The sequence below is a fragment of the Pseudomonas sp. URIL14HWK12:I5 genome (genome assembly GCF_900176445.1).
GTDB classification, from domain to species: Bacteria; Pseudomonadota; Gammaproteobacteria; order Pseudomonadales; family Pseudomonadaceae; genus Aquipseudomonas; species Aquipseudomonas monteilii.
In genome coordinates, this window is record NZ_FWXQ01000004.1 from 1 (window position 1) to 57,671 (window position 57,671).

Annotated in this window: 33 protein-coding genes (1 of these 33 running past the window's edge); 23 read left to right on the forward strand and 10 right to left on the reverse strand. The window is 64.9% G+C overall.

The features are described 5' to 3' along the window. Both B9A31_RS10515 and B9A31_RS10520 read right to left on the reverse strand, forming a co-directional pair. Positions 1-1,778 (reverse strand): condensation domain-containing protein (locus B9A31_RS10515; RefSeq protein ID WP_143512041.1); only part of this gene is annotated, 1,778 nt, incomplete at its 3' end. 1 nt (position 1,779) lies between these two features. Next, complete coding sequence (locus B9A31_RS10520; protein ID WP_084296981.1) at positions 1,780-15,984, reverse strand: non-ribosomal peptide synthetase; 14,205 nt, start codon at positions 15,982-15,984, stop codon at positions 1,780-1,782. Positions 15,985-16,168: 184 nt separating this feature from the next. On the opposite strand from B9A31_RS10520, the gene B9A31_RS10525 reads away from it, so the two are divergent. After that, a complete protein-coding gene (locus B9A31_RS10525) occupies positions 16,169-17,122 on the forward strand; it encodes a siderophore-interacting protein (protein WP_016711679.1) in 954 nt (317 codons plus the stop codon). Between the two features lie 40 nt (positions 17,123-17,162). Here the strand turns inward: B9A31_RS10525 and B9A31_RS10530 are convergent, their stop codons facing one another. The 4 genes from B9A31_RS10530 to B9A31_RS10545 form a co-directional block, all read right to left on the reverse strand. Continuing rightward, positions 17,163-18,551, reverse strand: coding sequence for an aspartate aminotransferase family protein (locus B9A31_RS10530; RefSeq protein WP_016711680.1), 1,389 nt, complete (start codon positions 18,549-18,551; stop codon positions 17,163-17,165). Positions 18,552-18,702: 151 nt separating this feature from the next. Then, positions 18,703-20,025 carry an ATP-binding protein gene (locus tag B9A31_RS10535; protein ID WP_084296982.1) on the reverse strand — a complete coding sequence of 441 codons (1,323 nt, stop codon included), beginning with the start codon at positions 20,023-20,025 and terminating at the stop codon, positions 18,703-18,705. Continuing rightward, the gene (locus B9A31_RS10540; RefSeq protein WP_084296983.1) at positions 20,022-20,705 is read right to left on the reverse strand and encodes a response regulator; all 684 of its coding nucleotides are present in this window, start codon (positions 20,703-20,705) and stop codon (positions 20,022-20,024) included. The genes B9A31_RS10535 and B9A31_RS10540 overlap by 4 nt, the downstream gene beginning before the upstream one ends. Positions 20,706-20,751: 46 nt before the next feature. Next, the gene (locus B9A31_RS10545; protein WP_174244678.1) at positions 20,752-21,333 is read right to left on the reverse strand and encodes a nucleotidyltransferase family protein; all 582 of its coding nucleotides are present in this window, start codon (positions 21,331-21,333) and stop codon (positions 20,752-20,754) included. Positions 21,334-21,552: 219 nt separating this feature from the next. Here B9A31_RS10545 and dsbD point away from each other — a divergent pair, with 219 nt between their 5' ends. From dsbD to dsbG, 3 genes are read left to right on the forward strand one after another with little or no spacing between them, the layout of a single operon-like run. Beyond that, positions 21,553-23,265: a protein-disulfide reductase DsbD gene (gene dsbD / locus B9A31_RS10550; protein WP_016711684.1), complete on the forward strand. Its 1,713-nt coding sequence runs from the start codon at positions 21,553-21,555 to the stop codon at positions 23,263-23,265. Next, entirely contained in the window at positions 23,265-24,101 is an 837-nt protein-coding gene (locus tag B9A31_RS10555; protein WP_016711685.1) for a TlpA disulfide reductase family protein, read from the forward strand. The genes dsbD and B9A31_RS10555 overlap by 1 nt, the downstream gene beginning before the upstream one ends. Position 24,102: 1 nt before the next feature. Next, positions 24,103-24,861, forward strand: a complete 759-nt coding sequence (dsbG, locus tag B9A31_RS10560) for a thiol:disulfide interchange protein DsbG (protein WP_016711686.1) — start codon at positions 24,103-24,105, stop codon at positions 24,859-24,861. Positions 24,862-24,921: 60 nt separating this feature from the next. Here the strand turns inward: dsbG and B9A31_RS10565 are convergent, their stop codons facing one another. Beyond that, the gene (locus B9A31_RS10565; RefSeq protein ID WP_084296985.1) at positions 24,922-37,875 is read right to left on the reverse strand and encodes a non-ribosomal peptide synthetase; all 12,954 of its coding nucleotides are present in this window, start codon (positions 37,873-37,875) and stop codon (positions 24,922-24,924) included. A gap of 271 nt (positions 37,876-38,146) precedes the next feature. On the opposite strand from B9A31_RS10565, the gene B9A31_RS10570 reads away from it, so the two are divergent. Further along, positions 38,147-38,677, forward strand: a complete 531-nt coding sequence (locus B9A31_RS10570; protein WP_016711688.1) for an RNA polymerase factor sigma-70 — start codon at positions 38,147-38,149, stop codon at positions 38,675-38,677. Positions 38,678-38,709: 32 nt separating this feature from the next. Here B9A31_RS10570 and B9A31_RS10575 read toward each other — a convergent pair whose 3' ends face one another. Together B9A31_RS10575 and B9A31_RS10580 are read right to left on the reverse strand one after the other, a co-directional pair. After that, the gene (locus B9A31_RS10575) at positions 38,710-39,723 is read right to left on the reverse strand and encodes a GNAT family N-acetyltransferase (protein WP_027615216.1); all 1,014 of its coding nucleotides are present in this window, start codon (positions 39,721-39,723) and stop codon (positions 38,710-38,712) included. Positions 39,724-39,786: 63 nt separating this feature from the next. Beyond that, positions 39,787-40,587 carry a substrate-binding periplasmic protein gene (locus B9A31_RS10580; protein ID WP_084296986.1) on the reverse strand — a complete coding sequence of 267 codons (801 nt, stop codon included), beginning with the start codon at positions 40,585-40,587 and terminating at the stop codon, positions 39,787-39,789. A 171-nt stretch (positions 40,588-40,758) separates the two neighbouring features. Here B9A31_RS10580 and B9A31_RS10585 point away from each other — a divergent pair, with 171 nt between their 5' ends. Next, on the forward strand, positions 40,759-41,310 hold the full coding sequence (locus B9A31_RS10585) for a 3'-5' exonuclease (RefSeq protein WP_025754791.1): 552 nt from the start codon (positions 40,759-40,761) through the stop codon (positions 41,308-41,310). A gap of 73 nt (positions 41,311-41,383) precedes the next feature. Beyond that, on the forward strand, positions 41,384-41,668 hold the full coding sequence (locus B9A31_RS10590) for a pyrimidine/purine nucleoside phosphorylase (RefSeq protein WP_003259920.1): 285 nt from the start codon (positions 41,384-41,386) through the stop codon (positions 41,666-41,668). Positions 41,669-41,719: 51 nt separating this feature from the next. Here B9A31_RS10590 and B9A31_RS10595 read toward each other — a convergent pair whose 3' ends face one another. After that, positions 41,720-42,415 carry an alpha/beta family hydrolase gene (locus tag B9A31_RS10595; protein WP_084296987.1) on the reverse strand — a complete coding sequence of 232 codons (696 nt, stop codon included), beginning with the start codon at positions 42,413-42,415 and terminating at the stop codon, positions 41,720-41,722. Positions 42,416-42,465: 50 nt separating this feature from the next. On the opposite strand from B9A31_RS10595, the gene ccoN (B9A31_RS10600) reads away from it, so the two are divergent. The 16 genes from ccoN (B9A31_RS10600) to B9A31_RS10680 form a co-directional block, all read left to right on the forward strand. Further along, complete coding sequence (ccoN, locus tag B9A31_RS10600; RefSeq protein ID WP_016488335.1) at positions 42,466-43,890, forward strand: cytochrome-c oxidase, cbb3-type subunit I; 1,425 nt, start codon at positions 42,466-42,468, stop codon at positions 43,888-43,890. A 13-nt stretch (positions 43,891-43,903) separates the two neighbouring features. After that, positions 43,904-44,512, forward strand: coding sequence for a cytochrome-c oxidase, cbb3-type subunit II (ccoO, locus tag B9A31_RS10605; RefSeq protein ID WP_019099854.1), 609 nt, complete (start codon positions 43,904-43,906; stop codon positions 44,510-44,512). Between the two features lie 5 nt (positions 44,513-44,517). Continuing rightward, positions 44,518-44,712 carry a cbb3-type cytochrome oxidase subunit 3 gene (locus B9A31_RS10610; RefSeq protein ID WP_016711696.1) on the forward strand — a complete coding sequence of 65 codons (195 nt, stop codon included), beginning with the start codon at positions 44,518-44,520 and terminating at the stop codon, positions 44,710-44,712. Continuing rightward, complete coding sequence (gene ccoP, locus B9A31_RS10615) at positions 44,709-45,650, forward strand: cytochrome-c oxidase, cbb3-type subunit III (protein ID WP_019099853.1); 942 nt, start codon at positions 44,709-44,711, stop codon at positions 45,648-45,650. Before B9A31_RS10610 ends, ccoP (B9A31_RS10615) begins: the two co-directional genes overlap by 4 nt. Before the next feature lie 367 nt (positions 45,651-46,017). Continuing rightward, a complete protein-coding gene (gene ccoN / locus B9A31_RS10625) occupies positions 46,018-47,460 on the forward strand; it encodes a cytochrome-c oxidase, cbb3-type subunit I (RefSeq protein ID WP_003254284.1) in 1,443 nt (480 codons plus the stop codon). After that, on the forward strand, positions 47,460-48,068 hold the full coding sequence (ccoO, locus tag B9A31_RS10630; RefSeq protein WP_016488340.1) for a cytochrome-c oxidase, cbb3-type subunit II: 609 nt from the start codon (positions 47,460-47,462) through the stop codon (positions 48,066-48,068). Before ccoN (B9A31_RS10625) ends, ccoO (B9A31_RS10630) begins: the two co-directional genes overlap by 1 nt. A 5-nt stretch (positions 48,069-48,073) precedes the next feature. Continuing rightward, the gene (locus tag B9A31_RS10635; RefSeq protein ID WP_003254287.1) at positions 48,074-48,265 is read left to right on the forward strand and encodes a CcoQ/FixQ family Cbb3-type cytochrome c oxidase assembly chaperone; all 192 of its coding nucleotides are present in this window, start codon (positions 48,074-48,076) and stop codon (positions 48,263-48,265) included. Continuing rightward, positions 48,262-49,239, forward strand: coding sequence for a cytochrome-c oxidase, cbb3-type subunit III (gene ccoP, locus B9A31_RS10640; protein WP_016711702.1), 978 nt, complete (start codon positions 48,262-48,264; stop codon positions 49,237-49,239). The genes B9A31_RS10635 and ccoP (B9A31_RS10640) overlap by 4 nt, the downstream gene beginning before the upstream one ends. A gap of 258 nt (positions 49,240-49,497) precedes the next feature. Further along, entirely contained in the window at positions 49,498-50,913 is a 1,416-nt protein-coding gene (ccoG, locus tag B9A31_RS10645; protein WP_084296988.1) for a cytochrome c oxidase accessory protein CcoG, read from the forward strand. Between the two features lie 15 nt (positions 50,914-50,928). After that, complete coding sequence (locus B9A31_RS10650; RefSeq protein ID WP_025754788.1) at positions 50,929-51,456, forward strand: FixH family protein; 528 nt, start codon at positions 50,929-50,931, stop codon at positions 51,454-51,456. A 142-nt stretch (positions 51,457-51,598) separates the two neighbouring features. Then, a complete protein-coding gene (locus B9A31_RS10655; RefSeq protein WP_027609460.1) occupies positions 51,599-54,073 on the forward strand; it encodes a heavy metal translocating P-type ATPase in 2,475 nt (824 codons plus the stop codon). Then, positions 54,052-54,267 carry a cbb3-type cytochrome oxidase assembly protein CcoS gene (gene ccoS / locus B9A31_RS10660; protein ID WP_016711706.1) on the forward strand — a complete coding sequence of 72 codons (216 nt, stop codon included), beginning with the start codon at positions 54,052-54,054 and terminating at the stop codon, positions 54,265-54,267. Before B9A31_RS10655 ends, ccoS begins: the two co-directional genes overlap by 22 nt. Continuing rightward, complete coding sequence (locus B9A31_RS10665; protein ID WP_084296989.1) at positions 54,260-54,943, forward strand: sulfite exporter TauE/SafE family protein; 684 nt, start codon at positions 54,260-54,262, stop codon at positions 54,941-54,943. The genes ccoS and B9A31_RS10665 overlap by 8 nt, the downstream gene beginning before the upstream one ends. 105 nt (positions 54,944-55,048) lie before the next feature. Next, positions 55,049-56,431 (forward strand): oxygen-independent coproporphyrinogen III oxidase, encoded by a 1,383-nt coding sequence (gene hemN / locus B9A31_RS10670; RefSeq protein WP_016711708.1) that lies wholly within the window; start codon positions 55,049-55,051, stop codon positions 56,429-56,431. A gap of 186 nt (positions 56,432-56,617) precedes the next feature. Beyond that, positions 56,618-57,352 carry a Crp/Fnr family transcriptional regulator FnrA gene (fnrA, locus tag B9A31_RS10675; RefSeq protein ID WP_016711709.1) on the forward strand — a complete coding sequence of 245 codons (735 nt, stop codon included), beginning with the start codon at positions 56,618-56,620 and terminating at the stop codon, positions 57,350-57,352. Positions 57,353-57,407: 55 nt separating this feature from the next. Further along, positions 57,408-57,671, forward strand: partial view of an adenine phosphoribosyltransferase gene (locus tag B9A31_RS10680; RefSeq protein WP_016711710.1) — the 5' portion only. Its footprint extends 285 nt past the window's final position; only the first 264 of its 549 coding nucleotides appear in the window; its start codon is at positions 57,408-57,410; its stop codon lies off the right edge, out of view.

Here is a 57,671-nt window from a genome sequence, read left to right on the forward strand (position 1 = left end):
GGGTATTCCGGGTCCAGCGGCACATAGGCGCCACCGGCCTTGAGGATGCCCAGCAGGCCGATGACCATGTCCACGCTGCGCTCGGCGGCAATGCCCACCAGCACGTCCGGCCCCACGCCCTGTTCGCGCAGCTTGTGCGCCAGCTGGTTAGCGCGCCGGTTCAGCTCACGGTAGCTCAGGGCCTGTTCGGCAAACACCAGCGCCGGTGCGTCCGGGGTGGCGGCGACTTGCGCCTCGATCAGTTGCTGCAGGCACTGCTCCAGCGGGTAGTCGGCGTGGGTGCGATTCCAGTCGTAGACCACCTGTTGCTGCTGCGCGGCATTCAACAGCGGCAGCTCGGCGATGCGCTGCTGCGGCTGGGCGACGATGGCGGCCAACAGGGCCTGCCAGTGCCCGGCGAGCTGGGCAATGGTGGCTTCGTCGAACAGCGCGGTTGCGTAGGTCAGCGACACCGCGATCCCTGCCTCGTGCTCCACGGTCTCCAGCGTCAGGTCGAACTGCGCGGTCCCGCGTTCCCAGTTCAGCGTCTCTACAGCCAAGCCAGGCAGCTGCCTCCCCTGCCCGCGCGCTTCGGTCTGGTGGTTGAACATGACCTGGAACAACGGGCTATGGCTGAGGCTGCGCTCTGGCTGCAAGGCTTCGACCAGCTGCTCGAACGGCAGGTCCTGATGGGCCTGGGCACCCGAGACGCGTCGCTGAGTCTGCTCAAGCAGTTCAGTGAAGGTCATCCCCAGGTCGAAGTCCGCCTTGAGTACCTGGGTGTTGACGAAAAAGCCGATCAGGCCTTCGGTCTCCATTCGATTGCGGTTGGCCGTGGGTATGCCGACACGGATATCGTTCTGCCCGCTGTAGCGGTGCAGCAAGGTCTGGTAGCTGGCCAGCAGGAGCATGAACACTGTCACGCCCCGATCACGCGCCAGCTGCTTGAGGCCGGCACACAGTGTGTCGTCCAGGCTGATATCCAGGCTTGCACCTGCCCGGCTCTGCACCGCCGGGCGAGGACGGTCGATCGGCAGTTCCAGCACCGGCTGCTCCCCCCCCAGCTCGGCCTCCCAGTACGCCAGCTGACGCGCCAGCTCGCCCGCTTCCATGCACCGGCGTTGCCAGATGGCATAGTCGGCATACTGGATCGGCAGCTCCGGCAACGACGCCGGCTGGCCAAGGCGATGCCCCTCGTAGCTGCGGATCCACTCGTCCAGCAGTATCGGCATCGACCAGCCATCGGAGACGATATGGTGCATGACCAGGATCAGCACATGGTCGGCCTCGTTCACCTGCAGCAGCCTTACCCGCCACAGGGGCGCCTGCCCCAGGTCGAAAGGCTGGCCGGCCTCTTCTTCGATGCGACGTTCAAGGCGCTCGGCAAAATCAGCGTCTGGTGCCGCTGCAAAGGGCTCCCGTACAATTTCCACCCGCACACTCGGTTCAATGACCTGCACAGGCTGGTCGCCGTCCTGGGCAAAAGCGGTGCGCAGGCTTTCGTGGCGGTGCACCAGGTCTTCAAGGCTACGCTGCAGAAGCGCGGGGTCCAATGCGCCCCTGAAACGCAGGGCCATGCTGATGTTGTAGGCCGCGCTTTCGGGCTCGAACTGCCAAAGGAACCACTGGCGCTGCTGGGCATACGACAACCCGATAGGCCCCCATTCGTCCCGTATCCGCGGGATCGGCAGCCGAGCGAAGCTCATGCCCTTGGACTGCATCTTTTCAAAGAATTGCTTACGCTGCTCCAGTGGCAGATGCAGGAACCGTTTAACCAGCTCGATGTTCTGGGCCGTCATTTCAAACACTCTCCAGTTCTGCCAGGAAATCACTCAACTCATCGACATCCGCTGCGCTGGCAGGCGCCAGCTCAGCCACCGTCGCCACGTAGTCCGCAAGTCGCCCGGCACCGAACAGGGCCGAAAGCGGCACCTCTAGCCCCAGCAGCAACTGCACGCGCTGGGTCGCCTGGACTGCCAGCAGCGAATGCCCGCCCAGCTCGAAGAAGTTGTCGTTCATGCCGACCCTTTCAAGCTTCAGCACATCGGCCCAGATCGCTGCCACCTGCGCTTCAAGTTCGCCGCAAGGCGCCACGAAACCTTGCTGAAGCGTGTTTGCGTCCGGTGCAGGCAGGGCTTTGCGGTCCAACTTGCCATTGGGGGTCAGTGGCAGAGCGTCCAGCGCGACGAAGTGCGCCGGGACCATGTATTCCGGGAGCATGGCCTTCAGGTACTCACGCAGGGTGTCGCGAAGCGCCTGCATGCACGCATCAGCCACAAGGTACGCGACCAGTTGCCGCCCACCCGGGCCTTCGCTATCGATCACCACCGCTTCGCGAATGGCGGGATGCGCAAGCAGCTTGAGTTCGATCTCGCCCAGCTCGATGCGGAAGCCACGGATCTTCACCTGATGATCGATACGCCCGATGTACTCGATCATGCCGTCGTTGCGATAGGACGCCAGATCACCTGTCCGGTACAGACGGCCTCCGCCATGCTCGGAAGTATCGAAAGGATCGGGCAGGAATTTCTCCGCGGTCAGTGCCGGACGCCCCAGGTAGCCCCGGGCAAGACCGGCACCGGTAAGGCAGAGCTCGCCCGCAACCCCGGACGGCATGGATTTGCCATTGATGTCCAGCGTATACGCTGTCGTGTTCGCGATAGGCCGGCCAATATTGGCTCGCCCACCGGACTCACGGCGGGTCCAGGTGGAATAGGTGGTGTCTTCGGACGGGCCGTACAGGTCGTAGACATGCTCCACATGGCCCAGCGCATAGAGCCTGTCCACCACTGGCTGCCGCAAGGGTTCGCCTGCCAGGTTGACAATGCGCACGCTCGCAGGCAACGAACCGGCGTCGAGCAGTGCCTTGATGGCCGAGGGCACGGTGTTGACCAGGCGTACGCGTTCTCGCGCCGCCAGGTAGGGCAGTTCCAGCGCAGTCTGCGCGAGCACCGCGTAGCCACCCGCAGCCAGCGTGACAAACAGCTCCCATACCGACAGGTCGAAACAGATGGACGTCGATGCCAGCACGCCTTGCAGGTCCTGCGTGGTGTAGACCGTGCGCGCCCAGCCGATCAGCGCCGTGACATTGCGGTGCTCGATCAGCACACCTTTGGGCAACCCCGTGGATCCCGAGGTGTAGATGCTCAGTGCCAGGTTGCCCGGCGCGGTGACATTGTCCAGATTCCCATCAGCGTCGTCTCGCAGCTGCAACCGGTCAAGCAGCAAGACTTCGGCCGTCCCGCCCTGCGGCAGGCGATCCGCCAGCGAAGCCTGGGACAGCAACAGACGAGCCTGACTGTCCTGCATCATGTAAGCCAGGCGATCACGGGGGTAGAGAGGGTCCAGCGGCACATACGCACCGCCTGCCTTCAAGATGGCAAGCAGACCGATCACCATCTCCAGGCCGCGCTCGAGTGCGACCCCTACCAGCACATCCGGGCCCACCCCGCGTTCGCGAAGGTGGTGCGCCAACTGGTTGGCACGCCGGTTGAGCTGCTGATAGGTCAGGTGCTGGTCGCCGAAAATCAGCGCGGTGGCGTTCGGCGTGCGAGCGGCCTGCGCTTCGATCAACAGGTGCACACAAGGCGCGTCCGAAAGCGACAAGGCATCACCGTGTCGATGAGCGAGGTCTTGCAGGTCCTCGTCCTCTGTCGTCATTGCCAGGTCACCCAGCCTCTGATCTGCGCCACTGACCAGCGCCTGCAACAGCGTGCCGAAGTGGCGGGCGATCTGCGCGATGCTTTCTTGCGTGAAACACTGGCGGTCGTAGCTGTAGTGCACCGACAGGTGCGTACCTGCGCCAATCGCCAAGGTCAGCGGCACGCTCGACTGTTCATGCCCGCGCACGTTGCCGAACACGAGCCCGGCGGGTGCGCCCTGCTGCAGGGCATCGCCGACCGGGTAGTTCTCGAACACCAGCAAGGTATCGAACAGCCCTTCCCCACCCGATCCGGCCCAGCGCTGGATATCGTACAAGGGGCTGTGCTCGTATTCGCGCAGCGCCAGGTTCTGCACCTGCAGTTGCTGCACCCATTGCGCCACCCGCTGCTGCGGAAGCGGGTTGGCGACCACCGGCAGCGTGTTGATGAACAGCCCCAGCTGTTGCTCGACACCGCGCAGCTCCGCCGGGCGACCGGATACCGTCGCGCCGAAGCTCACGCACGATTGCCCGGTGTAACGCTGCAGAAGCAGCAGCCAAGCCGCTTGCACCAAGGTATTGACGGTCACCCGCTGCTGCCGGGCAAAGGCAGCCAGCGCCTGCGTCTGCTGCTCGCTCAAACGCTGCTGGTGTTCACCGTAGCCGGTACCCAGGCGGGCCTTGTCCTGACGGATGGCCAGTGCCAGGCGCGTAGGCTCGTTCAGGTCATGCAACTGCTGCTGCCAGAAGGCCTGAGCTTGCCCGGCATCCTGGCGCTGCAGCCATTCGATGTAATCGCGATAGCGGCCCGTCACCCCACCGTTCGGCACCCCGGCATAAGCCTGGAGCACCTCAGCGAGCAACTGCGCATTGCTCCAGCCATCCATCAGAATGTGATGACTGGTGAAAACCAGATGGCACGATGCTTCGCTGGTGCGGATAACCGCCAGGCGCAGCAGGGGGTCATGCTGCAGGTCGAAGCCCTTGCGCAGATCGGCTTCGGCCCAGCTGTCCACGGCCGCACCCTGCTCGGCGATGCCGGCCCAGTCCAGGTACGTGAACGGCAATTCGAGCTGCCTGCGAATGACCTGCAGCGGGTGCTGGAAGCAGGTCACGAAGTTGGCCCTGAGCACCTCATGGCGATCGACAGCGGCCTGCCAGGCGAGCCTGAAGCGTGGTACGTCGAGCCCTTTGACGTCAACGCGCATCTGGTTGATGTAATGCCCCCCGCCTTGCTCGAACAGGCTGTGGAACAGCATGCCCTGCTGCATGGGCGCAAGGGGATAGAGGTCTTCGATCAGCGCCGCCGGAACAGGCAGGCTGTCCAGTTGGGCCTGGGTCAGCCCGGCCAGCGGAACATCCGAAGGCGTCAAACCTGCGTGGGCATCCGCCAGGCAATGCTCGACAATCGCCTTGAGCTCGGCAGCGAACTGGTCGGCCAGGCGCTGCACCGTGTGAACGTTGAACATGTCGCGGCTGAAGGTCCACTCAAGGTTCAGCTCACCGGCATAGACCTGACCGTTGATCGACAACCAATTGTCCAGCGGCGCTTCGCTGCTCTGGCTGGCGCCGGCGCTTTCGCCAGCGGGCACCAGGAACGCCGACGCATCGGCGTCCGAACCTGGCGCGAAGCTGCCGTCGAACTGCCCCAGGTAGTTGAAGGTGATGTGTGGGTTCGGCAACTGCGCAAGCGCCGCGCGGGCCTGCTCATCGCCCAGGTAGCGCAGGGCACCGTAGCCCAGGCCTTTGTCGGGGATCGACCGCAGCTGTTCCTTGATCCGCTTGATCGACGCATCAAGCGTCTGCTCCGGGCTCAGCCGCACCGGGAACACGCTGGTGAACCAGCCCACGGTCCGCGTCAGGTCAACGGTATCGAACAATTCTTCGCGGCCATGCCCCTCCAGTTGCACGAGCACGTCGCTGCGCTGGGTCCAGCGTGCGATGACGCGGGCCAGTGCGGTCAGCAGCAGGTCGTTGACCTGCGTACGGTAGGCAGCAGGTGCCTGTTGCAGCAGTTGCCGGGTACTGGCCGAGTCAAGACGGGTGCGGGCGGTGCCGACATGCATGCCATGCAACGAGCCACCCGGGTTGTCGCAAGGCAGGTCTGCATCAGCCAGGCCGAGTTGCGCCTGCCAGTAAGCCAGCTGCGCCTGCAGCGTTTCGCTGCGTGCGTAGCGCTGCAAGTGCGCAGCCCACGCCTGGGTCGAGCTGGTCTTGGCAGGCAGGTCGAGTGGCTTGCCGGCGTGCAACTGGTGGTAGGCGGTTTGCAGGTCTTCCAACAGCACCCGCCAGGACACCCCGTCAACCACCAGGTGATGGATCGCCAGCAACACGCGCTGGCTGCCATCCGCGAGGGTTGCCAGCAATGCCCGCAGCAACGGGCCACGCTGCAGATCAAGGCTACCCTGAACGTCATTGCACAACGCTTCAAGCGCCTCGGCATCCGCCACAGTAGCCTGCCACAGCAGACCTTGCTGTGGCGCTGGCGAACCGTAACGAGCCGTCCATTGACCCTCTGCACAATCGAAGCGCAGGCGCAGCGCGTCATGGTGGATCACCAAAGCCTGAAGCGCTTGCTCCAGTGCCTGGCTGTCGAGCGCCTGACCTGCCTTGAGCAACAGCGCCTGGTTCCAGTGGTGGCGCTGGGCAATGTCCTGCTCGAAGAACGATTGCTGGATCGGCAGCAGCAGGGTCTGGCCAGTGGCAGCCTTCTGCTCGATCAGCAATCCGCCTTCGTCCCCTTGCCTGGCGACCGAGGCCAGCCCTTGGACGGTCTGGTGCTGGAACAGCTCTTTGGGGGTGAAGCGGATACCCGCCTGGCGCGCGCGGCTGACCACCTGGATCGAAATGATGGAGTCGCCACCCAGTTCGAAGAAGTTGTCGGACAGCCCCACCTTGTCGACTTTCAGAACATCCGCCCAGATCCCGGCGATGGTCTGCTCCAGCGCGTTTCGAGGTGCCACGTACACCTGCTGCAGCTGAGTGACGTCAGGCGCTGGCAGGCCCTTGCGGTCCAGCTTGCCATTGGGCGTGAGCGGTAACTTGTCGAGGAACACCAGGTGCGTGGGCACCATGTAGTCCGGCAAGGTCGCCTTGAGGTGATCGCGCAGTTCGCTGCGCAGCAGGCTCTGCCCCGGCAGGTCGTCGAGCTGCACATCCGCACTGACCAGATACGCGGCAAGCTGCTTGCCGCCTGGCCCCTGGATGTCGATGACCACACTTTCGCGCACCGCCGGGTGATCCTGCAACCGCGCCTCGATCTCGCCAAGCTCGATACGGAAACCGCGGATCTTGACCTGGTGGTCGATGCGCCCCAGGTAGTCAACCAGACCGTCGGCGCGGGTGCGAGTCAGGTCACCACTGCGGTAGACGCGCTCGCCGTTCGCGGCGAACGGGTCGGGGACGAAGCGCTCGGCGGTCAGGCTTGGCCGGTCGAGATAGCCACGCGCCAGGCAGAGCCCGCCGAGGAACAGTTCGCCACTGTGCCCCAACGGCACCAGGTTGAGGCTTGCGTCGAGGACATAACTGCGGCGGCGCCCGACCAGGCGGCCGATAGGCGCGTAGGCCGCGCCGCAGGTATCGCCTGGCGATGCGCTCCAGAGCAACGGTGTGACCACGGTTTCGGTCGGCCCGTAGCCGTTGAAGATGTATTGCGGGCGCAGGGCCTGCCAGGCCAGCTCGTATCCGGCTTGCGGTACGGCATCACCACCGAAGCAGTAGATTCGCACCGGTGGTGGGTTGCCCACGCGCAGGGCATGCTCGGCCAGCTGTTGCAGATAGACCGGCGGGAACACGGCAATGGTCACGCCATGCCGGTGCATCTCGGCGTAGGCCTGCTCGGGCAGCCACAGGCTGTCGTCACGCACCAGCACACTGGCGCCGTTGATCAGCAGGTGCATCCAGGCCTCATGGGCGCCATCGAAGGCGAAGGACATGAAGTGCAACTCGCAATCCTGCGGGCCGGTTTCATAGCGTTCACCGTTGGCCAGAATGTGCGAGGCCAGAGGCCCGTGCGCCACTGCGACACCCTTGGGCATGCCGGTCGAGCCCGAGGTGTAGATCACATAGGCAAGGTTGTGCTTTGACAGCGCCACCTCGGGCGCCGTGTCCGGGCCTTGCTGCCAGGCGGCCGGCAGGTCCACCGACAGCGTCGGCAACCCGTGGGGGATCGGCAGCGTGCCCAGCACATCGCTCTGCGTCAGCACCAAGGCCGCAGCACAGTCCTGCATCATGTAGCGCAGGCGGTCCTGCGGATAGGCGATGTCCAGCGGCACATACACGCCACCTGCCTTGAGCACTGCCATGAACGCCACCATGATGTCGGTGGAGCGGCGCATGGCGATGACCACCCTGACCTCCGGGCCGACCCCTTGCTCGATCAAGCGATGCGCCAGGCGATTGGCCTGCGCATCGAGTTGGCGGTAGCTCAGGCGTTGATCGTCGAAGCGGATTGCGATGGCTTCGGGCGTGCGGGCAACCTGGTCTGCGAACAGTTGATGGACGAAACGGTCGTCCGGATGGTCGTCGCCAGTCTGGTCCCACCTTGCCAACAGTTGTTCACGCTCCTGGCTGCCCAGCATCGCCAGCTCGGCGACACGCTGATGGGGCTGACGCACGATGTCGGCCAGCAGGTTGCACCAATGCTGCGCCAGCGCCTCGATGCGCGGGCGGTCGAACAGCGACGTGGCGTAGACCAGCGAGGCGCCCAGCCCCTCGGCATGCTCGAAGGTATCAAGGGTGAGGTCGAACTGTGCGGTATAGCGCTCCCAGGCCATGCCTTGAACTTCCAGCCCGGGCAGGCTGCGCGCCTGCCCCCGCTGTTCGGTCTGGTGATTGTAGAGCGCCTGGAACAGCGGGCTGTGGCTCAGACTGCGCTCAGGGTGCAGCGCCTCGACCAACTGCTCGAACGGCAGATCCTGATGAGCCTGGGCCGCCAGGGCCGTCTGACGCGTTTGCTCAAGCAGCTGGCTGAAGGTGGTGTGCAGGTCGAACTCGGCCTTGAGCACCTGGGTATTGACGAAGAAGCCGATCAGGCGTTCGGTTTCCAGGCGGTTACGGTTAGCGATCGGCACGCCGACGCGAATGTCGTCCTGCCCCGAATAGCGGTGCAACAGGGTCTGGAAGCTGGCCAACAGCAGCATGAACAGGCTGACGCCCTGCTGCTGGGCCAATGCCTTGAGCGCGTGCACGAGGTCGCGGTCCAGGTCGATGGCGAAACTGGCGCCGGCGAAGTCCTGGTTAGCCGGGCGCGGGCGATCGCCGGGCAGTTCGAGTACCGGCTGCCGGTCCCCCAGTTGGGCCTTCCAGTAGGCCAACTGGCGCTCACGCTCACCGGCTTCCATCCACTGCCGCTGCCATACGGCGTAGTCGGCGTACTGGACAGGCAGCGCAGGCAACTGCGCCGCCTGCCCGTTGCGCCGCCCTTGGTACAGCTGCACCAGCTCATCGACCATCACCGGCATCGACCAGCCATCGGAGACGATATGGTGCAAGGTCAGTACCAGGACATGGTCATCCTCGGTCACCCGCAACAGTTTCACGCGCAGCAACGGCCCGTGCTCCAAATCGAAGGGACGTTGCGTCTCTGCCTCGACCAGGCGCTTGAGCAGCGCGGCCTGTTCGTCTCCCTCGCACGGTTCGACCCCTTCGCAGGCCAAGCTGAACGGCTGCGCCGGGTGGATCACCTGCAGGGCTTGGTCACCGGCCTGGCGGAAGGTGGTACGCAGGGTCTCGTGCCGCGCGATCAGCGCTTCGAAACTCAGGCGCAGTGCCTCGACATCCAGCTCGCCGCGCAGTCGCAAGACCGTGGCCATGTTGTAGGCGGTACTTTCAGGGGCCATCTGCCAGAAGAACCACTGCCGCTGCTGGGCATAAGACAAGGCCAACGGCTGGGTGCGGTCGACCGGCTGCAACGCCAGGGCAGCCGCGTGCGTGCCCTGCCCTGTCAAGGCGACGAAATCAGCCAGCACCGGGGCTTCGAAAAGCGTGCGCAGGGGTATTTCCAGGCCCAGGGCCTGGCGAATGCGCGAGGTGACCTGGGTAGCCAGCAACGAATGCCCGCCCAGTTCGAAGAAATGGTCGGTCAGGCCGATGCGTTCAACCTTGAGTACCTGGGCCCAGATGGCTGAAATCTGTTTTTCACGTTCGCTGCGAGCGGGCACATAGGCTGGCTGTTCGAGGCTCAGGTCGGGCCTTGGCAGCGCCTTGCGGTCCAGTTTGCCGTTCGGCGTCAGCGGCAATTGGCCGAGGAACATCAGGTGCGCCGGAACCATGTAGTCCGGCAATGCAGCCTTGAGGTGGCTTGCCAGGTTTTCACGCAGCGCATCCTGCGGTTCAACACCGCCCTCGATCACCAGATAGGCGACCAGTTGCTTGCCGGTGGGCCCGTCGATGTCGATGACCTGTGCTTCACGCACCCTGGCATGCTCTTGCAGTCGCGCTTCGATCTCGCCCAGTTCGATGCGCAGGCCGCGAATCTTGACTTGATGGTCGATGCGACCGACATAGTCGAGAACACCCTCGACACGGGCGCTTGCCAGATCGCCGGTACGGTACAGACGGCCGCCGCCGACCGGGTCGAACGGGTCGGGAATGAAGCGCTCGGCGGTCAGCGCAGGGCGGTTGAAATAGCCACGGGCGAGACAGCCGCGACCACCGATCAGCAGTTCGTTCACCCAACCGGCCGGGGCCAGGACAAGGCCATCGTCACAGACATAGGTCACCCTGCCGCCCACCGCCCGCCCGATCGGCACGATGGCCTTGCCACCGGCACCAGGCTGCAAACCTGCACAGTCCTGCACGGTGGTTACCACCGTCGCTTCGGTAGGCCCATAGGTATTGAGCAGACGTGCCTGCTGCAATCCGCTGGCGTACCAGTCGCCAAGGCTTTCCATCGGCATGGCTTCACCGCCCACGTGCACCTGACGCAGCGACGCGCAGGCACCGGCGGGCAGCTTTTCCGCCGCCAGCATGCGCCAGTAGGCGGTGGTCAGGTCCGCCACGGTGATGCCGTGGGTGACGATGGCCTGCTTGAGGGTTTCGATGTCCCACAGCTGCGAGCCGCGCATGACGACCCGGGCACCGCAACACAAGGCCGGGTAGAGCTGCTCGACAAAGCCGTCGAAGTTGACCGTGGCGAACTGCAGCACCCGATCACTGGCATCGAGCCGCGAATAGTCAGCCGCCACGCTGCAGAACACCGACAGCGCCCGATGAGCGACGGCCACACCTTTGGGCTTGCCGGTGGACCCGGAGGTGTAGATCACATAAGCCAGGTTGTCGGGGACGGTCAGGCTCACCGGGTTGGCCGTACTGTAGTTGCCCAGCCAGTGCTCATCCGCCTGCATTTCAAGGCAGGTCACCGCTGTAAAAACCGGCAGCATCGGTGTCAGGTGGGGCTGGGTCAGGAGCAGGTGAACACCGCTGTCCTGCACCATGAAACGCAGGCGCTCCTGCGGGTATTGCGGGTCGAGCGGCACATAGGCACCACCGGCCTTGAGAATGCCAAGCAGGCCTACCACCATGTCCAGGCTGCGTTCCACGGCGATGCCAACACGCACCTCAGGCCCCACGCCAAGCTCGCGCAGCTTGTGGGCCAGCTGGTTGGCGCGGCGGTTGAGTACCTGATACGTCAACGCCTGATCATCGAGGACCAGCGCCGTAGCCTCCGGTGCGCGCAGCACCTGCGCCTCGAACAGCTGATGCACGCCGAGGCCTTCGGCGAAACGCAAGGGGGCCGGGTCGACGGCTTCAAGTGCCAGCTTGTGCTGGGCAGCCGAAAGCAGAGGCAGCTCGGCCACCGGCAATGCCGCGTTACTGGCCAGGGCGCCCAGCAGGTTGACCCAGACCGATGCCAGGCGTTCGATACGCTCGACGTCGAACAGGTCCGATGCATAGCCGAAGGAGGCGATCACACCCTCGCTGCGTTCGAGGGTGTCCAGCGACAGGTCGAACTGCGTGGTGTGCTCGACCAGGTCGACCTCCTCGACACGCAGCCCTTGCACGCTGTCGCCAAAGACCCGCTCGCCAAGGTCGCTCAGGTGGTTGTACATGACCTGGAACAGCGGGTTGTGGCCCAACCCCCGCTCGGGTTTGAGCGCTTCCACCAGCACATCGAAGGGGATGTCCTTGTTCGCCTGAGCCTGCAGGGTGGTCTCCTTGACCGCCAGCAACAAGTGCCTGAAGGACTGCAACGGATCGACCGCCACGCGAGCGACCAGTGTGTTGACGAAGAAACCGATCAGCCCCTCCAGCTCAAGGCGATTGCGGTTGGTCACCGGCATGCCGATGTTGAGCGTTTCGCGCCCGCTGTAGCGCGACAGCAGCAGTGCGAACGAGGCCAGGAACACATGGAACAGCGTGGCATTGGCGGCAACCGCCAGGCGCTGCAGATCGGCGGTGAGCGCGGCAGGCAGGAGCACATCCACGCGCCCGCCGCGGTAGCTCTGGACCTGAGGGCGAATACGGTCGGCAGGCAGTTCGAGGACTGCGAAATCGTCTTCCAGCGTGGTTTTCCAGAATGCCAACTGGGCCTGCAGCTCGCCCGAGGCCAGGCGTTCGCGCTGCCAGGCGGCGTAATCGGCGTACTGCACCGCCAACGCCTGGCGCTCGAGCGACTGGCCGGTAGTGTGGGCGTTGTAGACGGCAGCCAGCTCGCGGACCATGACGCTCATGGACCAGCCGTCCGAGACGATGTGGTGCAACAGCACGGTCAGCACCTGCTCCTGCGGGCCACCCTGGAACAGCTTGACCCGAATCAGCGGCCCCTGTTCGAGATCGAAGGGCGTAAGCGCCTCGTCCTGTAGGCGCTGCTGCAGCGCCCGGCTGTCGGCAGTGCTGAGGTCATGGTACTCGATGCACGGCGACGCTGCGGGCAGTATGCGCTGCCGGGGGATGCCGTCATGCTCTTCGAAGATCGTGCGCAGGGATTCATGGCGCATCACCAGCGCATCGAACGCGGCCTGCAACGCGTCCCGGTCCACCTGGCCTTGCAAGCGGATGGCCAGGGGGGTGTTGTAGGCAGTGCTTTGCGGGTGCAGCTTCCAGAACATCCACTGGCGGTACTGGGCGTGCGAAACCTGCAGCGGCAACGTCCGGTCCAGCACCTGGATCCCGCCTCCGGCGACCTGCTCCAGCCCCTGCAGCGCCTCGACGAAACCGGACAGGTCGGCAGTGTCGAACAGCACCCGCAAGGCCACGTCCAGGCGCAGTTGCTGCCTGATCCGCGAGACCACCTGAGTGGCCAGCAGCGAATGGCCACCCAAGGCGAAGAAATTGTCGTCGAGGCCGACCTGGGCCTGTTGCAACACGTCGGCCCAAATGGCCGCGACCTGCATCTGCAGTGCGGTCGCGGGAGCCCGGTAAAGGGCTGTGACGGCGACCGGCTCAGGCAATGCCTTGACGTCGACCTTGCCATTGAGGGTTACCGGTAGATGCTCCAGCAGCATCAGGTAATGCGGCACCAGATGCTCGGGCAGGGCGAGCTTCAACGCGGCCCGGATACCGTCGACGACAGCTTGACGGGCTTCGTCCTGCGCAGCCCAGTGCTGCGGGACCAGGTAGGCGGCCAGCTGCCGATCGGCGTCTTCGCCAACCACGCGCACAACGGCGCTTTCGATCCCCGGCAACTGCCGCAGACAGGCATCGATCTCGGCCAGTTCGACGCGGTAGCCGCGAATCTTCACCTGGCCATCGATGCGCCCGGCAAAAATGCATTCGCCGTCAGCGTTCAGGCGTACCCAGTCGCCGGTACGGTACATCCTCGCACCCTCGGTGCCGCAGGGGTCGGGCACGAAGCGCTCGGCAGTCAGCGCCGCCTGGCCCAGGTAGCCACGCGCAAGCCCTGCACCGGCGATATAGAGTTCCCCCCTGGCCTTGCCGGGCACGGGTTGAAGGCAGCTGTCCAGCGCATGGGCGCGCAGGTTGTCCAGCGGCTGGCCGAGCACCGGGCGATCCTGCAGGGCATGGGTAAGGACGCCGACCGTTGTCTCGGTGGGACCATAGTGGTTGATCACGTCGAGGTCGGGCGCCAAGGCCTTGATGCGGCCCAGAAGCGCCGCAGTGCACGCTTCGCCCCCCACCACCAGGCAGCGCCGTGGCAAGGCTTCGGCGCCTGCGGCGAGCATGGCCTGCAAGTGCGAGGGGACGATCTTCAGTGCATCGATGGCATGCGCCTGCAGGTAGGCGGCGAAGACCTGGGCATCGAGCACGGTCTCCTTGGGCAGCATGTGCAGGGTCTTGCCGTAGCACAGTGCACCGAACAGCATGGTGTGGCCAAGGTCGGCCGCCGGCGTGGTGACCATTGCCAGGTTGCCGATCTGGTCCATGGGCAGGCGTTGGCTGACGCCGCGCACGTAGTTGACCAAGGCGCCATGGCTGACCGCGACGCCCTTGGGCTTGCCGGTGGTGCCGGAGGTGTAGATGACATAGGCAAGGTTGTCGGCATGGACCGCCACCTTGGGCGCCGACGCAGACGGGTAGTCGCCCTCCACGTCAATCGCTACGACGCCTTCAGGCAGGCTGATCTGCCCTGCTCGGCCCACTACCCACTTGACCTTGCTGTCGGCAAGCATGAAGTCGATGCGCGACTGAGGCTGGTCAGGGTCCAGCGGCAGGTAGGCGGCACCGGCCTTGAGCACGGCCAGGATGCCGATGAGCATCTCGCAGGACCGGTCGGCCACCACGCCGACCCGCTGATCCAGCTGTACGCCACGCGCCAGCAGTGCGTGGGCCAGGGCATCCGAGCGTGCCTGCAAGGTGGCATAGCTGATTCGACCGGCGTCGCCGCTCGCTGCAAGGCCTTGCAGGTTGAGGTTGGCGGCCGTTTCGATCAGGTGATGGACGCACAGGCCGGGCGTTTGCGCCCCGGCAGCTTGCGGCTCCAGCGGCTGTACCGCCTGGGTCGCCAAGGGCAGTTCGCCGACCGCAGTGGCGGGCGATTGGGTCAGCCCGTCCAGCAGTCGCAGCCAATCCTCGCCGAAACCGATGATCGTGGCTTCTTCGAAGACATCCAGCGCATAGGTGAACACCGCGTGCAGACGCCCGGCACTTTCATAGGTGTCCAGGGAAAGGTCGAAGCGAGCGCTGTGCTTGTCCAGGGCGACTTTTTCCAGCGTCAGCCCACTGCCAAGGCGAACCTGACCGGCGTCGGCGATGGCCGCCTGGTGGTTGAACAGCACCTGGAACAACGGGCTTTGCGCGCTGCTGCGATCCAGTTCGAGCGCCTCGACCAGGCGCTCGAACGGCAGGTCCTGGTGCGCCTGGGCGCCCAGGGCGGTGTCTTTGACCCGGCCAAGTAGCTGGCTCACATCCATGAGCGGGTCGATATCGGTATGCAGCACCTGGGTGTTGATGAAGCAACCGATCAAGCCTTCTACTTCGGTACGGTGGCGGTTGGCGACCGGAACGCCGACGCGGATGGCGCGCTGGCCACTGTAGCGTTGCAGCAGCAGCTTGAACGATGCCAGCAGCACCATGAACAGGGTAACCCCCTGGGCACTGGCCAACGCCCTGAGACGCTCGGCAAGCGCTGGGTCGACCTGCAACTCGCGCCGCGCGCCAAGATGGCTCGGTGCGCCGACACGGGAATGGTCGAGCGGCAGCTCAAGCACGGCATGATCATCGCCCAGCTTCTCGCGCCAGTAGCTCAGCTGTCGCTCCTGCTCACCGGCTTGCAACCAGCTGCGTTGCCACAGCGCATAGTCGCGGTACTGGATGGGCAGCGCCGGCAGGGTCGCTTCGCTGCCCTGACAGGCGGCATCGTACAAACGCACGAACTCGTCGATCAGCACGTTCAGCGACCAGCCATCGGCCACGATGTGGTGCAGGGTAAGCAGCAGCACGTGCTCGTCGGTGGCCAGTTGCAGCAGGTTCACGCGCAACAGCGGCCCTTGCAGCAGGTTGAAAGGTGCCTGCGCTTGGGCTTCGGCCAGTGACGCGACACGGGCTTCGCGTTGCGCCGCTGCCAGGGCGGTGAGGTCGTGCTCGACGATGGCAACGGCCTCGGCAGCGAGGACCTCCTGGTACAGATGCTCACCCTGGGTACGCAGGCGCGTACGCAGGCTCTCGTGGCGCGCAACCAGGCGATCGAACGCTTGCTGCAGGGCCTGGCGGTCGAGCTTGCCCTTCAGGCGCACAGCCATGGGTAGATTGTAGGCAGCGCTCTGAGGGTCCAGCTGCCAGAGAAACGACATACGCCGCTGGGCGTAGGACAACCCATCGCGGTCATCGCAGGCAACATCGGCAGGGATCGGAAACAAGGAAAAATCGACGCCCTCTGCCTTTAGCCCGGCCAGGAACAAACGGCGTTTTTCCGGCGGCAGTTCGATAAAGCGGCGAGCGAGTTTCAACGAGTTTTCGGCATTCATGCAATGCGTCCTTAGCGATAGGAAGCGGGACCACAGGGCCCAGTCATCCCTCAAAGACGAAACAGCCGCGAGCTGATTTAGCCAAAGCCCCGGCCACCGCCGGCAGCCCAGGCTGCGCGATTAAATCACCGGGTGGGCGACTCGTCTGAACGTCATACCCATCCTCCAGAAGGCGGCCCTCGCGATGCTCTCCACCCTGGCCAACAACCTGCGCAAGCGGGTCACTCAAGCGCTCCCCGGCAAACGCCCCAGCTATCGAATCTTCAATATCCAGCTGAAGCGGCGGATCGCGCTCAGCCCTTCGCTCACCCGGCTGGTATTCACCGGACCAGAAGTTGTTGAAATGACCACCCTGGCCCCAGACCAACGGGTCAAGCTGCTGTTTCCCGCCCCCGACGGCTCACCGCCCAGCCTGAACAACGACCTGCACTGGAAGGCCGCGCACAGCGCGCTGCCACCGGCCCAGCGCCCGCCGATGCGCACCTACACCATCCGTGCCTTGCGCCGTGAGGCGCTGGAGGTGGATATCGACTTCGTGCTGCATGGTGTCAACGGCCCCGCCTCAGCCTGGGCCACCCACGCGCAGGTGGGTGACCGTTTGCAGATAGTCGCGCCCAACCTGGCCTATGAGGGCGACCCCGGCGGTTATGAATGGAAGCCACCCCAGGGCGTGCGCAATGTGCTGTTGGTAGGTGACGAAACCGCACTGCCGGCGATTGCCGGCATCCTGGAGCAACTGGCCGACACCCAGCCCGAGCTGGCGGTGCACGCGTTCATCGAGGTGCCGCTGGAGGCGGATTGCCTGAGCCTGCGCCATGGCGATGCCACTGCGCTGCGCTGGCTGCCGCGCGAACGGCTGAGGTGCGCACATGGCCAAGCCATGCAGCACGCCGTGCGCGAGCTGGCCAGCCTGCCGCTTGGGCACGCCACACCACGGGCGAAGCTGGAAGACGTGGATATTGATACACGCATCCTGTGGGAACAGGCCAGTAGCGACAGCAGCGAGTTTCACGCCTGGGTGGCGGGGGAATCGGCGACGGTGATGGAGATACGCCGGTACCTGATCAAGGAACGTGGATTGCAGCGAGAATGCCTGACGTTGATGGGGTATTGGCGGGCCGGTCGCACCTTTGATTGACGTGAGACAGCCGAGGGCGCCGTGCGCCCCCGGCTATCGGTCAGACTGCCGCGATGAACGCCTCGGCAAAACGCTGCGCCACTTCATCGATCTGCTCGCCGCTGATGATCAACGGCGGCAGGAAACGCACCACGGCGCCATGCCGCCCACCCAGCTCCAGAATCAGCCCGCGCTTCAGGCACTCTCGCTGCACCTTGGCCGCCAGATCGCGGTTGGCCAGCGGCTGGCCAAGCGCATCCTTGCCCTGCGGGTCCACCAACTCCACGCCGAGCATCAACCCACGCCCGCGAATGTCGCCCAACTGCGGGTAATCACGCTGCAACTGCTGCAGGTGCCTGCGCAAGCGCAGCCCCATGGCCTCGGCGTGCTCGGCCAGGCGGTGTTCCACCAGGTAGTTGATTACCGCCGAGCCCGCCGCCATGGCCATCTGGTTGCCCCGGAATGTGCCGGCATGCGCGCCCGGCTTCCAGGTGTCCAGCCAGTCGCGGTACACCACCACCGCCAACGGCAGGCTGCCGCCAATGGCCTTGGACAAGGTGACCACGTCCGGCACGATGCCGGCATGCTCGAAGGCGAACATGCGCCCGGTACGGGCAAAACCGCTCTGGATCTCGTCGACGATCAGCGCCACGCCGGCCTGCTCGGTGATGCGGCGCACGCCCTTGAGCCATTCGATATCGGCCGGAATCACCCCGCCCTCACCCTGCACCACCTCGAGGATGACTGCAGCCGGCAACGGCACACCACTTTCCGGGTCGAGCAGCAGGTTTTGCAGGTAATGCAGGTTGGCCTTGACCCCGGCTTCGCCACCCAGGCCGAACGGGCAGCGGTAGTCGTAAGGGTACGGCATGAACTGCGCCCCATTGCCGAGCAAGGCCCCCAGTGGCTGCTTCGGCCCATGGCTGCCCATCAGGCTCAACGCCCCCAGGCTCATGCCGTGGTAAGCGCCCTGGAACGCCAGCACGGTGCTACGACCGGTGGCCGTGCGGACCAGTTTCAGCGCTGCTTCTACCGCATCGGTGCCGGTCGGGCCACAGAACTGCACCTTGGCCTCGCGGCGTAGCGCCTCGGGCAGGATGCCGAACAGGTCCTGGACGAAGCGGTCCTTGACCGGCGTGGTCAGGTCCAGGGTGTGCAGGGGCAACTCATCGGCCAGTACCCGCTGGATCGCCTCGACCACCACCGGGTGGTTATGGCCCAACGCCAACGTGCCTGCGCCGGCCAGGCAATCGATGAACTGGCGGCCTTCGACATCTTCCACATGGATGCCACGGGCGCGCTTGAGTGCCAGCGGAATGCGCCGTGGGTAGCTGCGGGCGTTGGACTCTTGTTGCTGCTGGCGTTGCAGCAAAGGCGAATCAGTGAACGCGTACAAAGGCTGCGGCGCGTTGGCCACAGGGAGCTGGGCAAGGCTGGAAGCGGTGGACATGGGTGAATCCTCGCAAGCAAGCGAATGAGCGGTTATCGCTTGGAAAACGCTTGAGTGCCGGGAGGATTTAGCGGTTGTTACTGGATTTTACTTAAACGGTGTTGGCCCTTTCGCGGGTAAAGCCGCGAAAGGGCCAACACCGGCAGCGAAGTCAACTGGCCGAGCGCGCCGGCACCTGCAACAAGACCCGCAAACCATCGCTACGGCTGTCGAACCTCAGGCTACCCGCACACCGCTGCACGATCGCCTGCACGATCGCCAAGCCCAACCCGCACCCACTACTCTGTCCGTTACGCCAAAAGCGCTCGGTCAGGTGCTCAAGGTCGGCGTCGGCAATCCCCGGCCCATGGTCGCGCACCATGAACCCCACCTGCCCGTCGGCCATCTGCACCTCCAGCTCTACTGCCTCGTCGCCACCATGGCGCAAGGCGTTGTCCAGCAGGTTGCGCAGTGCGGCCACCGCCAAGGGGGCCGGCATGCCCAGGTAGATCTGCGTCGCTTCTTCAGGCAAACGCAGCACGATGCGCCGGTTATCGCCGCCACCTGCGTCCTGCACCGCCTGCCGGGCCACCTGTTCGGCGCTGCACTGCACGCCATCTTCGAACGACAGGCTGCCTTCTACCCGCGCCAGCATCAGCAACTGCTCCAGCGTGCGATGCATGCGGTCGGCCCCTTGTTCGGCATGCTCCAGCGCCTGCTCGCGCACGGCGCCGTCGGTCATGCGCGCCACTTGCAGGTGGGTCTTGATAGCGGTCAGCGGGCTGCGCAGCTCATGGGCGGCATCGTCGGTCAGGCGCCGCTCGCGCTCGATGGTCTGGGAAATGCGCAGGAACAGCTGGTTCTGGGTTTCCAGCAACGGCTGCAATTCGCTGGGCATGCCTGCCACCTGCAGTGGCTCGACGCTATCAGCCCGCCTTCGCCGTAGCGCATCGCGCATGCGGTTGAGCGGCTCCAGGCCTTTGCCCAGGCCAATCCACAACAACCCCAGGCTGCCGAGCAGGGCCATCAGCACCGGTGCCGAAGCGGCCAGCAGAATCGACTGGTTCAGCGCTTCACGCTCCATGTGCCGGTCAGCCGTGGTGATGCGCACATCACCATGGTTGTAGGTGAAGGTACGCCACAGTGCACCGTCGATCGTCTGGTCACGGAAGCCACTGCGCTCGTCGTCCATGGCGCCATCATGCTTGTGGTTGCTGGCAAGGATCTCGCCACGCAGCGAGCTGACCTGGCAGGCCATGCCATCCGGCACGCTGAACTGGTCGGCAGAAATGTGCGCCTCCCCGCCCTTGGCGGTGAGCGGCTGCGGCAACTGGTCGATCAGCCCGGCGACCATACGCGCCGACGCCACCAGGCGCTGGTCAAGGGAAAACATCATCTGCTGGCGCAGGTCGCGCAGCATCCACGCGGCGGCCAGCACCCAGATGATCACGAAGGCACTGCCCAGGATCAGGCTAAGGCGTACCCGCAGGCTCATGATGCGGCCTCTCCCGGCGCCTGCGCCGGGCCCAGGCGGTAACCCAGGCCACGTACGGTCTCGACGATGCCGTTGCCCAGCTTGCGCCGCAGGTGGTGGATATGCACGTTCAGGGCGTTGCTCTCGACTTCGTCGCTAAAGCCATACACGCAGTCTTTCAGTTGTTCGCTGGACAACACCCGCCCGGGGTTCTGCAGCAATGCCTGGAGCAGGGCCTGCTCCCGGCGGGACAAGTCGACCGGCCGCCCGGCCAGGGTCGCCTCGCAGCTGCTGGGGTCGTAACGCAACGGGCCGTGCTCGATCACATTCACCGCCCGCCCCGCCACCCGCCGCAGCAGGGTGTGCAGACGAGCGGCCAGCTCGCGCAGGTCGAAGGGTTTGAGCAGGTAGTCGTCGGCACCGGCCTGCAGGCCATCGACGCGGTCGGTGACGGCATCACGGGCAGTCAGCACCAGTACCGGCAGTGTTTCGCCCTGCTGGCGCAGGCGGCGCAGCAGTTTCAAGCCGTCTTCGTCAGGCAGGCCGAGGTCGAGAATCATCACATCGAACTGCGCGGCCTGCAGCATCGCCCGCGCACCGGCGGCGTTACCCACCCGGTCAACGGTCAGGCCCTGGGCAGTAAGGCCGGCGCAGATGCCGGCGGCGATCAGGTCGTCGTCCTCGCAGAGCAGAACGTGCATGGTGGAGCTCCCGGAGTGGTATGGCTGGCATTGCACCTTGGGCGGATTAAGGTGGGATTATGAACCAAGCGAGGCCCAGCGGCGTGTCGACATCCAGCAATACCCCCGCATCTTCCAGCTCGACCACCACACAGCTACCCCGGTGAGCATGCACCACCGAGCGTGCCCCTTCATCGCCATGCAGTTGCCCCAGCGCCGGCCAGAACTCCCGCCCGAAGATCACCGGGTGCCCCTGCTGCCCTGCATGGCGTGGCAGCACGATACGGGACGCATGGGCGGCCTCGACCAGCCGGCCCAGGGTTGCCGGCTCGATCCATGGCATGTCACCCAGCAAAATCGCTACCGCCTGTGCCTGGCTGTCGTGAAGCGACCGTGCCCCGACAGCCAGGCTATGCCCCATACCGGACGCGGCATCTGGGCTGCCGATTACCCGGCAACCGGCAGGTAACCCGAAATCCTCCCCGCGCTCCCCCTCACGCAAGACCACACGCACCTCGTCGAACACCGCCCTGGCTCGCGCCACACTGTGCGCCAGCAGGCTGCGGCCATCGGCCAGGGTCGCCCGGCGCTTGTCGGAACCGAAGCGCGTGCTGCTGCCAGCCGCCAACACCAGCGCGATCACACTCACAGCGCCACCTTCTGGCGCTTGCCAAACCACTGCAGCGCCCGGCATACCACCTGTCGTTCACAATGCTGCACGTTTGCTCCGCCTTCAGTTCGACGAATCGCAGAGATTCAAGACCGACATACAGGGGGCCACAATTCGTATCCGTTGAAAAGGGGTTAACCTTGAGTTAATCGACTCCAGCCAGCATGGCCCCATTCCTGGATCTGCCAAGGCGAAGACATGCGCGTTTTCCTGCTCTTCCTGACACTGTTGCTGGCCGGCCCCTTGCAGGCCAACCCGTTCGACGTCAAACCTGACTTTCTACCGGTCAACCAAGCCTTCGTGCTCACCCACGACCGCCAGGCCGACGGCCAGATGCGCCTGTACTTCCAGATCAAGCCGGGCTACTACCTGTACCAGAAGCGCCTGAAGTTCGACGGCCTGCCCGCCGACCAGCACCCGCAGCTGCCGCCGGCGCTCAACCACCATGACGAGTTCTTTGGTGACAGCGCGGTATACCGCGACCAGCTTGAGCTGCTGCTGCCCGCCAATGCCCAGGGACAACTACGCCTGGGCTGGCAAGGCTGTGCCGACGCCGGCCTGTGCTACCCGCCGCAAACCACGCAAATCGACCTGGGTGGCAGTGTGGCGCCTGTCGCCGAGCAAGCCGGCGACCAGGCACTGGCCAGCGGCCTGCAACAGGGCCACCTGGCCTGGAGCCTGCTGGCGTTCTTCGGCCTTGGCCTGCTGCTGGCCTTTACCCCCTGCTCGCTGCCAATGCTGCCGATTCTGGCCGGGCTGGTGCTGGGCAACGGCGCCAGCGCCCGCCGCGGCTGGCTGCTGGCCGGGGTGTATGTGCTAAGCATGGCGCTGGTGTACGCCGCCCTGGGCGTGGTCGCCGCGCTGCTGGGTGCCAGCCTGCAAGCCTGGCTGCAGCAACCCTGGCTGCTGGGCAGCCTGGCAGTGTTGTTCGTGCTGCTGGCCCTGCCAATGTTCGGCGCCTTCGAACTGCAACTGCCCGCCGCCCTGCGCGACCGCCTGGACCGCGCCGGGCAAGGCACCCGTGGCGGCAACCTGTATGGCGCCGCACTGCTGGGGGCGTTGTCCGGCCTGCTGCTTGGCCCGTGCATGACCGCGCCACTGGCCGGTGCGCTGCTGTACATCGCCCAGAGCGGCGACGTGTTGCAAGGCGCGCTGGTGCTGTTCAGCCTTGGCCTGGGCATGGGCGTACCGCTGCTGTTGCTGGTGACCCTGGGCAACCGCTACCTGCCGCGTCCGGGCGCCTGGATGGAGCGGGTCAAGGGCGTGTTCGGCTTCGTGTTCCTGGCCATGGCGCTGTACACCCTGCGCAGCCTGCTGCCCGCCACCCTGCTGCTGGCGCTGAGTGGCGCCTGGCTGATCGCCCTGGCCTGGGCCAGCTGGCCGGCCTTGCAGCGCCAGCCAGCATTGCGCGCCGTGCCACTGCTGGGCGCCCTGTGGGGCGGCCTGTTGCTGGTAGGCGCAGCAGCCGGCGGCGACGACCTCTGGCAACCCCTGCGCCCGTTCGCTGGGGGCGCCACGCCGGCCGCCGCCCAGCAAGCCGAAGACCGTTTCGTGACGGTGAGCCGCCCTGAAGACCTGCAACGTGAACTGGATGCGGCAAAGGCCCGTGGCCAGTGGGTGATGCTCGACTACTACGCCGACTGGTGCGTGTCGTGCAAGGTCATGGAAAAGCAGGTGTTCGCCCGCAGCGACGTGCAGGCCGGCCTGGCCGGTGTGCACCTGCTGCGCCTGGACGTGACCGCCGACAGCCCGGCCAGCAAAGCCTTGCTGCAGCGCTACCAGGTACCCGGTCCGCCCAGCATCATCTGGATCGGCCCGGAAGGCGACGAACGCCGCGCGCGGCGCATCACGGGTGAAGTGGACGCCGCCACGTTCCAGCAGCACTGGGCCCAGACCAGGAGCCAAGGCTGATGCTGACCGTAACCCTCGGGCCACTGACCATGGCCCTCAACCACCTGCTGATGCTCGCCGCCCTGGGGATCGCCAGCGTGGTCGGCTGGTTTGTCGCCCGGCGTGGCGGCGAAAGCCCCGAGTCGGCACTGTTCAACCTGTTCCTGATCGGTGTGCTGGCTGCCCGCGCAGGCTTCGTGCTGGCCTACTGGCCGATGTACCGCGATGAGCCGTTGCAGATCATCGACATTCGCGACGGCGGCTTCCTGTTCTGGTCGGGCCTGGCCGGTATCGTCCTCGCAGCCCTGTGGCAGGGCTGGCGCCAACCGGGCCTGCGTCGCCCGCTGGGTTGGGCGCTGTTCAGTGGTGCGTTGTTCTGGGGCCTGGCCAGCCTGGGCGGGCACCTGTACAGCAAAGGCACCGAGCTGCCGGAACTGAGCCTGCGCAACGCTGGCGGCCAATCCGTCGCCTTGCACAGCTACCGTGGCAAGCCGCTGGTGATCAACATCTGGGCCACCTGGTGCCCGCCCTGCCGCAGGGAAATGCCGGTGCTGCAACAGGCGCAAAGCGACTATCCGCATGTGACCTTCCTGTTCGTCAACCAGGGCGAAACCCCGGAAAACGTCAGCACCTTCCTTGCCACCACCGGCCTGAGCCTGACCCATGTGCTGTTCGACGGCACCGGCCTGCTGGCCCAGCGCGTCGGCTCCATGGCCCTGCCCACCACCCTGTTCTACGACGCCGACGGGCGGCTGGTCGGCAGCCACCTGGGCGAGCTGTCCCGGGCCAGCCTGCGCCACGCCCTGGAGCCTTTCGACCGGGCCACCGCGCCCGCCCCTGCCGCACAAGGAAACTGACATGCGACTGACTGCACTGCTGCCCCTGTCCCTGGCCCTGCTGGCCGCCCCCGCCTTGCAGGCCGAAGAGCTGCCCAAGGCCGTTCAGCAACTGCAAGCCAAGGGCGCCGTGATCAAAGGCAGCTTCGACGCGCCCAACGGCCTGCGCGGTTACGCCGCCGAGTACCAGAACAACGCCCTGGCCCTGTACCTCACCCCCGACGGCAAGCATGTGCTGGTCGGCAGCCTGTTCGACGAACAAGGCAAGGACCTGAGCGCCGAACCGCTGGAAAAGCTGGTGTATGCGCCGATGAGCAAGGAAATCTGGGCGAAGATGGAGAAAACCGCGTGGATTGCCGACGGCAAGGCCGATGCGCCACGCAAGGTGTACCTGTTCAGCGACCCGAACTGCCCGTACTGCAATATGTTCTGGGAACAGGCACGGCCATGGGTGGAATCGGGCAAGGTGCAGTTGCGCCATATCATGGTCGGCATCATCCGCGAGGACAGCCCGGGCAAATCGGCAGCCCTGCTGGCGGCGAAAGACCCGGCCAAGGCATTGCAAGCGCATGAAAAAGCCGGCAAGGCCAGCAAGCTGAAGGCACTGGAGCAGGTGCCGGAGGCCGTGCAGCAGAAGCTGGCGGCGAACATGGCGTTGATGGAAGAGATGGGTTTGCAAGCAACCCCGGCGATTTTCTATCAGGATGAACAGGGCAACTTGCAGAGCCAGCAAGGGGCACCTCGGCCGGAGATGCTGGGCAAAATTCTCGGCAAGCGCTGAAATACGGGTTGCCTGTGCCGGCCTCTTCGCGGGTTTACCCGCGAGGAGGCCAGTGCAGGTTTACAACCCTTCCAGCTCGGCCATCAGGTCACTGAGCCGGTCGACCTTGTCGTCATCCAGCGCACTGCCCTGCAACCCCTGCACATACTCGGCCAGCTCCTCCACCGTGCTGCACTCGAACATCGCCCGCAGTGGCACGTTCAGTTGCAGCTGTTTCTGCACCCGCGAAGCGATCTGCGTGGCCAGCAACGAATGCCCGCCCAACTCGAAGAAGTTGTCGCGCACCCCCACCCGCTCGGTCTTGAGCACATCGGCCCAGATACCGGCCAACACTTCCTCCAGCTCGTTGCGCGGCGCCTGATAGGCCTGGCTGTGCTGGCCGCCGATGTCGATGGCCGGCAACGCCTTGCGGTCGAGCTTGCCATTGGCGTTGTGCGGCAGGTGGTCGAACCAGCCCCAGTGCAGCGGCACCATGTATTCCGGCAACTCGGCACGCAGGCGTTGCTTCACCTGCTCCAGCAGCCCGGCGTCAGCGGCGATACCCTGGTGGGCCACCAGGTAACCGACCAGATGCTTGCCATTGACGCCTTCCTGCACGCCCACCGCAGCGTCGCGGATTTCCGCCTGTTCGTGCAGGCGCGCTTCGATTTCGCCCAGCTCGATGCGGTAACCGCGGATCTTCACCTGGTGGTCGATGCGCCCGACGTACTCCAGCAATCCGTCCGGGCGCTGCCGCGCCAGATCGCCGGTGCGGTACAGGCGCTCGCCCGGCGCTCCGTAAGGATGAGGAATGAACGCCAAGGCCGTGCGTACCGGGTCGCCGACATAGCCACGGCCCACACCGGTACCCGCCACGCAAAGCTCGCCCACCGCACCCAGCGGCACCAGCGCCTGGTCTTCACCAAACAGGTACAGTCGGTTGTTGTCGGTCGGTGTGCCGATCGGCAGGTAGCTGCCTTGGGTCGACGCAGCATCGACACGGAAGAACGCCACATCATCGGAGCATTCTGCCGGCCCGTAGGCATTGACCAGGCCGATATGCGGGTAGCGTTGCAGCCACTGCGCCGCCAGCTCCGGTGGCATGGCTTCGCCGGTCGGCAGCATCCAGCGCAGGCCATCGAGGGCCTGGTGGTCGTTGGCCAGCATGCCTTGAATCAGCGATGGCACGCTTTCCAGCACAGTGATGCCGGTAGCCTGCACATGTGCCAGCAGGCCCTGCGGGTCATGGGCGATGCCGTTCGGCACAATCTCCACCTTGGCCCCGAACAACGGTGCGGCGAGGAACTGCCACACCGAAATGTCGAAGCTTTGCGAGGCAGTCTGGGCGATCACGTCCTGCTCGCTCAGCGCCAGGTACGGCACCTTGCTCAGCTGGTTGTTGAGCATGCCGCGCTGCTCCACCATCACCCCTTTTGGCAGGCCGGTGGAGCCTGAGGTGTAGATCACATAGGCCAGGTTGTCCGGGCCACTGTGAATGCCTGGGTTATGGCTGGCAACCTGACTCGCCTGGATGTCTTCCCACACCAGCAACTGTGGCCGTACCGCAGCCTCCAGTTCGCCCAGCAGTTGCCGACCTTGCTCGGCACAGGCCGCGCTGCACACCAGCACCGGGGTACGGCTGAGCTGGATGATGCTTTGCAGGCGCGCCGCCGGCAGGCCCGGGTCCAGTGGCAGGTAGCCCGCACCGGCCTTGAAGCTGCCAACGATCATGCCCAGCAGCGGCAAGCCGCGCTCGGCCAGCAGCGCCACCGGTTGGTCCACGCTCACACCCGCTGCGATCAGGGCGTGGCCCAGGCGGTTGGCTGCCAGGTTCAGCCCGGCATAGTCGTAGGACGCTTCCAGGCAGCGGGCCACGGTACGTTCCGGGTGCGCGGCCACCTGTGCTTCGAACAGCGCAATGTAACTGTGCTCCAGCGGGTAGTCGCGGTCGGTGCGGTTGGAGTCTTCCAGCAGGAAGCGCTGTTCTTCTACCCCCAGCAGCGGCAGTTCGCTTACCTCACCCTCGAAGCCTTGCACCAGCGCCAGCAGTAGGCGCTTGAACTCGGCCAGCAGGCGCTCGACGGTCGGGAAGTCGAAGTAGCGCTGGTCGAACGACAGGTGCAGGCCAAGGTCGTCGCCCGGGTAGCACACCGCCGTCAGCGGGAAGTTGGTGTGGGTACGGCCCGAATCGGAACTGGCATTCAGGTGCTGGGCATGGTCGAGCACGACGGTTTCCACCGGGGCGTTCTCGAACACGAACAGGCTGTCGAACAGCGGCTGGCCTTTGGGCAGCTCGCTGCACTCCTGAATCGCCACCAGCGGCAGGTATTCGTACTCGCGCAGCTCCATGTTGCTTTGCAGCAGGCCTTGCAGCCACTGGCGCACACTGCGGCGCTCACCGGCTTCCGGCAACTGCACGCGCAAGGCAACGCTGTTGATGAACAGGCCGACGGTGCGCTGCATCTGCGGCATGCTCACCGGGCGCCCGGCCACGGTCACGCCAAAGGCCACATCGCGGTCGCCGCTGTAACGCGCCAGCACCAAGGCCCAGGCCGCCTGGGCGAAGGTGTTGACGGTGAGCTGGTGGGCCTGGGCCAGTTCGCGCAGGCGCACGCCATCACTGGCGTCAAGGCGGGTGTAGCAATCGCCCACCACCATCCCGCTGCCGGCGTGGTCATGGCGCAGCGGGCGGTCACTCGGGATGGCAGTGGCGCGCTCGAAACCGGCCAGGTTCGCCTGCCACCAGGCGCGTGCATCGTCCAGGCCCTGGCGTTGCAGCCAGCCGATGTAGTCGCGGTAACGTGGCGGCACCGGCAGTTGGGCCTGACGGCCTTCGCCAAGGGCCTGGTACACCTCGAAGAAGTCGTTCATCAACAGCGAGCGGCACCAGGCATCGATCAGGATGTGGTGGTTGCTCATCATGAACCAGTAGCGCTCGTCGGCCACGCGCACCAGGCGCAGGTGGAACGGCGCCTCGCTGAGCAGGGCGAACCCGGCCTCGCGCTCCTGCTTGTGCAGGGCTTGCAGGCGCTGCTCCTGAGCGTCGTCCGCGAGGCCGCGCCAGTCTTGGTAATCCACCGCCAGGTTGCCCGGTTTGTGAATGATCTGCAGCATCGCCTCGCCGCTGTTCCAGCTGAACGATGCGCGCAACGCTTCGTGGCGCGCCACCACGGCCTGCCAGGCCTGGGCGAAACGCTCGGGGTCCAGGGCGCTGTTGATGCGGTAGCGGTCCTGCATGTAGTACAGGCCCGTGCCCGGCTCCAGCAGGGTGTGCAGCAGCATGCCTTCCTGCATTGGCGTCAGCGGGTAGACGTCTTCGATCTGTGCTGCTGGTACAGGCAGCGTGTCGATCTGCTCCTGGCTAAGGTGTGCCAGCGGGAAGTCCGACGGGGTGAAGCTGCCGTTGCCATCGGCCAGGCAATGAGCGACCAGCGCCAGCAGCTCCTGGCGGTAGGCCTCGGCCAACGTTGCGATGGTGCGTTCGTCGTAGCGTTCGGCACTGAAGGTCCAGCGCAGTTGCAAGGCACCGCCATACACCTGGCCATCGACGCTCAGCCAGTTGGGCAGCGGTGCGTCGAGGTCATGCGCCAAGCCGGCCGGGGCTTCCAGCGGCTGGAACAGCGCCGCGCTGTCGAACTGCTGGTCGAACTGGCCCAGGTAGTTGAAGGTGATGCGCGCCTGCGGCAAGGCCGCCATCTGCTCGCGCCCTTGCGGGTCGGCCAGGTAGCGCAGCACGCCGTAGCCCAGGCCTTTGTGCGGCACCTGACGCAGTTGTTCCTTGATGCGCTTGATCGAACCGGCCCGCGCCGCATCGTCCTCGCCTGGCTGTGGGCGCAGGCTGAGCGGATACGCGTTGGTGAACCAACCGACGCTACGGGTCAGGTCCATGTCTTCGAACAACCCGTCACGGCCATGGCCTTCAAGCTGCACCAGCACTTCCTCATCGCCGCTCCAGCGGCACAAGGCTCGCGCCAGCGCCGTCAGCAGCAGGTCGTTGACCTGGGTGTGGTAGGCCGCCGGGGCCTGTTGCAGCAGTTGCCGGGTCTGCTCCACATCCAGGCCGATGGCCAGGGTGTGGGCGTGGCGGTGCAGGTTGCCGCCTTGCGGGTGGTCGCACGGCAATTCGCGGCGCACGCCACCCAGCTGGCCTTGCCACCAGCCCAGTTCGTCACGCAGCGAATCGCTGCCCGCGTAGCTGGCCAGGCGCGCGGCCCAGTCGCCCATGGCGTGGGTCTTGGCCGGCAGCGGCTGGCCACGGTACAACGCCTGCAGGTCTTCCAGCAGTACCCGCCAGGACACGCCATCGACCACCAGGTGATGAATCGCCAGCAACAGGCGCTGACTGCCCTGCCCGTCACGCACCAGCAAGGCACGCAGCAGCGGGCCCTGTTGCAGGTCGAGGCTGCGCTGCAAGTCGGTGTACAGCGGCTGGCAATCGGCAAAGTCGGCGACCGTGGCGGTCCACAGCAGTTGCTCGGCGGCTGGCTGGGCGTACTCGGCCTGCCAGCGACCACGGGCCTCGCTGAAGCGCAGGCGCAAGCTGTCGTGGTGCTCGAGCAGTGCGGCCAAGGCCTGCGCCAGCGCATTCTCATCCAGCGATTGACGCGCCTCCAGCAACACCGCCTGGTTCCAGTGCTGCGGCTGCGGCACTTCGCTGTCGAAGAACCAGTGCTGGATCGGCGTCAGACCGACCTGGCCCTGGCGCTGGCCCTGCTCGATGGTGCTCACGGCTTCGCTGTGCTTCACCACCGCTGCCAAGGTCTGGATGGTCTGGTGCTGGAACAGGTCGCGCGGGGTGAATTGCAAGCCGGCCTGGCGGGCCCGGCTGACCACCTGAATCGACAGGATCGAGTCGCCGCCCAGTTCGAAGAAGTTGTCTTGCACGCCAACCTGGGCCACGTTGAGCACATCGCGCCAGATCTGCGCCAGTTGCGCCTCCACTTCGTTGCCGGGGGCCTGGTATTGCTGGCGGGCCTGTTCCAGATCGGGCAGCGGCAGGGCACGACGGTCGAGCTTGCCGTTACCCATCAGCGGCAGGCTTTCGAGCAGCACCAGGTGCGCAGGCACCATGTAGTCCGGCAGGTGCTGGCGGGCATCGGCTTTCACCGCGTTGCGCAACACGTTTTGCGCCTCGCTACCGGCAGCGGCCTGCTTGCACACCAGGTAACCCACCAGTTGCTTGCCACCGGGCAAGTCGAGGGCCAGCACCACAGCCTCGTCGACATCGGCATGCGCCTGCAGGCGGCTTTCGATTTCGCCCAACTCGATGCGGAAGCCGCGAATTTTCACCTGCTGGTCGGCACGGCCGACGTACTCCACCAGGCCATCCGTGCCCAGGCGTACCAGGTCGCCGGTGCGGTACAGGCGCCCGCCTTCGGTGTTGAACGGGTCGGCGACGAAGCGCTCGGCGCTGAGGCCCGGGCGGTCGTGGTAACCCTGGGCCAGGCCGGCACCGCCGACATACAGCTCGCCAATGCCGCCCTGTGGCAACAAGGCCAGGTCTTCGTCGAGGATGTAAGCAGTACGGCTACCAATGACGCGGCCGATCGGCACGCTGCCCAGCTCTGCCGGCAGCGTTTGTGGCGCCAGGCAGGCCAGCGGCATGACCACGGTTTCGGTTGGGCCGTAGGCGTTGAAGAACTGCTGCGGCGCAAAGGCCTGGCGAATACGCTGCAGGTGCTCGCCAGTCAGCGCTTCGCCACCGGTAATCACCAGGCGCACCGCCAGTTGTTCGCCGTGCCCGCCCAGATACTGGGCCAACTGGCTGCCATAGCTGGGGGTAAAGCCCAGAATACTTACCTGCTGATCACGTACCAGCTGGCAGATCTCTTCGGCACCCCACTGCCCCTGGGCGCGCAGCACCACGCGGGCACCGCACAGCAGCGGCACCCACAGGCGCTCGCTGGCCGCGTCGAAGTTGATCGAATAGAAATGCAGCTCGCAGTCATCGCTGCGCATGCCGAATGCGGCAATCACCGCCTGACAATGCATGGCGAATTCGCCGTGGCTGACCACCACGCCCTTGGGCTTGCCGGTAGAGCCGGAGGTGTAGATCAGGTAGGCCTGGTGCTGCGGCAGGCTGACGTTGTCGAGCGGTGCATCGCTGTAGGCCGACAGGCTGGCGGCATCGTCTTCCAGGCTCCAGCGGGCCACGCCTTCAGGCAGCTCGCCCAGGGTTTGCAGCAGCTCGCGCTGGCTGATCAGCAAGCCAATGCGGCTGTCTTCGATCATGTAGCGCAGGCGGTCGAGCGGGTACTCCGGGTCCAGCGGCACATAGGCGCCGCCCGCCTTGAGGATGGCCAGCAGGCCGACGACCATTTCCAGCGAGCGCTCTAGCGCCATGCCCACGCGTACCTGCGGACCGACACCGCGCTCACGCAAGGCGCGGGCCAGGCGGTTGGCCTGCTGGTCGAGCTCGGCGTAGGTCATGTGCTGGCCGGCGAAGGTCAGCGCACCCGCCTGTGGCGTGCGTGCCGCCTGGGCGGCGAACAGGCCATGCAACGTGTGGTCAAGGTCGAAGTCCTGCTCACCCTGCAACTGCTCCACCAACACCTGCTGCTCGGCGCTGCTCAGCATCGGCAGCTCGCACAGGCGCTGTTGCGGGTTGTCCAGCAGACCGACCAGCAGTTGTTGCCAGTGCTCGGCCATCCGCGCGATGCGTGGCTCGTCGAACAGGTCGCGGCTGTAGGTCAGGCAGCAGCCCAGGCGGCCGTCGAGGTCGGTCACCTCCAGGTACAGGTCGAACTTGGTGGCGCTGGCGTCGTTGACCAGGTAATCCACCTGCATGCCGGCCAGCGTACGGCTTTGCTGGAAGGCCCAGCGCTGCACGTTGCACATCACCTGGAACAGCGGGTTGTAGGCACTGCTGCGCGGTGGCTGCAAGGCCTCGACCAGCTGGTCGAACGGCAGGTCCTGGTGCGACTGGCCTTCGATGGCGGCCTGGCGCATCTGCTCCAGCAGTTCGCTGGCGGTCATCTGCCCGTCCAGCTCGCAACGCAGCACCTGGGTGTTGAGGAAGGCGCCAATCAGGCCTTCACTTTCCGGGCGAATGCGGTTGGCCACCGGCGCGCCAATGCGCAGGTCTCGCTGGCCGCTGTAGCGGTGCAGCAAGGCGGCCAGGGTGGCGGTCATGGTCATGAACAGGGTCAGGCCGCGCTGGCTGTTGAAGGCATGCACGCGAGCGACCAGTGCCGGGTCGAGCTCGAAGCGGTACAGCTCGCCACGGTGGCTCTGCACGGCCGGGCGCGGGCGGTCGGCGGGCAATGCCAGCACCGGGTGTTCGTCGCCCAGGCGAGCCTTCCAGTAATCCAGCTGGCGGGCCCCCTCGCCGCTTTCCAGCCACTGCCGTTGCCACACGCTGTAGTCCAGGTATTGCACCGGCAGCGGCGCCAGCGGCGAGTCGCGGTCATCGACAAAGGCCTCGTACAGTTCGCCCAGTTCGCGGGCGAAGATGTCCATGGCCCAGCCTTCGGTGACGATGTGGTGCAGGGTCAGCACGAAGAAGTGCTCACGCTCCTCGGCCTTGACCAGGCAGGCGCGCAGCAGCGGGCCACGCTCCAGGTCAAACGGCTGGTGCGCCTGGTCGTCAGCCAGTTGTTGCAGGCGTTGCCGGCGGGCATCGGCGGGCAAGGCGCTGAAGTCTTGCCAGTCCAGTTGCAGGCCGCTGTCTTCGGCCACGCACTGGTACGGCACACCGTCGATGCTGGGGAAGGTGGTGCGCAGGGTTTCGTGGCGCACGATCAGCGCCTGCAATGCACGCTCGAAGGCGTCTACATGCAGGGTGCCGCGCAGGCGCGCCATGCCGCCGACGTTGTAGGCCGGGCTGTCCGGCTCCATTTGCCAGAGGAACCACATGCGCTGCTGCGAATACGACAACGGTACGGCCTGACGGCGGTCGACACGGGCGATTTCGCTTTGCAGGTTGCGCTCGCCGGCGGCGCGGATGCGTTCGATCTCGGCACAGAACGCGCCCAGCTCGCTGGCTTCGAACAAGGCCTTGAGCGGCAGCTCGACGTCACAAGCCTGGCGGCTGCGGGAGACGATCTGGGTGGCCAGCAGCGAGTGCCCGCCCAGGGCGAAGAAGTCGTCCTGCAGGCCGACACGCGGCAGCTTCAGCACCTCACGCCAAATGGCAGCGACCTGCTGTTGCAGTTCGGTTTTTGGCTCGACGTGTTCGCGTTGCTGCCACACCGGTGCCGGCAGCGCCTTGCGGTCGACTTTACCGCTGGGGCCCAGTGGCATCTGTGCCAGCGGGATGAGTTGCGCCGGCACCATATAGGCCGGCAGTTGCTCAGCCAGCACCGCCAGCAACTCGACGGGTTGGGCACTGCCGCTGTAATAGCCGACCAGTTGCGCGCCGACGGCATCCTTGTGAATCAATACCAGTGCCTGCTCGACACCGGCCTGGGCCAACAGGCAGGCCTGTACTTCCTCAGGCTCGACACGGAAGCCGCGCACCTTCACCTGCTGGTCGAGGCGACCGAGGTACTCCAGGGCCTCAAGCTGAACCTGCCAGCGGGCGCGGTCGCCGCTACGGTACAGGCGTTCGCCATTGCCGTCGGCCTGGGGCACGAAGCGTTCGGCGGTAAGGCCGGGGCGGCCCAGATAGCCACGGGCCAGGCCTGCGCCACCGAGGTACAGCTCGCCCGGTACGCCGGGAGCCGTCAGCTCCAGCTCATCGTCCAGCACGCGGCACAGCACATTGCCCAACGGGCGGCCGATGGGCGAGCGCTCGCCATCCGCCACCTGGCAGTGCCAGTGGGTGACGTTGATGGCGGTTTCGGTCGGGCCATAGCGGTTGTGCAGTTGCACCTGCGGCAGCACTTGCAATACGCGGTCGCGCAAGGCGGCAGACAGCGCTTCGCCGCCCGAGAACACGCGGCGCAGGCTGTTGCAGGCGGCCACCTGCGGCTCCTGGACGAACACTTGCAACAGCGGCGGCACGAAGTGCAGCGTGGTCACGCCATGGGCCTGTACCAGCGCAGCGATGCGCTGCGGGTCGCGGTGCTCGCCGGGGCCGGCCAGTACCAGCTTGCAACCGGTGACCAGCGGCCAGAAGCATTCCCATACCGATACGTCGAAGCTGATTGGCGCCTTCTGCATCAATACGTCGCTGTCGTTCAGCGCGTAGGTGGTCTGCATCCATTGCAAGCGTTCGGCCAGTGCCGCATGGGTGTTGCCCACGCCTTTGGGCTGGCCGGTGGAGCCGGAGGTGTAGATCACGTAGGCCAGGTTGTCGCCGTGCAGGTGCAGGCCGGGCGCGTGGCTGGGCCAGCTGTCCAGGTGCAACTGGTCGAGGGCAATGGCGCTGACGCCGTCGACATGTGGCAGCTTGCCCAGCAGGCTGCTATGGCTCAGCAACAGGCCGGCGTTGCAGTCGGCGAGCATGTAAGCCAGGCGTTCGGCCGGGTAGTCGACATCCAGCGGCACGTAGGCGCCGCCGGCCTTGAGGATGGCCAGCAGGCCAACCAGCAACTGCGGCGAACGCTCGATGGCAATGGCTACGCAGGTGTCGGGGCCGACGCCTTTGTCACGCAGGTAATGGGCCAGGCGGTTGGCCTGCTGGTGCAGCTCGGCGTAGTCGAGGCTGCCGCCTTCCCAGGCCAGCGCTGTGCGCTGCGGGGCCAGTCGGGCCTGTTCGTTAAGCTGCTCGACCAGCAGCCGTTGCGGCGAGATGGCCGGCGCCTGGCCCCAGCTCAGCAGCTGCGCTCGGCCAGCCTCGTCCAGCAATTGCACCTCGCCCAAGGCCCGCTGTGGCGTAGCACTGACTTGCTCCAGCAGCGCCAGCAAGTGATGGGCCAGGCGTTTGACAGTGCTGACGTCGAACAGCTCGGCGGCATAGTCGAAGGCCAGGCTCAGGCGGCCCTGGTGGTCTTCTTCACTGTGCAACTGCAAGTCGAACTTGGCTTCGCGGCTGTGCCACGGCAGCTCCTCGGCCAGCAGGCCCGGCAGGCGACGCAAGGCCGACAGGTCGCGCTGCTGGTGGTTGAACATGACCTGGAACAGGCCCTGCTCGCGTGCTTCGGGCAGGGCTTCGACCAGCTGTTCGAACGGCAGGTCCTGGTTGGCCTGGGCGTCCAGGGTGGCTTGGCGCACCTGGGCCAGCAGCTGCGTGAACGGCAGGCGGCCGTCGAGCTGTGCGCGCAGCACCTGGGTATTGATGAAGAAGCCGACCATGCCTTGGGTTTCCAGGCGCGGGCGGTTGGCGTTGGGCACGCCGACGCGGATGTCGGCCTGGCCGCTGTAGCGGTGCAGCAGCGCCTGCCAGCCGGCCAGCAGGACCATGAACAGGCTGGCCTGTTGTTCGCGGGCCAGGCCCTTGAGTGCTTCGGCGAGCTTGGCCGGCACCTTGAGGTTGAAGCGTGCGGCGCTGCGCTCGCGCTGGCTGGCACGGGGGTGGTCGGTGCACAGATCTAGCGCCGGCAGGTCATCACCCAACTGTGCCTTCCAGTACTGCAATTGGCGTTCGGCTTCACCGTCGGCCAACCATTGTCGCTGCCAGCTGCCATAGTCGGCGTAACCCAGGGTCAGCGGCGCCAGGCTGGTCTCCAGGCCTTGGCAGCGGGCGGCGTACAGCTTGGCGAATTCATCCAGCAGGATGTTCAGCGACCAGCCGTCGGCGACGATGTGGTGCAGGGTCACCCACAGCTGGTGGTCTTCGTCGCCCAGCCGGGCCAGGGTCACGCGCAGCAACGGGCCTTGGGTCAGGTCGAACGGCTGACGGGCTTCGGCTTCACGCTGGGCGCTGACCTGCTCTGCGGCCTGGCCTTCGAGGTCCAGGCGGCGCAGGCTGAACGGCTGTTGCGGCAGGATACGCTGCAGGGCCTGGCCGTCTTCTTCACTGAAGACGGTACGCAGGGATTCGTGGCGTGCCACCAGCGCCTGGAAGGCAGCCTCCAGCGCGCTTTCATCCAGCTCGCCACGCAGCTGCAGGCCGGCCGGAATGTTGTAGGCTGCCGATTGTGGCTCCAACTGCCACATCAGCCACAAGCGGTTTTGCGCCAGCGACTGGGGCAAGGCGTGGCCGCGTTCCAGGGTTGCGATAGTGGCGCCTTCGGCAGCGCCCTGCGCGATGATCGACGCCACAGCGCTACTGTAATCGGCCAGCACCGGCGCTTCGAACAGGGTGCGCAGGCTCAGGTTGATACCCAGCTCATCGGCCAGTCGGGCGGTGGCCTGGGTGGCGGCGATGGAGTTGCCGCCCAGCAGCAGGAAGTGGTCGTGCGCCGCAATCGCCTCGACCTTGAGGATGTCGCGCCACACCGCAGCGATGCGTGCCTGCAGTTCATCGGCAGCAACCGCGCCTGTAGCGGCTTCGCTCACATCCGGGAAGCGGGCATAGCAGTCCAGGCTGCCATCGTCCATGCGCAGGCGGCAGGCCGAGCGCTGCAGCTTGCCACTGGAGGTCTTGGGCAGCGCGCCGGGGTTCAGCAGCAGGACCACGGCAGGGGCCTGGCGGCAGGCATCGGCGATTACCTGGCGCAGGGTCTTGATGAGGTCCTGGGGCTTGATTGCCTTTTGCACGTTGCGGCTGATCTCCACCGCCACGCCGATGCCCTCCTCGCCCTGATGCTCGACAGCGAACACGGCCACCCGGCCTTTGCGCAGTTCTTCAACTTCACGCTCGAGGGTTTTCTCCAGGTCCTGCGGGTAGAGGTTCTGCCCACGCACGATCAGCATGTCTTTCAGGCGCCCGGTGACGAACACCTCGCCCTCGCGCATAAAGCCCAGGTCGCCGGTGCGCAGCCAGGTCTGGCCGTCCATTTCAACGAAGGTGCTGGCGCTGGCTTCGGGGTTGCGCCAGTACCCCCGGGCGATGCTCGGCCCGCCAGCCCAGATTTCACCCACCTGGTTATCGCCCAGCACCTGCAGTTGCCGGGGCTCGACGATGCGCATGGCGTGCCCGGGCTGCGGGTAGCCGCAGCTCATCAGCACGCTGCCCTGGCCCGGTTGGGCACGGTTGGCGGCGAAGGCTTCGGCGTCCAGCTCCAGCGCGGCGATACCCTGGCCACGGCGGCTGCCGCTGACGAACAGGGTGGCTTCGGCCAGGCCGTAGCTGGCGAAGAAGCTCTGCGGGTCGAAGCCGCAGGCCTGGAACTTGTCGGCGAACGTCGCCAGGCTGTCCTGGCGGATCGGCTCGGAGCCGGAATAGGCCACGCGCCAGCGGCTCAGGTCGAGCCCGGCCAACGAGGCCTCGCTGACCCTTTCGCTGCACAGGCGGTAGGCGAAATCGGGGCCGCCGCTGATGGTGCCACCGTACTCGCTGATGGCCTGCAACCAGCGCAGTGGCCGGGCCAGGAAGTAGCCCGGCGACATCAGCACGCACGGCACGCCGCTGAAAATTGGCTGCAGCAGGCCACCGATCAGGCCCATGTCGTGATAGAGCGGCAGCCAGCTGACGATCACGTCGTCGGGGTTGAGGTCGATGCCGAAGCCTTGGCGGATCAACTGTTCGTTGGCCACCAGGTTGCCATGGCTGACCTGCACGCCCTTGGGCAACGCGGTGGAGCCCGAGGTGTATTGCAGGAAGGCGATGTCATCGCCCTTCAGCGTGGGCGCGCGCCAGTTCGCCGCCAGCGCCGGGTCCAGGCCGTCCACCGCCAGCAGTTCGGGGGCGTTGTGCGCCGCCAGCGCTTCCAGGCCCTGCAGGTTTTCGTGCAACGCCGTCACGGTCAACAGCAGGCGTGGTTCGGCATCGGCGATGATCGACAGCAGGCGTTCCTGGTGGTGCTGACGTGCAGACTCCGGCGGGTAGGCCGGCACCGCGATCACGCCCGCATACAGGCAGCCAAAGAACGCTGCCACATAATCCGGGCCACTGGGGAACAACAACACCGCACGGTCGCCGAAGCTGGCACGGGCCTGCAGGGCGGCGGCGATGGTGCGCGCGCGCTGGTCGAGGTCCCGATAGCTGAGCACCGCCTGCTCGCCAGGGGCGTCGGCCAGAAAGCGCAAGGCTATCTTGTCCGGGGTCTGTGCGGCGCGTTGCGCCAGAGCCTGGACCAGCGAGAGCGGGAGTTCGAAGGCGTCCGTCATGGGGTGTTCCTGCCAGTGTCTGGTTGAGTCGGGCCGGCTGCAACGCGAACGTGGCGGGCAGCAATTGGCGACCAAGGATGTACACAGGGGAACGGATGGGCGGGGGCAGAAATTAACGGGACAGAGGCGCGCGCCCTTAGAACTGAAAGATACAGATACTAATTACGTTTCGTATTTGACAATCATTATCATTCTGAATAGCTTGTCGCACGTCGTAGGAAGCTTCCCAACCTTGGGTGCCTCCTTTCCCCTCTGTGACAAGGTGATTTCCATGGCGGAACAACTATCCACAAGTAAGTGCGATTCACCATTACTGCAGGCCTTCGTCGACAACCGCAGCATCCTGGTCAAGATCGCTGCGCGCATTACCGGCTGCCGCTCGCGTGCCGAAGATGTGGTGCAGGACGCCTTCTTCCGGCTCAGCGCCGCCCCGCAGATCACATCGTCGTTCAAGGCGCAGCTCAGCTACCTGTTCCAGATCGTGCGCAACCTGGCGATCGACCATTACCGCAAGCAGGCGATGGAGCTGAAATACTCCGGCAGCGAGGAGGAAGGCCTGAATGTGGTCATCCAGAACGCCTCGCCCGAAGCCACGCACATCAACCTCGCCGCGCTGGATGACATCGCCGAGGCGCTGAACGAGCTGCCGCAGCGCACCCGCTACGCCTTCGAGATGTACCGCCTGCATGGCGTGCCGCAGAAAGACATCGCCAAGGAGCTGGGCGTGTCGCCGACACTGGTCAACTTCATGATCCGCGATGCACTGGTGCATTGCCGCAAGACGGCCAATCGCCAAGGCTGATCTTATGGGGCCGCTAAGCGGCCCCATGGCCCTCAAGCCAGTTTGCAGCGATCGAAGAAGCGTTCCCGCCCCAGAATCATCAACGCCGCCCGCTTGTGCGGGAAGTCGAACTCCTTGTCGCAATGGAAGCACTGGTCCTGCATGTAGCCGATCATCTTGCCGTTGTCGGCGCGCGGCTCAGCCACCACCCGCTGGGTACGCGGGTCATCCAGGAACAGGTAGTGCACCAGCGCCGACAGCCAGCTGGCCACTTTGTGTGGCCCGCGATGGCTCTCTTCGCCGACCAGCATGTGGATGCCACGGTCGTAATCATCGGCCGGGTAGAACGGAGCAATGCGGTCTTCCTTGGCCCAGTACGCCTCGAAGTAGGCAAACGGCTGGTCATCAAAGCAGCCGATCAGCGTCAGGGTATGCGGGTCGGCTTCGAGTTTGTCCAGGTATTCACGGTGCTGCGCCAGCGTACCGCCCTCCTGCCAGAATGCCTCTACCCGTGGGTTGTTCTGCCAGCGGTTGAAACGCTCCAGGTCGTGCTCGATCTCCAGGGTGCGCAACGACACCCAACTGCCCAGGCGCGCATCGAAGCGCCGGTACACCTCACCACGCGGCTTGGGCGCGCGGCGTGGGTGGCGTTTGCCGTTGCTGATCTGCATCTGCTGCGGGTACACCGCCGCCACCGACTCCCCCAGCCAAGGCTGTGGCAACTGCCAGAACAACGACCGCTCGCACAGGTATTGGCCAGGCTGCTCGCCCACCCGCAGCAAACCACAAGCCAGCGCCTGAGGCTGTGCCTCGGGCAAGTGCCAGACCAGGCGCTGGCAGGCCGTGTCGCGAGACAGCAACCAGTAACAGGCAGCCCACAAGGCCTGGTACGGGCGCTCGGGGCATAGGCGTTCAAGGTGAACATGCAAGGTGGCACCGGCCTCCAGGCGCACCTGGATCAACGGCCGGCCTTCAAGGGTAAGGCTCAGCCAGCCGCCCCCCTCCTCGGCACTGAGGTGGCGCCAGCGTGGCGGTGACAGGGGCTGCGAAGCGGCATCGAACGGCATGGGCTTGACTCACGAAAATGAAGAAAAGGCTCACTGCTGAGAACGTTGCCGTGGCGCATGAATTTAGTCTTTCGGGGCCGAAACCGTGATGCGGTAAGGCTCAAAGATCCGTGCCAGCTCACCGCTGTCACGCAGGTCTCGCAGCAAGCCGGCGAACGACTGCTCGCCGATAGGTGCCCCCGGGCGTAGCAAGGCGTAGTGGTGATACACCTGGTCAATGCGTTGCGAAGGCACCAGCTGCGCCTTGCTGGCCGGGTTGCGCGCCATGAAGTCGCTGAGGTAGGAGCGTGTGACCAGGGCGATGTCGGCGCGACCGGCCTGTACCATCAGCAGGTTGCTGTCATGGGAGTACGTCAAGGTCGCGTTGTACGCCTTGCGCAGGTAGTCCGGGTCGGAGTTGAAACGGGCGAACGCGTAGTGGTAGCCGTTGAACAAGGCCAGGCGTTTGCCACTCAGGTCGTCGAAGTAACGCGGGTCACGGCCATTGGCCTGGCGGGCGACGAACACTTCGGCATCTTCCAGGCCCATGTCCACGGTCTGGTGGGCAATCTGCTCCCAGCCCCATTGCGGGTTCTCGAAAATGGCCATGTCGGTGCGGCCCTGCTGGAAGTCACCAAAACGCCGCTGGATGGACGTGGGCACCAGGACAAAGTGGTAACCCTGTTGCAAGCGGTTGAGTGCGTCGACCAATTGCGGCAGCAGGCCGGTGTCCGCCCCCTGTTCGGGGCGTACCGTGTAAGGCGGGAAGTGCGCAGCGCCGATCTTCACCTCGACGGCATCTGCGGCCCATGCCGGCACCGCCAACCAATACACGGCCAGCAGCATCAGGGAGGACAGGGCCTTGAGGCCGGGCGCTGGAGTCAAGACGGACACTCATCACGGTTCATGCCTGGGTCCGTCTAAGCTAGGCGTTTTCCCTTGGCGGCACAACTGCCGGTTCCCAGTCTTTGTGCCAAAGCAGGCGGCAAAATGCCATAGGGTGCCGTATGCCCAGACATTGGCTACGCTCTAGCAGGATCTGCAAGGGAGCCTGGTATGGGCCATTGGTTGGTGATCGACCTGGAAGCCACCACCGACGATGGTGGGTGGCCGGTCACAGAGATGGAAATCATTGAAATCGGCGCAAGCCTGGTCACCCGCGAAGGCCGCGAGGTCGACCATTTCCAGCGTTTTGTGCGGCCACGGCGGCGTCCGCAGCTTACCCCGTTCTGCCGTGAGCTGACGCACATCAGCCAGGCCAGCGTGGACGGCGCCGCACCGTTTCACGAGGTGTGGGCAAGTTTCGAGCGCTGGCTCGGGCACCACCGTGGGCAGCTTCAGGCCTGGGTCAGCTGGGGCGACTACGACCGCCAGCAACTGCACCAGGAATGGCAGCAGCACGGGCTCGACAGCCTGCTGCGCACCCTGCCGCACATCAACCTCAAACAGCGCTTTGCCAAAGCCCGCCACCTGCAACGCCCCACGGGTTTGAACGGGGCCTTGCAACTGGCCGGCATGCACTTTTGCGGGCAGCAGCACAGGGCGCTGGAAGACGCGCGCAATACGGCGCGGTTGCTGCCGCTGACGCTCCCCGCCAATCGCCCCTGAAAGCAGATGACGCAGGCAATGGGCTTGGGCATACTGGCCAGCTCTTTTTCATCACCCTGTTCAGGAGTCGCCCATGTTCCAGGTCAACGAGTACTTCAACGGCACCGTCAAGTCGATCGCATTCGCGGGCGAAGAAGGCCCGGCCACTGTCGGCGTGATGGCCCCGGGCGAATACGAGTTCGGTACCGCCAAACGCGAGATCATGCATGTGGTGTCGGGTGCGCTGACCGTGAAGCTGCCAGGCAGCGACAACTGGGAAACCTTCAAGGCGGGCGACAAGTTCAATGTACCGGCTGACAGCAAGTTCCAGCTGCAGGTGAAAGTGGATACCGCCTACCTGTGCGAGTACCGCGACTAAGCCGTAGCCCGATCCGGCCTCTTCGCGGGCTCGCCCGCGAAGAATCCAGCATTAACAACCCTTCAGGAATGCCGCAACCTTTTCAGCCGCCGCCTGCAAATGCTGCTCATGGCTGAACCCCGAAGCCTTCAACGGCTTCAGGTCATGGTCCCCCGCCACTAGCCAGCTCACCTCGATCGCCGGCGACAACGCATACCCTGCCACCGCCTCACGGTTGCCCAGCGCATCGCGCTCGCCCTGCACGATCAACGTCGGGGTTTTCAACCCGGCCAGGTGCTCCACGCGCGGCTTTTCAGGTTTACCCACCGCGTAGAACGGATAGCCCAGGCACACCAGCGCATCCGCACCCAGTTCGTCGGCCAGCAGGCTGGCCATGCGCCCGCCCATGGACTTGCCACCCACCGCCAACCTGCCCGCGACCAAAGGTCGCACCTGCCGGTACACCTCGCGCCAGCATTCCAGTAACACTTTCTGCGGGTTCGGCGGCCGCTTGCCACCGGTAACCCTGCGCTCGGCCATGTACGGGAACTCGAAGCGCACGACCGCCACGCCAAGTGCCGCAAGCCTTTGCGCCATTTCGTCCATGAACCCGCTGTCCATCGGCGCACCGGCGCCATGGGCCAGGATCAGGCAGCCCTTGTAGCCGTCTTTACCTTCAGCCTGTGGAGGATCGCAGCGAAAGCCTGGGACATTTCCGACCTTCGCCCATTGATCCCCGTCAATACCGGCACTTTGCCCATTAATCATGCTTGCCTCGCTGTAAAGCCTGCCAAATAACCGTGGATGGGAACCCATACATGAACACAACCAGCAGTACCGCCTATAACTACAAGGTGGTCCGCCAATTCGCCATCATGACGGTGGTGTGGGGAATCGTCGGGATGGGGCTCGGCGTCTTCATCGCCGCCCAGCTCGCCTGGCCTTCCCTCAACTTCGACCTCCCCTGGACCAGCTTCGGCCGCCTGCGCCCCCTGCATACCAATGCGGTGATCTTCGCGTTCGGCGGCTGCGCGCTGTTCGCCACCTCCTATTATTCGGTGCAACGCACCTGCCAGACCACCCTGTTCGCACCGGGCCTGGCCGCGTTCACCTTCTGGGGCTGGCAACTGGTGATCCTGCTGGCGGCCATCAGCCTGCCGCTGGGCTACACCAGCTCCAAGGAATACGCCGAACTGGAATGGCCGATCGACATCCTGATCACCATCGTCTGGGTGGCCTACGCCATCGTGTTCTTCGGCACGCTGATGAAGCGCAACACCAAGCACATCTACGTGGGTAACTGGTTCTTCGGGGCCTTCATCCTGACCGTGGCGTTGCTGCACATCGTCAACAACCTGGAACTGCCGGTCAGCCTGACCAAGTCGTATTCGGTGTACGCCGGCGCTACCGACGCCATGGTGCAGTGGTGGTACGGCCACAACGCGGTGGGCTTCTTCCTGACTGCGGGCTTCCTGGGGATGATGTACTACTACGTGCCCAAGCAGGCCGAACGCCCGGTGTATTCCTATCGCTTGTCGATCGTGCACTTCTGGGCGCTGATCACCCTGTACATCTGGGCCGGCCCGCACCACCTGCACTACACCGCCCTGCCCGACTGGGCGCAATCGCTGGGCATGGTGATGTCGCTGATCCTGCTGGCACCGAGCTGGGGCGGCATGATCAACGGCATGATGACCCTGTCGGGCGCCTGGCACAAACTGCGCAGCGACCCGATCCTGCGCTTTTTGGTGGTGTCGCTGGCGTTCTACGGCATGTCCACCTTCGAAGGCCCGATGATGGCCATCAAGACGGTCAACGCCCTGTCCCACTACACCGACTGGACCATCGGCCACGTGCACGCCGGCGCCCTCGGCTGGGTGGCGATGATCTCGATCGGCGCGCTGTACCACACCATCCCGAAAGTGTTCGGCAAAGAGCGGATGTACAGCCTCGGCCTGATCAACGCGCACTTCTGGCTGGCCACCATCGGCACCGTGCTGTACATCGCCTCGATGTGGGTCAACGGCATTGCCCAGGGCCTGATGTGGCGCGCGGTCAACAGCGACGGCACGCTCACCTACTCGTTCGTGGAAACCCTGGTGGCCAGCCACCCAGGCTTTGTCGTGCGCTTCGTTGGCGGCGCGATCTTCCTCAGCGGCATGTTCCTGATGGCCTGGAACACCTGGCGCACCGTGCGTTCGCCAGCGCTTGACGTCGCCCCTGCGAACGCCCAGTTGGCTTGAGGAGAAACGCCTGATGAAACATGAAGTCATCGAGAAAAACGTCGGCCTGATGGCCCTGCTGATGGTGTTCGCCGTCAGCATCGGCGGCCTGACCCAGATCGTCCCGCTGTTCTTCCAGGACGTCACCAACAAGCCGGTGGAAGGCATGAAACCCTACACCGCGCTGCAGCTGGAAGGCCGCGATATCTACATCCGCGAAGGCTGCGTGGGCTGCCACTCGCAGATGATCCGCCCGTTCCGCGCCGAAACCGAGCGCTACGGCCACTACTCGGTAGCCGGCGAAAGTGTATGGGACCACCCGTTCCTGTGGGGTTCCAAGCGCACTGGGCCAGACCTGGCCCGCGTGGGTGGCCGCTACTCGGACGACTGGCACCGCGCGCACCTGTACAACCCGCGCAACGTGGTACCGGAGTCGAAGATGCCGGCGTACCCGTGGCTGGTCGCCCAGCAAGTCGACAACAGCCACACCGACACCAAGATGCGCACCCTGCGCACCCTGGGCGTGCCGTACTCCGACGCCGACATTGCCGGCGCCCGTGACGCGGTCAAGGGCAAGACCGAAATGGACGCGCTGGTCGCCTACCTGCAGGTGCTCGGCACCGCGATCAAGAACAAGAGGTGAGTGCGATGGAACTGGACATCGGCATGATCCGCGGCCTGGGCACCCTGGTGGTGATGATCGCCTTCATCGGCCTCTCGCTGTGGGTATTCAACCGTCGCCGCGACCGTGATTTCGCCGAAGCGCGCCTGCTGCCCTTCGTCGACGACCGCCTGCCCCCTGCCGGGCAGGAACCTGCTGCAAAAAGGAGTAACGGGCAATGACCACCTTCTGGAGTACGTACATCAGCGTACTGACCATCGGTAGCCTGATTGGCCTGACCTGGCTGTTGCTCGCCACCCGCAAGGGCGAGAGCAAGAACACCACTGACCAGACCATGGGCCACAGCTTCGACGGCATCGAGGAGTACGACAACCCGCTGCCCAAGTGGTGGTTCTGGCTGTTCGTCGGCACCCTGGTGTTCTCGGTCGGCTACCTGATCCTCTACCCGGGCCTGGGCAACTGGAAAGGCATCTTGCCGGGTTATGAAAACGGCTGGACTGGCGTGAATGAATGGCAGAAGGAAATGGACAAGGCCGATGCCCGATTTGGCCCGATCTTCGCCAAGTACGCCGCCATGCCCGTGGAAGAAGTCGCCAAGGACCCGCAAGCGCTGAAAATGGGCGGCCGCCTGTTTGCCTCCAACTGCTCGGTGTGCCATGGCTCGGACGCCAAGGGTGCCTTCGGCTTCCCCAACCTCACCGACAAGGACTGGCGCTGGGGCGGCGATGCAGAAACCATCAAGGCGTCGATCATGAACGGCCGCCATGGTGTGATGCCGGCCTGGGCCGAGGTGATCGGCGAGCAGGGTGTGGCCGATGTGGCCGCGTTCGTGCTGACCAGCATGGACGGCCGCAGCCTGCCGGAAGGCGCCAAGGCCGACCCGGCCAAAGGCAAGGAGATCTTCGCCGGCAACTGCGTGGCCTGCCACGGACCGGAAGGCAAAGGCACTCCCGCCATGGGCGCGCCAGACCTGACCCACCCGCAGGCGTTCATCTATGGGTCGAGCTTTGCCCAGCTGCAACAGACCATTCGCTATGGTCGCCAAGGGCAGATGCCGGCGCAGGCCGAGATCCAGGGTAATGACAAAGTGCACCTGCTGGCGGCTTATGTGTATAGCCTGTCGCAAGATGGCGCAGCTGAAACTGTGACTGCCAAGTAATACCTCGGGGCCGCGTTGCGGCCCCAGCTCTCCCCCGCCGTACTCCCTCCCTTGCACCCCCTCCGAACAGAACTAAGCTTGTTGCCACAGTGGGCTTCGCTCCGAAAGGACCGATGCAGACGCGGCGCATAGCCTGTCGCCGTCCCGGTAAAAAGCCTGACCGATCGATCAGAAAAAGATGAAAAACGGTACACATTACAAATATTTATTTGTGTACAATCGTCCGGACCCGATCGCTGCGGGACATCAGCGAACGGGCTCGGACACGGGTCGGCGTACCAAAGTTGCGTTGCGGTAACCCTGATGGTTATCAATACTGGCGCCGATTTTTCGACCAACAAGAACATCAAAACCGTGGAACCTTAGCATGAGCACAGCAATCAGTCCGACTGCTTATAACTATAAGGTCGTCCGCCAGTTCGCCATCATGACGGTGGTCTGGGGGATCCTTGGCATGGGCCTCGGCGTCTTCATCGCCTCGCAGCTGGTATGGCCGCAACTGAACCTGGACCTGCCCTGGACCAGCTTCGGCCGCCTGCGCCCGCTGCACACCAACCTGGTGATCTTCGCCTTCGGGGGCTGTGCGCTGTTCGGCACCAGCTACTACGTGGTGCAACGCACCTGCCAGACCCGGCTGATCTCCGACAGCATGGCGGCCTTCACCTTCTGGGGTTGGCAGGCGGTGATCGTCGGCGCGCTGATCACCCTGCCGATGGGCTACACCACCACCAAGGAATACGCCGAGCTCGAGTGGCCGCTGGCGATCCTGCTGGCCATCGTCTGGGTGACCTACGGGTTGGTGTTCTTCGGCACCATCGTCAAGCGCAAGACCAAGCACATCTATGTCGGCAACTGGTTCTACGGCGCCTTCATCGTGGTGACCGCGATGCTGCACATCGTCAACCACATCTCGCTGCCGGTGAGCCTGTTCAAGTCGTACTCGGCGTACTCCGGTGCCACCGACGCGATGATCCAGTGGTGGTACGGCCACAACGCCGTGGGCTTCTTCCTCACCACCGGCTTCCTGGGGATGATGTACTACTTCGTGCCCAAGCAGGCCGAACGGCCGATCTACTCGTATCGCCTGTCGATCGTGCACTTCTGGGCGCTGATCACCCTGTACATCTGGGCCGGCCCTCACCATCTGCACTACACCGCCCTGCCTGACTGGGCACAGTCGCTGGGCATGGTGATGTCGATCATCCTGCTGGCGCCTAGCTGGGGTGGCATGATCAACGGCATGATGACCCTGTCGGGCGCCTGGCACAAACTGCGCACCGACCCGATTCTGCGCTTTTTGGTCGTTTCGCTGGCGTTCTACGGCATGTCCACTTTCGAAGGCCCGATGATGGCCATCAAGACCGTGAACTCGCTGTCGCACTACACCGACTGGACCATCGGCCACGTCCACGCCGGCGCCCTCGGCTGGGTAGCCATGATCTCGATCGGTGCCGTGTACCACATGATCCCGAAACTCTACGGCCGCGAGCAGATGCACAGCATCGGCCTGATCAACGCGCACTTCTGGCTCGCCACCATCGGTACCGTGCTGTACATCGCCTCGATGTGGGTCAACGGCATCACCCAAGGCCTGATGTGGCGCGCCATCAACGATGACGGCACCCTCACCTACTCCTTCGTCGAAGCCCTGCAGGCCAGCCACCCTGGTTATATCGTCCGCGCCCTGGGCGGTGCGTTCTTCGCCAGCGGCATGCTGCTGATGGCCTACAACGTGTTCCGTACCGTACGTGCCGCCAACCCGGCACAGGCTGAGGAAGCCGCCAAGATCGTCGTTGTGGGAGCGCACTGATGAAGCATGAAGCCGTCGAGAAGAACATAGGCCTGCTGGCCTTCTTCATGGTCATCGCCGTGAGCGTCGGTGGCCTGACCCAGATCGTCCCGCTGTTTTTCCAGGACGTCACCAACAAACCCGTTGAAGGCATGAAGCCGCGCACCGCGCTGGAAGTGGAAGGCCGCGACATCTACATCCGCGAAGGCTGCGTGGGCTGCCACTCGCAGATGATCCGCCCGTTCCGCGCCGAAACCGAGCGCTACGGCCACTACTCGGTAGCCGGCGAAAGCGTGTGGGACCACCCGTTCCTGTGGGGCTCCAAGCGCACCGGGCCGGACCTGGCCCGCGTGGGTGGCCGCTACTCCGATGACTGGCACCGTGCGCACCTGTACAACCCACGCAACGTGGTACCGGAGTCGAAGATGCCGTCCTACCCGTGGCTGGTCGAGAACAAGCTCGACGGCAAGGACACCGCGAAAAAACTGGAAGTGCTGCGCACACTCGGCACCCCGTACACCGACGCCGACATTGCCGGCGCGCGTGACGCGGTCAAGGGCAAGACCGAAATGGACGCCATCGTCGCGTACCTGCAAGGTCTTGGCACCATCATCAAAAGCAAACGGTGACGCTGATGGATATCGGGATGATTCGCGGCCTGGGCACCGTCGTGGTGATGGTGGCGTTCGTGGGCCTGGCGCTGTGGGTGTTCAACCCACGGCGTAAAAAGGACTTCGACGAAGCGACCCAACTGCCCTTCGCGGATGACCCCGAGGCCACCCGGCACGTCGAGCAAGCAAAAGCTTCTGGGAGCAAACAACAATGACAACCTTCTGGAGTCTGTACGTTACCGTCCTGACCCTGGGCACCATCTTCTCGTTGACCTGGCTGCTGCTGTCCACCCGCAAGGGCCAGCGCGAAGAGGTGACCGACGAAACCGTCGGGCATGCCTTCGATGGCATCGAGGAATATGACAACCCGCTGCCGAAATGGTGGTTCTGGCTGTTCGTCGGCACCATCATCTTCGCCCTTGGCTACCTGGTGCTGTACCCGGGCCTGGGCAACTGGAAAGGCGTGCTGCCGGGCTACTCGTATCTGGACAACGACAAGCAGACCGAGTTTTCCAACGGCCAGCCGGGCTGGACCGGCGTGCACGAGTGGGAAAAGGAAATGGCCAAGGCCGACGCCCGCTTCGGGCCGATCTTCGCCAAATTTGCCGCCATGCCCATCGAGGACGTGGCCAAGGATCCGCAGGCGCTGAAAATGGGCGCGCGGCTGTTCGCCTCCAACTGCTCGGTGTGCCACGGCTCCGACGCCAAGGGTGCCTTCGGCTTCCCTAACCTCACCGACAACGACTGGCGCTGGGGCGGCGAGCCCGACACCATCAAGACCACCATCATGGGCGGCCGCCACGGCGTGATGCCGGCCTGGGCCGAGGTGATCGGTGATCAGGGCGTGGCCGACGTGGCAGCGTTCGTGGTCAGCAAGCTGGATGGCCGCACCCTGCCGGAAGGCGTCAAGGCCGATGCCGAGAACGGTCAGAAGATCTTCGCCGCCAACTGCGTGGCCTGCCACGGGCCGGAAGGCAAAGGCACACCGGCCATGGGCGCGCCGAACCTGACCCACCCGCAGGCGTTCATCTATGGGTCCAGCTTTGCCCAGCTGCAACAGACCATCCGTTATGGTCGCCAAGGGCAGATGCCGGCGCAGGAACAGTTGCAGGGTAATGACAAGGTGCACTTGCTGGCGGCTTATGTGTATAGCCTGTCGCACCAGGCTGAACCGGCCAAGGCCGAGTAAGGCAGGCCTGGCCTCTTCGCGGGCAAGCCCGCGAAGAGGCCGGTACAGCCAAGCATTTCTTGCAGGCTGATGACCTGGATCAATTGACACCCGCCATAACACGATTCATACCACAAACCCAACGCGACTAAAGGTCGCAGTGCGACCCCATACCGCCATCAGCGGCGTATCATGGGCCGTAGAGCGCTAGCAGATTGCGCGAGACTGCGGCCGGCACGCACTGGCCGCGGCGTTTCTCCACTGCCGTGGGACTTGATGATGAGCAAGCAAATTCCGGTACATGACGTCACCCCGCCTGCCAGCAAAGGGAAGGATTCCGTCGACCTCTACGCCTCCCGGGAAAAGATCTACACCCGCGCCTTCACCGGCCTGTTCCGCCGCCTGCGCATGGTCGGTGGTGCCGTGTTGTTCCTGCTGTACTTCGGCACCGTATGGCTGAACTGGGGGGGTCACCAGGCCGTGTGGTGGAACCTGCCCGAGCGCAAGTTCTACATTTTCGGCGCTACCATCTGGCCACAGGACTTCATCCTGCTGTCGGGCATCCTGATCGTCGCCGCCTTCGGCCTGTTCTTCATCACCGTGTTCGCCGGCCGGGTGTGGTGCGGCTACACCTGCCCGCAAAGCGTGTGGACATGGATTTTCATGTGGTGCGAGAAAGTCACCGAAGGCGACCGCAACCAGCGCATGAAGCTCGACAAAGCCCCCATGAGCGGCAACAAGTTCCTGCGCAAATTCGCCAAGCACAGCCTGTGGCTGCTGATCGGCTTCGTCACTGGCATGACCTTTGTGGGCTATTTCTCGCCCATCCGCGAACTGGTCATCGAGTTCTTCACCGGCCAGGCCGATGGCTGGGCCTACTTCTGGGTCGGGTTCTTCACCCTCGCCACCTACGGCAACGCCGGCTGGCTGCGCGAACAGGTGTGCGTTTACATGTGCCCCTACGCCCGCTTCCAGAGCGTGATGTTCGACAAGGACACGCTGATTGTTTCCTACGACCCGCGCCGCGGCGAAACCCGCGGCCCGCGTAAAAAGGATGCCGACTACAAGGCACAGGGGCTGGGTGACTGCATTGACTGCACCCTGTGCGTCCAGGTCTGCCCTACCGGCATCGACATCCGTGACGGCCTGCAGATCGAGTGCATCGGCTGCGCCGCGTGCATCGACGCCTGTGACGGCATCATGGACAAGATGAACTACCCCAAAGGGCTCATCAGCTACACCACCGAACACAACCTGTCCGGGCAGAAGACCCACATGCTGCGTCCGCGCCTGATCGGCTATGCCGTGGTGCTGCTGGTGATGATCATCGGCCTGACCACCGCCTTCGCCACCCGCTCGCTGGTCGGCTTCGACGTCAGCAAGGACCGCGTGCTGTACCGCGAGAACGCCCAGGGCAGGATCGAGAACGTGTACAGCCTGAAGGTGATGAACAAGGACCAGCGCGACCACGTCTACGTACTGGACGCCGCCGGCCTGCCAGACCTCAAGCTTGAGGGCCAGCGCGAGATCCGCGTGGCTGCCGGTGATATCGTCAGCCTGCCGGTGCAGCTGTCGGTCGCCCCCGAGAAGCTGCCCTCGACCACCAACGAAATCACCTTCATCCTCAAAAGCGCCGACGACAGTGACGCCCAGGTTGAAGCCAAGAGCCGTTTCATCGGCCCACAGATCCGCTAAGAGAGATAACGCACAATGCCTGTCGCCACCGCCGCCAGCCCCTGGTACAAGCACCTCTGGCCCTGGATCATCATCGGCATCCTCACCACCTCGGTGTGCCTGAGCCTGACCATGGTCAGCATTGCCGTGAACAACCCGGACAACCTGGTGAACGACAACTACTACGAGGCCGGCAAGGGCATCAACCGCTCGCTCGACCGTGAACTGCTGGCGCAGCAGCTGGGGCTGAAGGCCAGCGTGCACCTGGACGAGCTCACAGGCGAAGTGGACCTGCGCCTGACCGGCAACAGCGGCCCGCAGAGCCTGGAGCTGAACCTGATTTCGCCTACCCAGCCGGAGAAAGACCGCAGGGTGCTGCTGAGCCGGGTTGACGCAGGGCGTTATGTGGGGCAACTGGAAGACAAGGTGGACGGGCGGCGCTTTGTTGAGCTGCTGGGTAGCGAAGGTGGCCAGGTGTGGCGCTTGTTCGAAGAGGAAAAAGTGGAGCATGGTGTGACCTTGCAGCTGGGTGACGAAGCTATACAGGGTGCCGAACACCAATAGCCGCATCTCCTTCATACCTGTGGGAGCGGGCTTGTCCCGCGAAGGGGCCAGACCTGCATATGATGTTGCCTGTACCGGCCCATTCGCGGGATAAGCCCGCTCCCACAGGGTCCGCTCCTGTCAGCCAATGCGTGTTCGCCTTATGACCCAACCCACCCCCTGCTACCACTGCGCCCTGCCCGTCCCCGCTGGCAGCCGCTTCACCGCCGTGGTCCTTGGCCAGCCTCGGCAGTTCTGCTGCCCCGGTTGCCAGGCGGTGGCCGAGTCGATCGTAGCCGGTGGCCTGGAGCACTACTACCAGCACCGCAGCGACAACAGCGCCAACCCCGAAGCCTTGCCCAAACAGCTGCAAGACGAGCTGGCCCTGTACGACCGTAGCGACGTGCAGCAAAGCTTCGTGCGCCACCAGGGCGAACTGGCCGAAACCACCCTGCTGGTCGAAGGCATCAGCTGCGCCGCCTGCGGCTGGCTGATCGAAAAACACCTGCGCAACCTGCCCGGCGTCGCCGAAGCCCGTCTGAACCTGTCCAACCACCGCCTGCTGCTGAACTGGGACGACAAGCAACAGCCGCTTTCCCGCCTGCTGGCCGAGCTGCGCCAGATCGGCTACGCCGCCCACCCCTACCAACCCGACCAGGCGGCCGAACAGCTGGCCCGCGAGAACCGTAGCGCCCTGCGCCGCCTGGGCGTGGCCGGGCTGCTGTGGTTCCAGGCAATGATGGCAACCATGGCCACCTGGCCGGAATTCAACATCGACCTGTCGCCTGAACTGCACACCATCCTGCGCTGGGTGGCGCTGTTTCTCACCATCCCCATCGTGTTCTACAGCTGCGCGCCGTTCTTCAAAGGCGCAGCACGCGACCTGCGCACCCGCCACCTGACCATGGACGTTTCGGTGTCGCTGGCCATTGGGCTGGCCTTCGGCGCCGGCATCTGGACCGCCATCACCGGCAGTGGAGAGCTGTATTTCGACACCGTGGGTATGTTCGCCTTGTTCCTGCTCACCGGCCGCTACCTGGAGCGCCGCGCCCGCGAACGCACTGCCGCCGCCACCGCGCAACTGGTCAACCTGCTGCCGGCCTCGTGCCTGCGCCTGGATACCATCGGCCGCAGCGAACGCATCCTGCTCAGCGAACTGCAATGCGGTGACACGGTGCAAGTACTGCCGGGCGCCGTGATCCCCGCCGACGGGCGCATTGTCGAAGGCCGCTCCAGTGTGGATGAATCGCTGCTGACCGGCGAATACCTGCCACAACCGCGCCGGGTGGGTGAGCGGGTCACCGGCGGCACGCTGAACGTCGAAAGCACGCTGAACGTGGAGGTTGAAGCACTGGGCCACGATTCGCGGCTGTCGGCCATCGTGCGTTTGCTGGAACGTGCGCAAACCGAAAAACCACGCCTGGCCGAAATCGCCGACCGGGCCTCGCAGTGGTTCCTGCTGTTCTCGTTGCTGGCCGCCGTGGCCATCGGCCTGTGGTGGTGGTATCTGGACCCGGCGCGCGCGTTCTGGATCGTGCTGGCGATGCTGGTAGCCACCTGCCCTTGCGCGCTGTCCCTGGCCACGCCAACGGCGCTGACCGCCGCCACCGGCACCCTGCACAAGCTCGGCCTGCTGGTCACCCGTGGCCATGTGCTGGAAGGCCTGAACCAGATCGACACGGTGATTTTCGACAAGACCGGCACACTGACCGAAGGCCGCCTTACCCTGCGCAGCATCCGCCCACTCGGCAGCCTGCCCGCCGACCGCTGCCTGGCCCTGGCAGCCGCGCTGGAAAACCGCTCCGAACACCCCATCGCCCGCGCCTTTGGCCGCACCGCCACACCCGCGGATGATGTGCAGACCTTACCCGGCCTGGGCCTGGAAGGCCTGGTGGACGGCCAGCGCCTGCGCATTGGCCAGGCCACCTTCGTCTGCGCCCTGAGCGGCGCGGAGATCCCCGGCGTGCCGGAACCGCGCGGCCAGTGGTTGCTGCTGGGTGACCGCCAGGGGCCGCTGGCCTGGTTCGGCCTGGACGACCGTCTGCGCGACGATGCCCCTGCCCTGCTCGCCGCCTGCAAGGCCCGTGGCTGGCGTACGCTGCTGCTGTCGGGCGACAGCTCGCCGATGGTCGCCGAAGTGGCCGCGCAGCTGGGTATCGACCAGGCCATTGGCGGCCTGCGCCCGGACGACAAGCTGGACCGGCTGAAAGCGCTGCAGGCAGCCGGAAGCAAGGTGCTGATGCTGGGTGACGGGGTCAACGACGTGCCAGTGCTGGCCGCCGCCGATATCAGCATCGCCATGGGCAGTGCCACGGACCTTGCCAAGACCAGCGCCGATGCCGTGCTGCTGTCCAACCGCCTTCAGGCACTGGTGCAGGCCTTCGACCTGGCCCGCCGCACCCGCCGCAATATCCTCGAAAACCTGCTGTGGGCGTCGCTGTATAATGGCCTGATGTTGCCGTTTGCCGCGCTCGGCTGGATTACCCCGGTGTGGGCCGCCATCGGCATGTCGGTCAGCTCGCTGATCGTGGTGCTCAATGCCCTGCGCCTGACCCGCATGCCCCCGGCAGCAGCCTTGCCGAAAACCGAAGCACCCCTGCCCGGGAGGAAGTCGCCATGCCCGCCCTCTATGTCATGATCCCCGCCGCTTTGCTGCTGGTCGGCGTGGCCGTGTACATCTTCTTCTGGGCGGTGGACAGCGGCCAGTACGACGACCTCGAAGGCCCGGCCCATAGCATCCTCTTCGACGACCAGGACCCGCGCCACCAGGCGGCGGTAAAGCCTGAAGACGCGCAGGCCGACACCGACAAGGAACCACCACCCCGTGCCTGACCTGCTTCCCCTGCTGGGCTCGGCACTGGTCCTTGGCCTGCTTGGCGGCGGCCATTGCCTGGGTATGTGCGGCGGCCTGATGGGCGCGCTGACCCTGGCCATCCCGCCCGAACAGCGTGGCCGGCGCTTGCGCCTGCTGCTGGCGTACAACCTCGGGCGCATTACCAGCTATGCCTGTGCCGGCCTGTTGCTGGGCCTGGCCGGCTGGGCCGTGGCCAGCAGCCCGGCAGCACTGGCACTGCGGGTGCTGGCGGCACTGCTGCTGATTGCCATGGGCCTGTACCTGGCCGGCTGGTGGAGCGGGCTGACCCGCATCGAAGCGCTGGGCCGGGGCCTGTGGCGGCACATCCAGCCGGTCGCTTCGCGCTTGCTGCCGGTATCCAGCCTGCCCCGGGCATTACTGCTGGGCGCGCTGTGGGGGTGGCTGCCGTGCGGGTTGGTGTACAGCACCCTGTTGTGGGCGGCAAGCCAAGGCAACGCCGGGTATAGCGCGGCGTTGATGCTGACGTTCGGGGTGGGGACCTGGCCAGTGCTGCTGGCTACCGGGTTGGCGGCGGAGCGGGTAAACGCTTTGTTGAGACGGCGCAGTGTGCGGGTGGCTGGCGGGGTGTTGGTGATGCTGTTTGGGGTGTGGACCCTGCCCGGGCCGCACCAGCATTGGCTGATGGGGCATTGATGGGCGCTGCTTTGACGCCCCAATGCCCTTGATACAAATCAACACAGTTTCCTACAGACGGCCATAGACTCCGGTGCACTGCTGCTCTTTCCGGGGACCGCCCTCATGCTCGACGACCTACGTTGGGATACCGACCTGATCCGCCGCTACGATCTGGCCGGACCACGCTACACCTCTTACCCGACCGCCGTGCAACTGCACAGCGAGGTGGGCTCGTTCGACCTGCTCCATGCCCTGCGCGAGAGTCGTCGAGCCGTGCGCCCGCTGTCGCTGTACGTGCATGTGCCGTTCTGCGCCAACATCTGCTACTACTGCGCTTGCAACAAGGTCATCACCAAGGACCGCGCCCGCGCTGCGCCCTATTTGCAGCGCCTGGAGCAGGAAATCCAGCTGATCGCCTGCCACCTGGCCCCTAAACAACGTGTTGAACAGCTGCATTTTGGCGGCGGCACGCCGACCTTTCTCAGCCATGTGGAACTGCGCCAGCTGATGGCCACCCTGCGCCAGCACTTCCACCTGCTGGACGACGATTCTGGCGACTACGGCATCGAAATCGACCCCCGCGAAGCCGACTGGTCGACCATGGGCCTGCTGCGCGAGCTGGGTTTCAACCGCGTCAGCCTGGGCGTGCAGGATCTTGATCCGGCCGTGCAGCGTGCGGTCAACCGCCTGCAAAGCCTTGAGCAAACCCGTACCTTGATCGAAGCTGCACGCACGTTGCAGTTCCGCTCGATCAACCTCGACCTGATCTACGGCCTGCCCAAGCAAACCCCGGAAGGCTTTGCCCGCACCGTCGAAGAGGTGATCCGCTTGCAGCCCGACCGGCTGTCGGTGTTCAACTACGCCCACCTGCCCGAGCGCTTCATGCCGCAGCGGCGTATCGACAACAACGACCTGCCCAGCGCGGCGGCCAAGCTGGAGATGCTGCACGCCACCATCGACCAACTGACCGCCGCCGGTTACCGCTACATCGGCATGGACCACTTCGCCCTGCCCGACGACGAGCTGGCCATTGCCCAGGAAGAAGGCACCCTGCAGCGCAACTTCCAGGGCTACACCACCCACGGGCATTGCGACCTGATTGGCCTGGGCGTGTCGGCCATCAGCCAGATCGGCGACCTGTACTGCCAGAACAGCAGCGACCTCAACACCTACCAGGACAGCCTGTCCAACGCACAGCTGGCCACCCAGCGCGGCCTGCTGTGCAACCACGACGACCGCGTGCGGCGTGCGGTGATCCAGCAACTGATTTGCCATTTCGAGCTGGACTTCGAGCCGATCGAGCAAGCCTTCACCCTTGATTTTCGCGGTTACTTCAACGACCTCTGGCCCGAGCTGCTGACCTTGCAGCGCGACGGCCTGATCAGCCTGGACGACAAAGGCATCCGCATCTTGCCGGCGGGCCGCTTGCTGGCACGCTCGGTGTGCATGGTGTTCGACGCCTACCTGGCCATGCAAAACCGCCAGCGCTTCTCGCGGGTGATCTGAAAACCGAGGCGTTCAACCGCATGGACAAGTTTCCTTGCCGGGCACACTATGGGCGCACAAAGACTCCCGGCAGGGCACCTGCCGGGGTTTCGCCAGTGCGCACCAAAAACGCGCACACTGGCCTACACCCTGTGTCGTAGGTTACCCTTACGACTTATGTGTGCTTTCCCACAAGGATCGATTCAAATGTCCGAGCCAGTCAAACTGCGCCCACACAACCAGGCCCACTGCAAGGACTGCAGCCTGGCCCCCCTGTGCCTGCCTCTTTCGCTGAACCTGGAAGACATGGATGCACTGGATGAAATCGTCAAACGCGGCCGTCCGCTGAAAAAAGGCGAGTTCCTGTTCCGCCAGGGTGACAATTTCGGCTCGGTCTACGCGGTACGTTCCGGCGCCCTGAAAACCTTCAGCCTCAGCGACAGCGGCGAAGAGCAGATTACCGGCTTCCACCTGCCCAGCGAGCTGGTCGGGCTGTCGGGCATGGACACCGAGGCCTACCCGGTATCGGCGCAGGCTCAGGAAACCACTTCGGTGTGCGAGATTCCCTTCGAGCGCCTCGACGAGCTGTCGGTACAGCTGCCGCAGCTACGCCGCCAGCTGATGCGGGTCATGAGCCGGGAAATCCGCGACGACCAGCAAATGATGCTGCTGCTGTCGAAAAAAACCGCTGACGAGCGCATTGCCACCTTCCTGGTCAACCTGTCGGCGCGCTTCCGCGCCCGCGGCTATTCGGCCAACCAGTTCCGCCTGAGCATGTCGCGCAACGAAATCGGTAATTATCTGGGCCTGGCGGTGGAAACCGTTTCGCGGGTGTTCACCCGGTTCCAGCAGAATGGCCTGATCCGCGCCGAAGGCAAGGAAGTGCACATTCTCGACCCAATCCAGCTGTGTGCGCTGGCCGGTGGTGCAATCGAGGCCTGAGGCCAGCGTTTAGCGGGTATACTTGGGCATTCGTTTTCCCAGGATACCCGCAACAATGCACAGCGACACCTTCGACCTCAAAGCCCTCATCCGCCCGGTAGTGGACTTCCCCAAGCCAGGCGTGATCTTCCGCGACATTACCCCGCTGTTCCAGTCGCCGCGCGGGCTGCGCTATGTGGCCGACCAGTTCATCGAGCGCTATGTCGAGGCCGAGTTCAGCCATATTGGTGCCATGGATGCGCGGGGCTTTCTGATTGGTTCGATCATCGCACACCAGCTGAACAAGCCGCTGATCCTATTCCGCAAGCAAGGCAAACTG

Excerpts from the sequence above, each read along its gene's own strand:
- B9A31_RS10635 (WP_003254287.1), top strand. The coding sequence starts at position 48,074 with ATGGATATCGGGATGATTCGCGGCCTGGGCACCGTCGTGGTGATGGTG.
- B9A31_RS10575 (WP_027615216.1), bottom strand. The coding sequence starts at position 39,723 with ATGCCGTTCGATGCCGCTTCGCAGCCCCTGTCACCGCCACGCTGGCGC.
- B9A31_RS10530 (WP_016711680.1), bottom strand. The coding sequence starts at position 18,551 with ATGTCCACCGCTTCCAGCCTTGCCCAGCTCCCTGTGGCCAACGCGCCG.
- B9A31_RS10520 (WP_084296981.1), bottom strand. The coding sequence starts at position 15,984 with ATGAATGCCGAAAACTCGTTGAAACTCGCTCGCCGCTTTATCGAACTG.
- dsbD (WP_016711684.1), top strand. The coding sequence starts at position 21,553 with ATGCGCGTTTTCCTGCTCTTCCTGACACTGTTGCTGGCCGGCCCCTTG.
- B9A31_RS10655 (WP_027609460.1), top strand. The coding sequence starts at position 51,599 with ATGACCCAACCCACCCCCTGCTACCACTGCGCCCTGCCCGTCCCCGCT.
- B9A31_RS10610 (WP_016711696.1), top strand. The coding sequence starts at position 44,518 with ATGGAACTGGACATCGGCATGATCCGCGGCCTGGGCACCCTGGTGGTG.
- B9A31_RS10535 (WP_084296982.1), bottom strand. The coding sequence starts at position 20,025 with ATGAGCCTGCGGGTACGCCTTAGCCTGATCCTGGGCAGTGCCTTCGTG.
- B9A31_RS10565 (WP_084296985.1), bottom strand. The coding sequence starts at position 37,875 with ATGACGGACGCCTTCGAACTCCCGCTCTCGCTGGTCCAGGCTCTGGCG.
- ccoP (WP_016711702.1), top strand. The coding sequence starts at position 48,262 with ATGACAACCTTCTGGAGTCTGTACGTTACCGTCCTGACCCTGGGCACC.
- ccoP (WP_019099853.1), top strand. The coding sequence starts at position 44,709 with ATGACCACCTTCTGGAGTACGTACATCAGCGTACTGACCATCGGTAGC.
- B9A31_RS10555 (WP_016711685.1), top strand. The coding sequence starts at position 23,265 with ATGCTGACCGTAACCCTCGGGCCACTGACCATGGCCCTCAACCACCTG.
- hemN (WP_016711708.1), top strand. The coding sequence starts at position 55,049 with ATGCTCGACGACCTACGTTGGGATACCGACCTGATCCGCCGCTACGAT.
- B9A31_RS10595 (WP_084296987.1), bottom strand. The coding sequence starts at position 42,415 with ATGATTAATGGGCAAAGTGCCGGTATTGACGGGGATCAATGGGCGAAG.
- ccoN (WP_003254284.1), top strand. The coding sequence starts at position 46,018 with ATGAGCACAGCAATCAGTCCGACTGCTTATAACTATAAGGTCGTCCGC.
- B9A31_RS10540 (WP_084296983.1), bottom strand. The coding sequence starts at position 20,705 with ATGCACGTTCTGCTCTGCGAGGACGACGACCTGATCGCCGCCGGCATC.
- B9A31_RS10525 (WP_016711679.1), top strand. The coding sequence starts at position 16,169 with ATGCTCTCCACCCTGGCCAACAACCTGCGCAAGCGGGTCACTCAAGCG.
- ccoG (WP_084296988.1), top strand. The coding sequence starts at position 49,498 with ATGAGCAAGCAAATTCCGGTACATGACGTCACCCCGCCTGCCAGCAAA.
- B9A31_RS10590 (WP_003259920.1), top strand. The coding sequence starts at position 41,384 with ATGTTCCAGGTCAACGAGTACTTCAACGGCACCGTCAAGTCGATCGCA.
- fnrA (WP_016711709.1), top strand. The coding sequence starts at position 56,618 with ATGTCCGAGCCAGTCAAACTGCGCCCACACAACCAGGCCCACTGCAAG.
- dsbG (WP_016711686.1), top strand. The coding sequence starts at position 24,103 with ATGCGACTGACTGCACTGCTGCCCCTGTCCCTGGCCCTGCTGGCCGCC.
- ccoS (WP_016711706.1), top strand. The coding sequence starts at position 54,052 with ATGCCCGCCCTCTATGTCATGATCCCCGCCGCTTTGCTGCTGGTCGGC.
- ccoN (WP_016488335.1), top strand. The coding sequence starts at position 42,466 with ATGAACACAACCAGCAGTACCGCCTATAACTACAAGGTGGTCCGCCAA.
- ccoO (WP_016488340.1), top strand. The coding sequence starts at position 47,460 with ATGAAGCATGAAGCCGTCGAGAAGAACATAGGCCTGCTGGCCTTCTTC.
- B9A31_RS10585 (WP_025754791.1), top strand. The coding sequence starts at position 40,759 with ATGGGCCATTGGTTGGTGATCGACCTGGAAGCCACCACCGACGATGGT.
- B9A31_RS10650 (WP_025754788.1), top strand. The coding sequence starts at position 50,929 with ATGCCTGTCGCCACCGCCGCCAGCCCCTGGTACAAGCACCTCTGGCCC.
- B9A31_RS10570 (WP_016711688.1), top strand. The coding sequence starts at position 38,147 with ATGGCGGAACAACTATCCACAAGTAAGTGCGATTCACCATTACTGCAG.
- ccoO (WP_019099854.1), top strand. The coding sequence starts at position 43,904 with ATGAAACATGAAGTCATCGAGAAAAACGTCGGCCTGATGGCCCTGCTG.